Annotated in this window: 33 protein-coding genes, 2 tRNA genes and 2 pseudogenes (2 of these 37 only partly in view); 23 read left to right on the top strand and 14 right to left on the bottom strand. The window is 68.0% G+C overall.

What is annotated here, in order from left to right:
- Together rplS and IPJ59_RS08405 are read left to right on the top strand one after the other, a co-directional pair.
- On the top strand, nucleotides 1-324 hold the 3' portion of the coding sequence (rplS, locus tag IPJ59_RS08400; protein WP_366524568.1) for a 50S ribosomal protein L19. It extends 93 nt beyond the left edge of the window; the window shows 324 of its 417 coding nt (coding positions 94-417); its start codon lies beyond the left edge, outside the window; its stop codon occupies nucleotides 322-324.
- An 18-nt stretch (nucleotides 325-342) separates the two neighbouring features.
- Nucleotides 343-729 (top strand): YraN family protein, encoded by a 387-nt coding sequence (locus tag IPJ59_RS08405; RefSeq protein WP_293259439.1) that lies wholly within the window; start codon nucleotides 343-345, stop codon nucleotides 727-729.
- Between the two features lie 11 nt (nucleotides 730-740).
- Here the strand turns inward: IPJ59_RS08405 and IPJ59_RS08410 are convergent, their stop codons facing one another.
- Nucleotides 741-1,340, bottom strand: coding sequence for a hypothetical protein (locus IPJ59_RS08410; protein ID WP_293259436.1), 600 nt, complete (start codon nucleotides 1,338-1,340; stop codon nucleotides 741-743).
- Nucleotides 1,341-2,171: 831 nt separating this feature from the next.
- Here IPJ59_RS08410 and IPJ59_RS08415 point away from each other — a divergent pair.
- The 6 genes from IPJ59_RS08415 (at nucleotide 2,172) to IPJ59_RS08440 (ending at nucleotide 13,230) form a co-directional block, all read left to right on the top strand.
- The gene (locus IPJ59_RS08415) at nucleotides 2,172-3,797 is read left to right on the top strand and encodes a tetratricopeptide repeat protein (protein ID WP_293259433.1); all 1,626 of its coding nucleotides are present in this window, start codon (nucleotides 2,172-2,174) and stop codon (nucleotides 3,795-3,797) included.
- 99 nt (nucleotides 3,798-3,896) lie between these two features.
- Complete coding sequence (locus IPJ59_RS08420; protein ID WP_293259430.1) at nucleotides 3,897-7,781, top strand: tol-pal system YbgF family protein; 3,885 nt, start codon at nucleotides 3,897-3,899, stop codon at nucleotides 7,779-7,781.
- A gap of 9 nt (nucleotides 7,782-7,790) precedes the next feature.
- Entirely contained in the window at nucleotides 7,791-9,905 is a 2,115-nt protein-coding gene (locus tag IPJ59_RS08425; RefSeq protein WP_293270703.1) for a tetratricopeptide repeat protein, read from the top strand.
- A gap of 74 nt (nucleotides 9,906-9,979) precedes the next feature.
- On the top strand, nucleotides 9,980-11,374 hold the full coding sequence (locus IPJ59_RS08430; RefSeq protein WP_293270704.1) for an FHA domain-containing protein: 1,395 nt from the start codon (nucleotides 9,980-9,982) through the stop codon (nucleotides 11,372-11,374).
- Complete coding sequence (locus IPJ59_RS08435; protein WP_293270705.1) at nucleotides 11,329-12,072, top strand: AgmX/PglI C-terminal domain-containing protein; 744 nt, start codon at nucleotides 11,329-11,331, stop codon at nucleotides 12,070-12,072. The genes IPJ59_RS08430 and IPJ59_RS08435 overlap by 46 nt, the downstream gene beginning before the upstream one ends.
- A gap of 249 nt (nucleotides 12,073-12,321) precedes the next feature.
- Nucleotides 12,322-13,230, top strand: coding sequence for a tetratricopeptide repeat protein (locus tag IPJ59_RS08440; RefSeq protein WP_293259418.1), 909 nt, complete (start codon nucleotides 12,322-12,324; stop codon nucleotides 13,228-13,230).
- A 306-nt stretch (nucleotides 13,231-13,536) separates the two neighbouring features.
- On the opposite strand, the pseudogene IPJ59_RS37665 reads toward IPJ59_RS08440, so the two are convergent.
- Nucleotides 13,537-14,898 (bottom strand): annotated as a pseudogene (locus IPJ59_RS37665) (pentapeptide repeat-containing protein); the annotation flags it as partial.
- A 1,824-nt stretch (nucleotides 14,899-16,722) separates the two neighbouring features.
- On the opposite strand from IPJ59_RS37665, the gene IPJ59_RS08445 reads away from it, so the two are divergent.
- Nucleotides 16,723-25,602, top strand: a complete 8,880-nt coding sequence (locus IPJ59_RS08445) for a tetratricopeptide repeat protein (protein ID WP_366524572.1) — start codon at nucleotides 16,723-16,725, stop codon at nucleotides 25,600-25,602.
- 124 nt (nucleotides 25,603-25,726) lie between these two features.
- Here the strand turns inward: IPJ59_RS08445 and IPJ59_RS08450 are convergent, their stop codons facing one another.
- Together IPJ59_RS08450 and IPJ59_RS08455 are read right to left on the bottom strand one after the other, a co-directional pair.
- Nucleotides 25,727-27,175, bottom strand: coding sequence for an adenylate/guanylate cyclase domain-containing protein (locus tag IPJ59_RS08450; RefSeq protein ID WP_293270708.1), 1,449 nt, complete (start codon nucleotides 27,173-27,175; stop codon nucleotides 25,727-25,729).
- A complete protein-coding gene (locus IPJ59_RS08455; protein ID WP_293270710.1) occupies nucleotides 27,154-27,342 on the bottom strand; it encodes an FHA domain-containing protein in 189 nt (62 codons plus the stop codon). Before IPJ59_RS08455 ends, IPJ59_RS08450 begins: the two co-directional genes overlap by 22 nt.
- 443 nt (nucleotides 27,343-27,785) lie before the next feature.
- Here IPJ59_RS08455 and IPJ59_RS08460 point away from each other — a divergent pair, with 443 nt between their 5' ends.
- The 3 genes from IPJ59_RS08460 (at nucleotide 27,786) to IPJ59_RS08470 (ending at nucleotide 32,135) form a co-directional block, all read left to right on the top strand.
- Nucleotides 27,786-30,746 (top strand): methyltransferase domain-containing protein, encoded by a 2,961-nt coding sequence (locus tag IPJ59_RS08460; protein ID WP_293270712.1) that lies wholly within the window; start codon nucleotides 27,786-27,788, stop codon nucleotides 30,744-30,746.
- 101 nt (nucleotides 30,747-30,847) lie between these two features.
- Nucleotides 30,848-30,932, top strand: a tRNA-Leu gene (locus IPJ59_RS08465).
- 396 nt (nucleotides 30,933-31,328) lie between these two features.
- The gene (locus tag IPJ59_RS08470) at nucleotides 31,329-32,135 is read left to right on the top strand and encodes a bifunctional hydroxymethylpyrimidine kinase/phosphomethylpyrimidine kinase (RefSeq protein ID WP_293259402.1); all 807 of its coding nucleotides are present in this window, start codon (nucleotides 31,329-31,331) and stop codon (nucleotides 32,133-32,135) included.
- Between the two features lie 19 nt (nucleotides 32,136-32,154).
- On the opposite strand, the gene IPJ59_RS08475 is transcribed toward IPJ59_RS08470, so the two are convergent.
- A complete protein-coding gene (locus IPJ59_RS08475) occupies nucleotides 32,155-33,741 on the bottom strand; it encodes a leucine-rich repeat domain-containing protein (protein ID WP_293259399.1) in 1,587 nt (528 codons plus the stop codon).
- Between the two features lie 20 nt (nucleotides 33,742-33,761).
- Entirely contained in the window at nucleotides 33,762-34,571 is an 810-nt protein-coding gene (locus tag IPJ59_RS08480; RefSeq protein ID WP_293270713.1) for a TatD family hydrolase, read from the bottom strand.
- A 73-nt stretch (nucleotides 34,572-34,644) separates the two neighbouring features.
- Here IPJ59_RS08480 and IPJ59_RS08485 point away from each other — a divergent pair, with 73 nt between their 5' ends.
- Together IPJ59_RS08485 and IPJ59_RS08490 are read left to right on the top strand one after the other, a co-directional pair.
- Nucleotides 34,645-35,049, top strand: coding sequence for a hypothetical protein (locus IPJ59_RS08485; RefSeq protein ID WP_293259393.1), 405 nt, complete (start codon nucleotides 34,645-34,647; stop codon nucleotides 35,047-35,049).
- Nucleotides 35,050-35,079: 30 nt separating this feature from the next.
- Entirely contained in the window at nucleotides 35,080-36,516 is a 1,437-nt protein-coding gene (locus tag IPJ59_RS08490; RefSeq protein ID WP_293259390.1) for an FAD-binding oxidoreductase, read from the top strand.
- Between the two features lie 13 nt (nucleotides 36,517-36,529).
- On the opposite strand, the gene IPJ59_RS08495 is transcribed toward IPJ59_RS08490, so the two are convergent.
- Entirely contained in the window at nucleotides 36,530-37,234 is a 705-nt protein-coding gene (locus tag IPJ59_RS08495; protein WP_293259387.1) for a hypothetical protein, read from the bottom strand.
- A 25-nt stretch (nucleotides 37,235-37,259) separates the two neighbouring features.
- Here IPJ59_RS08495 and IPJ59_RS08500 point away from each other — a divergent pair.
- The 5 genes and pseudogenes from IPJ59_RS08500 to IPJ59_RS08520 all read left to right on the top strand — a co-directional run bounded on the left by IPJ59_RS08500 (nucleotide 37,260) and on the right by IPJ59_RS08520 (nucleotide 44,455).
- Nucleotides 37,260-37,341: transfer RNA gene (locus IPJ59_RS08500), tRNA-Leu, on the top strand.
- A gap of 350 nt (nucleotides 37,342-37,691) precedes the next feature.
- Nucleotides 37,692-37,886: pseudogene (locus IPJ59_RS37670) on the top strand (glutaredoxin family protein); the annotation flags it as partial.
- Between the two features lie 103 nt (nucleotides 37,887-37,989).
- A complete protein-coding gene (locus tag IPJ59_RS38670; RefSeq protein ID WP_463673351.1) occupies nucleotides 37,990-38,565 on the top strand; it encodes a NifU family protein in 576 nt (191 codons plus the stop codon).
- Between the two features lie 383 nt (nucleotides 38,566-38,948).
- Nucleotides 38,949-40,592: a hypothetical protein gene (locus IPJ59_RS08515; RefSeq protein WP_293270714.1), complete on the top strand. Its 1,644-nt coding sequence runs from the start codon at nucleotides 38,949-38,951 to the stop codon at nucleotides 40,590-40,592.
- 77 nt (nucleotides 40,593-40,669) lie between these two features.
- Complete coding sequence (locus tag IPJ59_RS08520; protein WP_293270715.1) at nucleotides 40,670-44,455, top strand: BadF/BadG/BcrA/BcrD ATPase family protein; 3,786 nt, start codon at nucleotides 40,670-40,672, stop codon at nucleotides 44,453-44,455.
- A 1,156-nt stretch (nucleotides 44,456-45,611) separates the two neighbouring features.
- Here the strand turns inward: IPJ59_RS08520 and IPJ59_RS08525 are convergent.
- From IPJ59_RS08525 to IPJ59_RS08535, 3 genes are all read right to left on the bottom strand, one after another.
- Nucleotides 45,612-46,451, bottom strand: coding sequence for a CDP-alcohol phosphatidyltransferase family protein (locus IPJ59_RS08525; RefSeq protein ID WP_293259375.1), 840 nt, complete (start codon nucleotides 46,449-46,451; stop codon nucleotides 45,612-45,614).
- 4 nt (nucleotides 46,452-46,455) lie between these two features.
- Nucleotides 46,456-47,100 carry an adenylate kinase gene (locus IPJ59_RS08530; RefSeq protein WP_293270717.1) on the bottom strand — a complete coding sequence of 215 codons (645 nt, stop codon included), beginning with the start codon at nucleotides 47,098-47,100 and terminating at the stop codon, nucleotides 46,456-46,458.
- 198 nt (nucleotides 47,101-47,298) lie between these two features.
- Nucleotides 47,299-48,021: an AMMECR1 domain-containing protein gene (locus IPJ59_RS08535; RefSeq protein ID WP_293259369.1), complete on the bottom strand. Its 723-nt coding sequence runs from the start codon at nucleotides 48,019-48,021 to the stop codon at nucleotides 47,299-47,301.
- 453 nt (nucleotides 48,022-48,474) lie between these two features.
- Between IPJ59_RS08535 and IPJ59_RS08540 the strand changes: the two genes are divergently transcribed.
- Both IPJ59_RS08540 and IPJ59_RS08545 read left to right on the top strand, forming a co-directional pair.
- Nucleotides 48,475-49,422 (top strand): ADYC domain-containing protein, encoded by a 948-nt coding sequence (locus tag IPJ59_RS08540; protein WP_293270718.1) that lies wholly within the window; start codon nucleotides 48,475-48,477, stop codon nucleotides 49,420-49,422.
- Nucleotides 49,423-49,431: 9 nt separating this feature from the next.
- Nucleotides 49,432-52,134, top strand: coding sequence for a serine/threonine-protein kinase (locus tag IPJ59_RS08545; RefSeq protein WP_293270719.1), 2,703 nt, complete (start codon nucleotides 49,432-49,434; stop codon nucleotides 52,132-52,134).
- Between the two features lie 95 nt (nucleotides 52,135-52,229).
- Here the strand turns inward: IPJ59_RS08545 and IPJ59_RS08550 are convergent, their stop codons facing one another.
- Nucleotides 52,230-53,912: a hypothetical protein gene (locus IPJ59_RS08550; RefSeq protein WP_293270720.1), complete on the bottom strand. Its 1,683-nt coding sequence runs from the start codon at nucleotides 53,910-53,912 to the stop codon at nucleotides 52,230-52,232.
- A 28-nt stretch (nucleotides 53,913-53,940) separates the two neighbouring features.
- Here IPJ59_RS08550 and IPJ59_RS08555 point away from each other — a divergent pair, with 28 nt between their 5' ends.
- A complete protein-coding gene (locus tag IPJ59_RS08555) occupies nucleotides 53,941-55,266 on the top strand; it encodes a radical SAM/SPASM domain-containing protein (protein WP_293270721.1) in 1,326 nt (441 codons plus the stop codon).
- Nucleotides 55,267-55,288: 22 nt separating this feature from the next.
- Here the strand turns inward: IPJ59_RS08555 and IPJ59_RS08560 are convergent, their stop codons facing one another.
- Together IPJ59_RS08560 and IPJ59_RS08565 are read right to left on the bottom strand one after the other, a co-directional pair.
- Complete coding sequence (locus IPJ59_RS08560) at nucleotides 55,289-55,792, bottom strand: hypothetical protein (protein WP_293259355.1); 504 nt, start codon at nucleotides 55,790-55,792, stop codon at nucleotides 55,289-55,291.
- A gap of 50 nt (nucleotides 55,793-55,842) precedes the next feature.
- On the bottom strand, nucleotides 55,843-56,826 hold the full coding sequence (locus IPJ59_RS08565) for an isopenicillin N synthase family dioxygenase (protein ID WP_293270722.1): 984 nt from the start codon (nucleotides 56,824-56,826) through the stop codon (nucleotides 55,843-55,845).
- A gap of 277 nt (nucleotides 56,827-57,103) precedes the next feature.
- Here IPJ59_RS08565 and IPJ59_RS08570 point away from each other — a divergent pair, with 277 nt between their 5' ends.
- Nucleotides 57,104-57,661, top strand: a complete 558-nt coding sequence (locus IPJ59_RS08570) for a hypothetical protein (protein ID WP_293270723.1) — start codon at nucleotides 57,104-57,106, stop codon at nucleotides 57,659-57,661.
- Between the two features lie 2 nt (nucleotides 57,662-57,663).
- Here the strand turns inward: IPJ59_RS08570 and IPJ59_RS08575 are convergent, their stop codons facing one another.
- Nucleotides 57,664-57,671, bottom strand: partial view of a PIG-L family deacetylase gene (locus tag IPJ59_RS08575; protein WP_293270724.1) — the 3' portion only. It continues 832 nt past the right edge of the window; the window shows 8 of its 840 coding nt (coding positions 833-840); its start codon lies off the right edge, out of view — the gene reads right to left on this strand; it ends in the stop codon at nucleotides 57,664-57,666.

Here is a 57,671-nt window from a genome sequence, read left to right on the forward strand (position 1 = left end):
CACGCGAAGATCTCCGAGGGCGGCAAGGACCGCATCCAGGTGTTCCAGGGCGTGTGCATCCATCGCAAGCGGAACGGCGCCCGCGGTGCCTTCACGGTCCGCAAGATCTCCCATGGCGTCGGTGTTGAGCGCGTGTGGGCCGTCAACTCCCCCCGCGTCGTGAAGATCGAGCTCGTCAGCCGCGGCCGCGTCCGCAAGGCCAAGCTCTACTACCTGCGTACGCTCAGCGGCAACGCGGCCCGCATCCGCGCGCGCCTCGGCGGCTACGCCAGTCTCCTCGACGGCTCCGGCGACAGCGAGCCGAACAACACCAACGAGGCCTGAAGCTCCGTGCAGCCGCCCGTGTCACCACGGGCCCGTGGACGCGCGAGCGAAGATCTGGCCGCGAGCTTCTTGGAGGCTCGCGGCCTCGTCGTTTGCGACCGTAACGTCACCCTCGCCGGCGCGGAGCTCGACCTCGTGGCCCGGATCGCGGGACCTCCCGGTGCACCGGACACCTTGGTTTTCGTCGAGGTGCGCAGCCGAGCGGACGCCCTCGCAGGTCACCCGCTCGAGACGATCAGCTTGAACAAGCAGCGCCGCCTGCTGCGAGCAGCGACCGCATGGCTGGTCCGAGCCTCGTTGTGGGAGCAGGTCGAGGTTCGCTTCGACGTGGTGGCGATCGTCTTCGGCGACGACAAAGCCCCGGAGATCACCTGGATCCCCGGGGCCTTCGGCACCGACGGCTGAGCGTCACGCCATCACATCGTCGGCGGCATTTCCATCGTGTTGCACATCGGCTTGCCGTCGGCGTCCTTCTGGAACTTGTCGCAGGCAGTCTTGAGGTCCGCGAGCGTACCTTCCGAGAGGTCGTCGCCACACACGCACAAGGTCTGGCAGCAGAACTCGCCGAGCTTTTGCAGCTGTGCGCACTTGAAGCCGCTCTCGCACGAGGTCTCCTTGGCCAGGACCTTCTTGCCGATGCCGCCGTCCTCACAGTCAGTGTCGTCGTTGCAGGCTCGTGAGCACATCGAGCGCTGCAGAACGTACGTGGAGTCGAGCTGGCAGTCGTTGTTCGTGCATGTGAAGCGCGTGATGCCGTCGCCCGTGGTGTTGCACTCCACGTCGCTCTTGCACGGCTTGGTCGGCGGCGAATCCTTCTGCGCGAACACGCAGAGCAGGTCGTTGCAGCTCAGCGCAGGGAACGTGACGACCTGGCTTTCAGGCGCCTGAACGTCGCCGTGATTGCAGGGCGCCCCGATGTCACCCTTGGGGCAGGCGCTCAGCAGCGGAACGAGGAGCGTGGCGCCCAGCAACGTGGCGGCGGTGCGAAGGAGAGCGAGCGTGCGGTTGGCTGGCATGTGGGATCTCGGTCGTGACGGCCGGAAAGGGCCTCCATCGTACACGGCCAGGCCATAGGGTCAAGCGTCCCGGACCCAGGCCAGAACTCGCGCAATCGGGCGCAAATGGCCTTCTGGCGCCGGTTTACCCAACATCCGGACCAGACCTCGCAGGGCCTTGCCGGCTCACCTAGCGATCCCGGCGGAGATCCTTCCACCGAGCTCACCAACTGGACGTGGGCCACCCCTGCCACCGTGTCTCCCGTGGACCCTGTAACAATAGTCACGACCCTCTCGCGGCCGACAGCCGGAATTTCTGCGACGGCGTCGAGATCTCCACAGATCGCCCTCGCATACAGCTCGTTCCACCCCCGCAAACCGACGGGGAATAGCCACGTCGTCCGCGCTGGTACACGCCCCTTCGCCGCCTGAACGGGGCACGGTGCGCCGGATCTGCCCATGTCTCTCCGCCGCGCGAAATTCTCCGGCAGCCTTCTCGCCAGCACAAGCACGGCGAGAGGCCCTTGCGACTCGAAGCTGGCCGCTGGTAATGTCCAAGCCTCTATGAGTGCGAACTGCCCCGGCGCCAGCGCCGGAGTCACTTCGAACTTCGAGAATTCGAGGCCGAAGCCAGGCTCTCCCGCTTGGCAACACCCCGCTCGCTGAGGACGCAACGACCGCATGAAATCGCTCCGACACCTCACGTCACTCACTCTTCTCAGTCTTTGCGCCACGTGGGCCCTCTTCTCCCCACCTGCTGAGGCCGGTCCGCCGCCACCTCCGCCCGCGGGCAAGACTCCGCCGCCGCCGCCCTCGAGCGGCCCAGCTGTGCCTCCACCGTCGGGTGCTGCGGTGCCACCGCCTTCCGGCGGCCCGGTGAACGCAGCGCCGACAAGTGGCCCCGCCACGGGAGTCCTCGTTGACGCCGAGGAGAAATACAAGAAGGAGGACTACCAGGGCGCAGCGATCATCTTCGACGCGGTGGCCAGCGGGAAGACTCCCGGCGACACCTACCGCGCCAAGTTCTGGCTCGGCAAGACGCTCTACAAGCTCGAGTTCTACGCGGTCTCGTTGAGCGTGTTCAACGAGATCGTCGCCGCCGGCCCGAGCCACCCGTACCACAAGCTCACGCTGCCGTGGCTCGCCTCGCTCAGCCGCGAGCTGCCTGAGGGTGCAGGCGTGCTCGAGAAGGTCGGCACCTACAAGCCCGCTGACCTCGAGGACTCGGCCTTCGACGAAGTCCGCGACGAGCTCTACTACCTGCTCGGTCGCTTCTACTACCAGAAGGGCGACCTGGGTCAGTCGATCGCCTTGTTCGGCCAGGTCCCGGACGACAGCGACTACTACATCCCGGCCCAGTTCTTCCTCGGTGTCGCCGAGACCCGCGAGTTCCACGGACCGCAGGCGGTCGAGGCCTTCAAGAGCGTCCTCCGCAAGAACATCACGCTCCAGGAGGTCGCCAACAAGAACAAGAAGAAGCTCAAGAAGGAGGCCAAGAAGAAGAAGAAGGCCCAGAAGAAGCTGGCGAAGAGCGGCAAGCTCCTCGGCGGCACGACCGAGGAGCTCAGCTTCGAGGAGGAGATGCAGCGCTACGAGGAGCGGGCCAATCTGGCGCTCGGCTACATCTTCTATCAGGTCGGCAAGTTCGAGACGGCCAACAAGTACTTCGACAAGATCCCGCTCGAGTCGCCTTACTGGCTCGACTCGATCCTCGCGGCCTCTTGGTCGGAGTTCCGTCTCGTTGAGCTCGAGCCCGAGAAGGCGAACCTCCACTACCAGCGCACGCTCGGGTACATCCACACCCTCAACGCGCCCTTCTTCTACGACTACCTGTACCCCGAGTCGGTCATCCTGAAGGCGGTCACCTACTACTTCAACTGCCGCTACCAGCCGGCCAAGCTCGCCATCGAGGAGTTCAACCGCCGCTACCCGAAGACCCGCGACGACCTCAAGGACCTGCTCTCCAAGGCTCCGGAGGACTTCGCGCTCTTCGACCTGAGCGTCAAGATCCGCAACAGCGAGTCGAAGCTTGACCCGTTCGTCGAAGAGGTGGCCCAGAAGTCGCTGCAGGACAAGACCCTCGAGAAGAACTACGCCTACGTCAACGAGCTGCAGCGCGAGAGCTCTCAGCTCGACGAGATGAAGCCGGACTTCAAGAGCAGCCCGCTCTCGGACACGATCACGGAGAACCTCGATGGTCTGCTCTCGATCGCCAAAGAGAGCACCGGCGCGCTGGCTCGTCAGCGCCTCATGACGCAGATCCAGGAGATCAACGACCTGGAGCGCGAGGCCATCAAGATCGAGTACGAGATCTTGAACCGCATCAAGGCCCAGGGTGGCGGCGCCCCCAAAGAGGGCCGCCCGCAGAAGCCGAAGATCGACTCCGAGCACGAGATCTACAACTACAACGGCGAGTATTGGAAGGACGAGCTCGGTTACTACAACTACAAGGTCACGAGCCTCTGCAAAGAGGAATAGGCCGCCTCGCAGGAGGGGTCAGCGCGCGGCCTCTCCTGCGAACCCAGAGCGTTCACGCGGCGTGACCTGCTGGTCCCGCCAAACAGAGGTGAGAGGTCCATGAAGTCGCACAACGCATCCCGGAAGTTTCGCAAGCTGAGCACCCTGAGCGGCATCTGTCTCGCGGCGATGGTCGTCACCTCCGCCGGCGAGTCCTTCGCCCAAGAGCCCCCACCGGCCGCTGGCGGTGACGAGAAGAGCAACGTCCGTTACACGCGCAAATCCGGCAAGGTGCGCACGAAGGACACGCTCGACACCAAGTTCAAGGCGCAGAAGGAAGCTCAAGAGAAGGAGAGCAAGCGCAAGGTCGACATGATGCAGGGCGCCGAGTTCGCCAAGAAGCGCTCGGCCGTCGCCCAGGAGATCGCGGACACGCAGATCGAGCAGCTCAAGCGCCTCCTCAAGGCCACCGATCCAAGCCACGCGGACTACCCGGATCTGCTCTTCCGCCTCTCCGACCACTTCCTCGAGAAGAAGGCCTACTTCGAGAATCAGGTCGGCGCCCTCTACGAGGACATCTATGCCGCCGAGGAGGCCAAGAACAAGACCAAGGCCGACCAGCTCAAGGCCAAGCAGGCCAAGTTCGAGGGCCAGGCCAAGGAGGCCTCGGAGCAGGCGGTCAAGATCTACAAGGTGCTCGTCAGCTCGCCGCAGCTCGGCAAGTTCAAGCGCCTCGACGAGGCGCTGTACTTCTACGCGTTCGAGCTCGGGCAGCTCAAGCGCGAGGCGGAGATGAAGGAGGCGTACATCCGCCTCATCCAGGACTTCCCGAACAGCCAGTACATCCCGAACGCCTACCTCAGCTTCGCGGATTACTACTTCGGCCAGAGCAAGATCGGCGATGCGCTGCAGCTGTACGAGAAGGTCATCACCTTCAAGGACAGCCCGGTCTACGCCTACGCCCTCTACAAGATGGCGTGGTGTCACCTGAACCCGGTCGGCACGGCTGACCCGCGTTACGACCTCAGCCTCGACTTCTTCGTCAAGACCATCTCCGCGACGCTCGAGGGTCGCGCCGGCTCCGAGGCCAACGCCAGGCAGCTGCGTCGCGACGCCCGTCGCGACCTCGTCCAGGCCTTCGCGCAGGCCGGCAAGCCCACCAAGGCATGGGAGTTCTTCCAGAAGATCGGCGACGGTCCCAAGGACGACGAGAACATGTCCCGCAAGATGATGGAGTTGCTCGCCGTCCGCTACTTCGGACAGGGCATGTACACCGAGTCGACTTTCGTCTACGAGAAGCTGCAAGAACTCTTCCCCGAGGACCCGCAGACCTGCGAATGGCAGGGGCGCATCGTCATCAACGCGCTGGCCACCGACAACAAGTCGGTCCAGTGGACGGAGACGGCCCAGCTCGGCGAGTACTGGACCAAGTTCAAGGACGGCGACTACAAGCAGGCCATCAAGCGCAAGTGCCGCGACGAGACGCTCGACACGATGAAGCAGATGGCGACCGTCTGGCACGACGAGGCCGAGAAGACCAAGAACGAGGCCACCTATGCGCTGGCGGAGCAGGCCTATGAAGGGTTCTTGAAGACCTTCCCGAAGGACAAGGATGCCTACGAGATCCAGATGTTCTACGCCGAGCTCCTCTGGGCTCGCGCCGGCGCCCTCGTCAACGACAAGAAGTCCAAGGCCGAGGGCCTCACCAAGTTCCGCAAGGCGCACGACGAGTTCATCAAGGTTCTCGAGATCAACCCGGAGGGTAAGTTCACGCAGGACGCAGCCTTCGCGCAGATGCTGGCGATGAAGAACGCCCTCGAGTACGACGAGACGGGCGGCCAGGGGAAGGCGTGCAAGACCAATTCCGAGGGCATCTGCGTCTTCCAGGAAAAGGAGAAGAAGAAGAAGGTCAAGCGCGACGAGAAGACCTCGACGGACACGAACGCCGAGTACCCTGAGAGCGAGTACACGGAGGACGAGAAGGGCATGCTCGATGCGTACGACACGTACCAGAAGTACGTGAAGGACGCGAAGGACCCGGAGCTGCCGAAGATCGTGTACCACCGGGCCAAGATCATGATGATCCACAATAAGTTCACGGACGCTCGTCCGTTGCTTGAGGAGATGGTCGTCAAGTTCGACGGAACGATCTACGCCGCCTGGTGCTCCGAGATGCTCCTCGACCTGCTCACCATCCGGTGGACTGCGAAGGGCGCGACCCCTGAGGAGACCGTCAAGGCATCGGACGACCTCGAGAAATGGGCGACCAAGATGCAGAAGATGAAGGTCTACACCCATCCCGAGGCCGATGAGCTGAAGGCTGCCATCCCGCGCCTGCTCGCTGGCATCGGCTGGAAGAAGGGTATCGCCTATCGTGACGCGGGCGCCGCGGGCGACCCGAACGGCTTCCGCCAGTGCGCTGAGCAGTTCCTCGCCCTCTACAACGAGTACGGCGACGAGCATGAGAAGGCGTCGACGCTCATCTTCAACGCCGGTGAGTGCTACGAGGCCGCCTATCTGCTCGGTCAGTCGGTCCGCATGCGTAAGCTGCTGCTCGACAAGTTCCCGAACAGCGAGCACTTCCAGGGGACGCTGTCGAAGCTCGCGGGCAACTACCAGGCCATCGCGATGTACGACAAGGCCGCGGAGCGTATGGAGGCCTACGCCGAGAAGTACGTCAAGGACAAAGAGTCGCCGGACTTCTTGCGCAACGCCTACCTGTTCCGTCTCGGCCTCGGCCAGGACGACAAGGCCAGCGCCAACCTGGCCAAGTACGAGGGTCTGTACAAGAAGGACAACCCGGAGCTCGCCGCCAAGATCTTCTGGTCGAAGCACGACATCCTCAAGACCGACGAGGAGAAGCTCAAGCACGCCGAGGAGTACTTGAAGACCTACGGCAAGTCTGGTGGCACCGACCGTCGCATCGTCGCCGAGGCCTCGATCGGTCAGATCTTGTGGCGGCAATCCTGCGACAAGGGCCTGCTCCACGACTCCTGCCTCAGCATCCAGCGCAAGGTGGCACAGGCGGGTGACGCGGCTCGTAAGCGCGCCGCAGAACTGAAGCGTAAGGACAAGAAGCTCAAAGAGAAGAAGGCTGGGACCAAGGCCAAGCAGGAAGTGCCGAAGAATTGCGGCAGCGCAACCTCCGGCATCATCACGGTCTACCCGCGCAACAAGAAGCGGGCCGACGAAGCGCAGAAGTACTTCGACAGCGTCATCAAGCAGGCGCGCAACAAGATCTCGATCCCCGAGGACGATCGTCAGCGGGCTGAGGACTTCCGTAACGCGGTGGCCATGTCGCAGGTCTACAAGGCCGACGTTCAGTATGAGGAGTACGTCGTCATCGAGATGCCCGGTGGCCTGAGCTTCTTCGTCGAGGACTACAAGAAGGAGTCCGGCGTTCCCAAGTGGGAGAAGGAGTACAAGGAGCAGCTCAAGAAGAAGGAAGACTCGGTCAAGCGCTTCACTGAGTTCTATCAAAAGAAGAACAAGATCGGCGCCGAGTTGCAGAAGAGCTACGACGCGATCGTCGAGGCCAAGCAGTCGCCGTACTGGATGCTCGCCGCGGCCGCTCGCTCGGCCATGGTCTCGCAGAACTATGCCGACCAGCTCTACCGCGCCGAGGTGCCGGCGGAGTTCAAGACGGAGGAGGAGGCCTACGCCTTCTGCGACGAGCTCAGCGACAAGGCGCAGCCCCACCAGGAGGCGGCGGTCGCCAAGTTCTCGTACTGCCTCGAGAAGTCGACGACCTTCCAGTTCTTCAACGACTTCTCGCGCCTCTGCGAGGAGGAGCTTCAGCAGCGCGACGCCGACAAGTACCCGTCGACCTCCGAGATCTTCGGAAAGTCGCAGTATACGGCGAGCCGCCCCGATCGCGTCGATGTCCAGACGGACCTCGAGGGCGAGCGTCGCAAGCCCGAGATCGGTGCCAAGCCGGCCGAGAAGCCGCCCGAAGAGAAGAAGCCCGAAGAGACCAAGGAAGAGGCCAGCGACGCGGCCGAGTGAGGAACCACCATGCGTAATCTGATCAAACTCGCAAGCATCGGTGCTCTCGCGGTCGCCCTGTCGGCCTGCGGCAAGAAGCCTGACGGCACCACAGATCCAGACGGCGTCGGTCCAGGTGGCAAGGGTCCAGCTGGCGCGACGCAAGGCGGCGCGAACCCGGCAGCTGCCACCGCCGAAGCCAAAGCCGACTTCGAAAAGGCGGTCAAGGGCTACCTCTCCGCGAAGAGCGACGGCAAGGTCAGCGGCGATGAGTGTGAGCGGGTCTCGGCCGAGTTCACGCGGGTCTACAAGGCCCATGGCGTGCAGATGGCGATCGCCCAGTTCAACGCTGGCGTCGTCTGGGACGAGTGCGGCCAGAGTGACAAGGCGGAGCCTATCTACTCGGGGCTCATCAGCGCCGCGCCGAAGTTCGACCTCCCCTACAACAACCTCGGCGTCATCTACTGGAAGAAGGGCCAGGACAGCAAGGCCCTCGACATGTTCAAGAAGGGTGTGGAGGCCAACAAGCTCAGCGCCCGTGCTGCGCGCAACAACGTCGCAGGGCTGATGCGCAACCAGTACATCGGCAACACGGACCTCAACGTCTTCGGCGAGGCCGAGAAGTCGATCCAGGGGGTCTTGGCGCTCGACTCCGGTAACCAGGCCGCCTACGAGAATCTGGCCCGTATCTACTACGATCGTGGCCACCTCAAGGACAAGTCGTACCTGGTGCTCGCCGATCTGGTGGTGACCCAGGGCATCCGGGTGCTCAAGAACGACAACAACAAGGAGAGCTCGGACATCTTCAACATCAAGGGCCTGCTCTTGCTGGAGAGGGACAACCAGGTCGACGCGCTCAAGACCTTCAAGGAGGCCGTCAGGGTCGAGCCCACCCATGTCGAGGCCAACCTCAACATCGGCTTCATCTCGATCCGGTTCCGCGACTACGCCACCGCTGAGGGGGCCTTTCAGGTTGCGCTCAAGTCGCCGGCGCAGCAGAAGAATATCGAGGTGTGGCTGGCTCTCGGCGTTGCCCAGCGCGGCCTGAAGAAGTTCAAGGAAGCGGAGGAGTCGTACAAGAGGGCGCTCAAGCTGGCGGCGACTGATCCGCGAGCGTGGTTCAACCTCGGCGTGCTCTACCAGGACCACCTGTCCACGCAGGACGGCGTCGACCCCATGAAGGAGGGCGAGAAGCTGATCAATGTGGCCAAGGGCCACTACAACAAGTTCATCGAGGCTGCGGGCGCCAACAAGACCTACGCCACGAGGGTGCTCGAGGCGAAGGACCGCATCGCTACCATCGATCAGACCTTCGAGTTCAACAAGATCAGCATCGAGCTCGAAAAGAAGGCCGCAGAGATGGCCAAGCTCCAGGCTGAGCAGGATGCTGCTGAACGCAAGCGCTTGCTCGAGCTCGAGAAGCAGGCGATGGAGGCTGAGAATGCTGGCTCGGCACCGACGCCGTCACCTGCTGCGGGCGCAGCACCTGCCGCAGGTGCGCCGGCAGGCGGTGCGCCGGCCGGGTGCCCCGGCTACCCCGAAGAAGTGATCTCGGTTCCCCGGGGTAGCGATCTGAGAGAGGGTCCTGGCTCGTCGAGCCAGCGGCCCTCTCGCCGTCTCAAAGCGCTCTTGACGAGTACACGGCCGGAAGCGGGCTGGCGAGACGGTTTACAAGCTGGGGGCACGCGAGGTATGGTGCGCGAAAGTCCTGTTTTCGCAGGCGAGAAGATCGAGGTTCACGATGCGATTCGCACTGGTCACGCTGTTGACGACTCTTTTGGCCTCCACGAACGCTTGGGCAGCCCCTGCGACCGACACCGACGCGGACTCGTCGGCGGCGAAGGGCAAGGGATCGAGCGGAACGACCGTCTACGACTTCGACGACGACAACGTCGATGGCGAGCTGCTTTCGCCGGAAGGTGCCAACATCGCCTCCCGCGGACGGACCAAGCACGCCAGCTTGATCACCATCCGCCCGCACTTCATCCCCGAACTCATCAAGATGGCCCAGGACGTCTAGCGCGTCGCAAGCCGTTCGTGCTCCTCAGCTTTCGCAGCACGTCCGACAGCGACTCCCCGGTCCTGCGAACGTGCGCCCGTGTGTGTGCTGGCGGGCGCGCCCTCGCACACGCGAGTAGAGAGTGAATTTCTAACCGCGGAACTTCTGCTGCAGCCCGCTGTCTCTGCCGGTGTAACCGCAGAGCCCAAGGACCCGACCCATGTCCACCAAGACCCTCGCAATCAAGGTGTTTTACGGCGACCAGCTCGTCGACACCCAGACCCTCTCCCAGGACGTCATCAAGATCGGCAAGTTGAAGAGCAGCCACGTCTGTCTCGATGACGAGGCCGTCGCCCGCATGCACGCGGTGATCGAGGTCTCGGGCGACGAGGTCCGAGTCATCGACCTCGGCAGCGCGACCGGCACGACGCTGAACGGCGGGCGGGTCGACAAGAACGCGGTGCTGAACGACGGCGACGTGCTGAACTTCGGGCCGTACCGCCTCGAGATCGGCTTCGTGCGCCAGGCCGCCGTCGCGGCGCCGGTCCACGCCGCGCCGATCGCCGCGCCGATGGCCGCTGCGCCGATGGCCGCCGCCGCCGCCGCGCCGATGATGAACCGCGCGCCGATCCAGATCGACGCCAGCGAGTTCGAGGTGCAGAACGGCTCGCGGGTCGCCGAGGTCGTGGCGATGTTCGGCAGCACGGTGCTCGATGTGCAGCACGTCGGCCAGCTGAAGAACAAGAAGTCGCAGGCGCCGATGTTCCTGGCGATCGGCGGCTTGCTGATGATCGCGGGCACGGGCGTGTTCCTCAACGAGGTCGGCCAGGACTGGTCGGGCTACCAGGACAAGCTGGCCGAGGCGAACGAGTCGGGCGGCGTGCGCCCGCAGAAGCCGGGCAACGGGCTCGCTGGGCTCGGCGTCGGCCTCGCGCTGCTGGGCCTGGTGCCGTTCGGCTTCGGCCTGATCCGCCTCGGCGACTTCGTGAACCGCAGCTACACGATCGGCGAGTCGCACGGGGCCTCGTTCCACGTGCCGCCGCAGGGCCTGCCCGACGGCGCCGCGTTCCCGCTGGTGCGGGGCAGCGACCACGAGTTCGCGCTGAACTTCACGCAGGGCATGACCGGCGAGGTGACCTTCGACGGCCAGAGCGTGTCGCTGGGCCAGCTGGTGAGCTCGGGCCGCGCCGGCTCGGCGGGCTCGTCGTACACCTTCCCGCTGCCGCCCGGGGCCAACTGCCGGGTCAAGTACAACGACGTCACCTTCTTCGTGAACTCGGTCGCCCCCGGGGCCGTGATCAAGGGTGGCGGCGACGCGGACAAGCCGTTCTGGTTCTACAACGGCGCCTCGTTCGCGGTGATCGGCTCGCTGCTGGTGCTCACGCACCTGATCCCCAACGAGGCCGGCGAGCTCAGCCTCGACGGATGGGCGAGGAGAACCGCTTCGTCGGCTACCTCAACGCGCCCGACAAGCCGCCGGAGGAGGAGGAGCCGCCGCCCGAGGATCAGGAGAACACCGACGAGGAGGCCGGCGGCACCGGCCAGCGGCACAAGGGCGAGGAAGGCAAGATGGGCAAGCCCACCTCGAAGAGCAAGTCCGGCCTCTACGCGATGAAGGGCCCGAAGGACGCGATCCCGCAGATGGCCCGCAACTTCGACCCGGAGATGGCGGCCCGTCAGGCCGGCATCCTCGGCGTGATGCAGCAGCAGAGCGGCCACTTCCTCGCCTCGCCGTACGGCGGCGCGTTCGCGGTCGGCAACGACGACGCGGACGTGTGGGGCGGCCTGACCGGCACCGAGATCGGCGAGGCCTACGGCGTCGGCGGCCTCGGTCTGGTCGGCACCGGCCGCGGCGGCGGTGGCACCGGCGAGGGCACCATCGGCCTCGGCAACACCGGTCTCATCGGCAAGGGCGGCGGCGGCGGTTCGGGCTCGGGCTACGGCCGTGGCGCGGGCGCAGGCTTCGGCGGTCGTGGCACCCGCGTGCCGACGGTGCGTCAGGCCAAGGCCGAGGTCCAAGGCGCGCTCGACAAGGACATCATCCGCCGCATCGTCCGCGCGCACATCAACGAGGTCCGCTACTGCTACAACCAGGCGCTGGCCCGCGACCCGAACGCCAAGGGCCGCGTCGCCGTGCAGTTCACCATCGGCGGCACCGGCAAGGTGCCCTCGGCGGTGGTCCAGGAGACGACGATGAAGGACGCCGCGGTCGGCAACTGCATCGCCCAGGCGGTCCGCCGCTGGACCTTCCCCAAGCCCGAGGGCGGCGGCAGCGTCATCGTGACCTACCCCTTCGTGCTCGAGCCAGGCTGATGCCCGGGCCCACGCGGGCCCTCCACCACAGTCAGAAGCCTGGCCAAAGCCAGGCTTCTGGCGTTGGTTCTCAAGAGATCTCGGATGGATCCGTCCAGTCGCGCGAGATGGTAGCGCTTCAAACTGGGTAAAATCGCTTACGTTGCGAGCAGAAGCTCATGGGAGCCATTCCACGGATGACTTCGTCCCGGTCTTGTTTCCAGAAGGTACCCCCGTTATCATCCCGCACGTTCTGGAAAGGTCCCTCTGATGCGTCGTCTTCCGCTCCTCGCCGCACTCCTCGTCTCCTTCGTCATGGTCCTGCCTGGTTGCAACCTGGCGAGCCGCAACCGTGTTCAGGCGATCAACCGGATGAACGAGGGCATCCAACTGTTCGACAAGAACAATACGGCAGGTGCTGAGAAGGCCCTACAGGACGCGATTCAGCTCGATCCGACCTACGGCGCCGCGTACCACACGCTCGGTCAGATCTACAAGAAGCAGAACAAGCTCGTCGACGCAGAAAAAGCCTTTCAGGGCGCGATCGACAACATGAAGTCGGAGCCCAACGCTGAGTACTACTACGACATCGGCGCGGTGCAAACCGCACAGGGTGAAGCCGATGGCGTCGCCGCAAACGAGCGTGAGACCAAGTATCGCGCCGCGATCAACTCGTTCCAGGAGGCTCTGAAGCTCGACCCGAAGGTCTACAAGGCGCATTATCGGACCGGGACTCTGTACGAGAAGCTCGATGAGCCAGAGAAGGCCGACGCCGCGTACCGCAAGACCATCGAGCTCAAGCCCAGTTACAGTCCGGCCTTCGTCTCGCTCGGCAACATGTACATCGACTACGGCTTCGCTAACGTGGCCATGGTCGTGCTGCAGACTGGCGCGCAGATCAATGACAAAGACTCACGCATGTGGAACGGGCTCGGCCGGGCGCACTTCGAACTCGGGCAGTACCAGGAGGCGATCGACACCTACTCCAAGGCCAAGGCGATCGACCCCGATGGTGTCGACGCCCTCTACGGCCTTGGAATGGCGTACGCCGAGCTGCGCAAGCGCAAGGAGGCCAAGGAGAACCTCGAGCTCTTCATTTCGAAGGCGGGCCAGGACACCCGTCCCGACCTGATCAAGGCGGCGCGCGACACCGTCGCCCGGATGGCGGACGTCATCTGAACGCAGGAACGGCCACGCCGAGCCTGCCAAAACGCTGTTGTCCGCGGCTCTGCTGGCCGCCCTCGGAGCCAGGAGTTCATCGACGCTCCTCGTCCCGGGCACATCTGTTCACCTACACCGATCTCCCCGACCCCGCGGCGCTTCGTTGTGACCTGTGGGGTCCGCTTCGTCCTCATCTTCCCGGCAGGCTGGACGCGTTGAAGCGCCGCCGTGGGGCGTGGTATATCCGCCGTCTCCCGAGCTGGGTTAATTCCCCGAGAACGCTCAAAAATAGGGTCCCAGATGGAAGTAACGACGCGCATCAAGTCACGGCTCACCGAGGTCACCGAGTGGAACGGGGTCATCGACGAATTCGAGTCGCAAGCCAGTTCCGCCGGCACGCCTCAGGCGCAGTCCGCCGCGTTTTTCCAGCTCGCTCAGGCGTGCGAGGGCATCTTCCTCGACAAGGCCAAGGCGATGACGTTCTACCAGACGGCCGTCAAGCGGGACCGGGAGAACCTCTTCGCCTTGCAGCAGGCTCGCTCCATCTATCAGCAGATGGCGAACCTCGAGATGGTCATCAAGCTGATGGCGTTGGAGCTGCGTGCCAACCGGGATCCGAACCGTGCACCTGCCCTGAACTACGCCTACGGTCGTGCCCTGCTCAACTTGCGGCAGATCGACAACGCCAGGGCCTACCTTGAGGCAGCGGCCAGCGCCGAGGGCCGCAACCAGGAGTACCAGGACCGCTTCCAGGAGACCCTGTACGATCGCGGAAACTGGCAGTTCGCGCTCCAGAACGTCTACAACCAGCTCGCCGCGTTGACGGGTCAGGCCGACCCGCTCGCCGCCAACGTCGAGAACCTCGGCCACACCCTGTCGACGCTCTACTTGCGGGGCGCTCGCATCCTGCAGCAGGAGGCGCCCGATGATCAGCGCCTGCTTCCGCTGCTGTTCAAGGCTCTGGATGCGGACCCGCTCAACGATGAGGCTGGCTACATCGCTGAGACACAGTTGGCAGCGGGAGGCCACCTCCAGCACATCCAGAAGCTGCAGGACCGCCGCGTCGCGCTCGCGCAGTCGCCCGAGGCCAAGGTCAGCATCCTCCGCGACTTCGCCCTCATCTGGCAGGTGCGGCTCAACAACGCCGACATGGCGAGTTACTTCTACCGGCAGGCCCTCGAGTACGCCTACTCGATCGGCGGCGGAACTTTGAAGGACGCGGAGGGCAGCGACTGGCACCTTGGAGCCTTCTACCTGCTCAAGAAGACCGCGGAGCGGACAGGCCAGAGTGACGGACTTGTGGAGCTCGGCGCTCGTGGCCTCGCCGTGATCTCTGACCCGATCGACGCGGCCCTGATCGCTCTCGTCTCCGGTGAGATCGCGTGGAAGCTCCGTCAGGACGTTGACACTGCGCGTAGCTTGCTCGGCTGGGCCGCCAACGTCGCAGCCAACCACCCACTCATCCGCGAGTTCACTGCCGGTCACGGCGCCATCCAGGCTGCAGACACTGGCGCCGCGGAGGCTGAACGCGCTGCTGCCGAACAGGCGGCCGCCGAGCGTGCAGCGGTGGAGCGTGCGGCCGCCGAGCGTGCAGCGGCGGAGCATGCAGCGGCGGAGCGTGCGGCCGCCGAGCGTGCAGCGGCGGAGCATGCAGCGGCGGAGCGTGCAGCGGCGGAGCATGCAGCGGCGGAGCGTGCAGCGGCGGAGCGTGCAGCGGCGGAGCGTGCAGCGGCGGAGCGTGCAGCGGCAGAGCGTGCAGCGGCAGAGCGTGCAGCGGACTCAAGCGCGGGCGACCACGCAGCGGCGGAGCATGCAGCGGCAGCCGAGGCCGCTCGACTCGAGGCTGCGGCGAAGGCCGTTGCCGAGAAGGAGGCCGAACATGCCGCAGCGGAGAAGGCCGCCGCTAAGGAGCGCGCCGCAGCGGAGAAGACCGCGGCAGCCGAAAAGGCCGCCGCAGCGGAGCGTGCTGCAGCTGAGGCAGCCGCGGCGACACCGGGCGAGACGATCGAGATTGGCGGCGAGACCTACAGCCCGGATGAGCAGCGTCTACTCAACATCGCCCGCAATGCCGAGAGCGCGGGCGGCAACAAGGCGATCGACGCCTGGCGTGATGCGTCGCAAAAGCTGTCAGGCAAGCGTTACCCACGGGTGCGCCTGCGTGAGCTCTATGCCGAGGCTGGCAAGTGGAGCAACGTCGCAGACCTGTTGAAGGACGAGCTCAAGCAGGATCCAACCCGCGACCCGGAGTACACCAAGGCCGCGTACTGGCAGCTCATCGAGATCTATCGCGATCACCTGCGTCAGCCTGGCCTCGTCGTCACCACTCTCGCCGCGCTCGAGAAGGTGCTCGAGGATGCCAACGACAATGAGGCTCTGTTGAAGGTCGTCGAGACCCAGCAGGCCCAGTTCGACGCGATGAAGCGCTGGCCCGATCTCATCGGTCGCATCCGTCGCCGTGCCGAGCTCACTCAGGATCCAGTGGGTCGCACCGCCCTCCACCTCGAGGCCGGTCGTTTGTTCCTCGACAAGTTCAACAATCAGGCCGAGGCGATCAAGAGCTTCGAGAGCGTGCTAGAGGCCGACGAGTTCAACGCCGAGGCCATCACAAAGCTCAAGGACCTGTACGCCAAGCGGCGCGACTGGGAGAAGATGGTCCACGTCCAGCAGAAAGAGCTGACCCTGCTGGCGAACCCCGCCCAGCGCATGGAGCAGCTGCTGGACATCGCTCGCACCGCCGTTCAGAAGATCAAGAAGAACGCGCTGTCGATCGAGCTGTGGAATCAGGTCCTCGTCAGCGATCCCAGCAACCACGAGGCGTTGGAGCAGCTCGAGGGTCTGCTCGAGCGTGAGAAGGAGTGGGCGCAGCTGGCCCGTGTCCTTGGTACGCTCACCGAGGTCGAAAAGGACCACGCGAAGCGGGTCCAGTACCTCATCAAGCTCGGCTCGCTCTACAGCGACAAGCTTGACGACCACAAGTCAGCTATCAACGCTTGGGAACAGCTCTACCGCCTCGAGCCCGACAACCGTCGCGCCCAGGACGCGCTGAAGAAGCTCTACCTCGTCGTCGGCGACATGGAGTCTCTGCAGGAGTTCTACGCCAAGCAGGACAAGTGGGGCGAGTTCGTTCGCGTGCTCGAGAAGGAGTCCGAGACCGCCGAGGGGAGCCAGCGCACCACCCTGTTGCTCAAGATCGCCGACCTCTATCACACGCGACTCGACAAGGCCGACAAGGCCATCAAGGCGCTTGAGAAGGCGCTCGGCTTCGACGACAACAACCTGACGATCGCCAATGCCCTGATCGCGCTCTACGAGGAGGCGCACGATGAGCGGCACATCTCGGTGCCCCTCAAGATCCAGCTCAACCACAGCGAGGATCCTGAGCAGCGTAACCTACTGCTGCGTCGCCTCGCGGACCTCGCCGAGCGCGTTGCAAGTGATCACGCCCTGGCCTTCGGATACTACCGCCAGGCCTTCACTGAGAACCACACCCAGGCCGACATCCGTGACCACATGTTCCGCCTCGGCGAGGAGATCGGCGCATGGGGTGAGCTGGTCGAGTCGCTCAAAGGCGGCATCGAGAAGTACGGCACCGATCCCGAGAGCATCCCCCAGCGCCTCAAGCTGGCCGAGATCTATGAAAAGCGGGTCAACGATCTTGACGCCGCGCTCGCGGCCAATCAGGCGATCCTCGAGATCAACGGGGAAGAGCCGACAGCGCTTACCTCGCTCGAGCGCCTCTACCTCGCCCTCGGTCGCGAGGAGGATCTGCTCAACATCCTCCGTACCAAGCTCTCACTCACCGACCGCGACGACGAGCGTCGCGCCATCCAGACCCACATCGGCAGCATCCTTGAACAGGCCGGCCACATCGAGCAGGCAGTCGGCGCCTACGAGGCCGTGCTGGCCACCGGCGTCGAAGATCTCGGTGCGCTTGCGGCCCTCGACCGCATGTACCTCACGCAGGGCAAGTGGAACGAGTTGGCCGATATCCTGCGCCGTGAGCTCGCGGCCACGAGCGCCGACGACCTTTCGGCCCGCGGTGGCCTGTTGCTCCGCCTCGGCATCCTTACGCAAGACAAGCTGGGCATCGCCGCGGACGCGGTCGAGCTCTACCGGCAGGTGCTTGAGGTCGACCCGACCAACGAAGAGGCACGGCGTCGCCTCGAGGGTTGGCTCGGCGACGATGGTCTCAAGCTGACCGTGGCGACCATCCTGCTGCCTGTCTATGAGCGGCTGCAGGCCTGGCCGCAGGTCGTTCAGACCCTCGAGATCCAGGTCGCCGCCGCCGACTCTGTCGGTGCTCGCGTCGACTTGCTCCTGCAGATCGGCGCCATCCTGGCCCAGACGATCGGCAACTCGGCGGCCGCGTTCGACGCCTACAGCCGGGCGTTTAAGCAGGATCCGCGCAACGAAACGGCCCAGGCCGAGCTCGAGAAGATCGCCCACATCGAAGATCGTTTCGCCGACTTCGCGGCGCTCTATGAGGAGGCTGTCGCTGGCGACCTGCCGAGCGACCTGCTCAAGGACCTTCTGATGAAGCTCGCAGCGCTGTACGACCAGCGCCTCGGCAACGCCGCGAAGGCGATCGAGAATTTCAAGAAGGCGCTCGAGGTTGACGCCGACAACGTCGCCGCGCTCGAGGCGCTCGATAAGCTCTACAGCCGCGACCAAAATTGGGGCGAGCTGCTTGGCGTCTATCGCAACAAGGTCGCGCTCACTGCGGAGCCTGCGGCGCGTCAGGATCTTCGCTTCCGCATCGCCTACCTGCAGGACGAGATGCTCGGCCAGAAAGAGGAGGCGATCGCCACCTACAATGAGATCCTCGCCGATGAGTTCGAGAATCTGCAAGCGATCGTCGCCCTCGATCGGCTCTACCTGTCCGGCGGAAACTGGGCTCTGCTCGCGGAAAATCTCGAGCGTCAGCTGACCCTGTCGCAGGACGCGTTGCAGCAGGTCGAGCTGAACCTTCGTCTTGGCGAGTTGCGCCTCACCAAGCTCGACCAGGCCGCGCAGGCCGTGGAGACTTACCACCGCGCGCTCGCCATCGACGGCACCAACGCCACCGCCCTGGCTGCGCTTGAGACCCTCCTGACCAACGAGTCGCAGCAGCTCACCGTCGCCAAGACCCTGGAGCCCTTCTACCGCGCAAGCAACAACTGGCCGCGGCTGATCCAGAGCTACGAGATCATGGTGAGTCACTCGCAGGAGGCGGAGGAGAAGATCCAGCTCCTGCACCGCATCGCTGAGTTGCAGGAGAGCGGTCAGGACGATCAGGCCAAGGCCTTCGAGGCCCTCGGCCGCGCGTTCAAGGTCGACCCGGCCAACCCGCTGACGCAGGAGCGCCTCGAGGGCCTCGCGCGCCAGATGGGCGCGTACCAGCAGCTGGTCGCGCTGTATGACGAGTCGATCCCTGACATCGTCGACGACCAGCTGATCATCCGCCTACTCGTGAAGATCGCGCAGATCCACGAGACGATCCTCGCCGACGCCGCCAAGGCCGCAGCATCCTACGACCGCATCCTCGGCATCGATCCGGCCAACTTCGAGGCCGTGGACGCGTTGATCCAGGTCCACATCAACCAGAACAACTTCGAGGCCCTTGTCACCGCCGTGGTCCGCAAGTCCGAGATGGTGAACTCGGTTGACGACCGCAAGAGTTTGCTGCTGTACGCGGCCCAGATCCGCGAGGTGCAGATGACCGACCTGGCTGGCGCAGTCGCGCTGTACCAGCAGGTCCTCGCCATCGATGACGCCGATGTCGCGGCGCTCGACGCCCTCGACAAGCTCTACGTCGTGACCGAGGCGTGGGAGCCGCTGCGGGACATCTATCGCCGCAAGACCGAGCTGGCCGCCGAGCCCGAGCACAGGGTCCACTGGCTGCACCTGCTCGGCCAAGTCTACGACCAGAAGCTCAGCGACGTCGAGCACGCGATCGAGACCTACCAGGCGATTCTCGACATCCAGCCCGCGGACTATCACGCGATCCAGGCGCTCGATCGGTTGTTCGGTCAGGCCGAGCGCTGGAGCGATCAGCTCGGCATCCTCGAGCGGGCCGTCGACGTCGCCCCCGCGCGCGAAGAGAAGACCGAGTTGCGCCACCGCATCGGTTCACTGTGGGAGAACCAGCTGGCCGACATGGTGCGTGCCGTTGAGGCCTACCGCGATACTCTCGCCCATGCCCCCGACCATGCGCCGACGATCGCTGCGCTCGATCGCATCGTTCACGGTACCAGCGAGCCGATGCTGGCTGCCGAGGTGCTCGCACCGCTCTACGACCAGCTCGCCGAGTGGGAGAAGCTCGTCGACATCTACGAGGTGATGGTCAAGAACACACAGGACCCGACCGGACAGATCGAGCGCCTGCACATGATCGCTGCCATCTACGAGCGGCAGCTCAGCCAGTACGACCATGCCTTCGCGGCCTATGCCCGGGCCCTGGCGATCGATCCGACGCTCGAAGCGACCATCGATCAATTGCACCGCTTGGCCGACGTCACCGGCGAGTGGGAGAAGCTCGCCAAGCTGCTCGCGGAGCAGGCCGAGAACATCCTCGATCCGGCCACCAAGGTCGGCATGATGCACCGCCTCGCACGCGTGCTCGAGGCCAAGCTGAATCGGGTCGATGACGCCATCGCTCGCTACTTGGCCATCCTCGAGATCGATGGCGAGAACCGCGAGGCGATCGCCCAGCTCGACCGCATCTTCACGAGCCTCGAGCGCTGGCCACAGCTGGTCGAGAACCTGCGCCGCCAGATCAGCATCACGGCGGAGGAGCAGGAGATCATCGCCCTGCAGCACCGCATGGGCCAGATCTATCAGGAGAGCATGAGCAACCTCCCGCAGGCCATCGAGGCCTACCGGGCGATCCTCGACATCGATCCTGACCACAGCCAGACCCGCGGCGCGCTCGAGCTCATCTTCACCGAAGGTGAACACCAAGCTGAGATCGCCGCGATCCTCGAGCCGCTCTACCAGGCGGGGCGCAACTGGGAGGCGCTCATCAAGCTCGCGGACGTCAAGCTCAACGCGACGGCCGATGTGGCCGAGCGTCTCGAGATCATCCGCAGCACCGCCGAGATCTGCGAGCAGCAGCTCGGCGACGCCGGCCAGGGCTTCTACTGGTGGCTGCGCGCATACATGGACGACCCGACCAGCGAGACGGTGAACGAGCAGCTCGATCGTCTCGCCGAGCTCACACAGGAGTGGGGCTACATCGTCGATGTCGGCGAGCAGGTGCTGGAGAACGCGGAGCTCAACCAGGACGTGCGCCTTGCGGTGCTGCTGCGTTCGGGCCAGGTGCTCGATCGCCGCATGAACGACGCGGCGCGGGCCATCGTGGCCTACAACAAGGTGCTGGCGATCAACCCGGAGCACGCCGAGGCGCTGCAGGCCCTGGATCGCCTGTATACCCAGTCGGGCCAGTGGGAGCAGCTCGCTGACGTCCTGCAGCGGCGGATCAAGGGCACGATGGACGGCGAGATCCTCGTCGACCTTGAGATGCGCCTCGCCTCGGCCTACGAGCAGTGGCTGGCCAATCCGGAGGCCGCGATCGCAGCCTACAACCGGGCGATCGACATCGACGCCGCCAACATCCGCGCGCTAGAGCGCCTTGAGGCGCTGTACATGGCGGCCCAGCGCTGGCAGGACCTCTACAACACGTACGAGAAGATGGCGTCGATCGCCAACACCGACGAGGACACCGCCGCTTGCTACCAGCGTATGGCGAAGCTCTCCTCGGAGGCGCTGGGGCGTGAGCCCGAGGCCGTCGACCTGTGGGTCAAGGTCATCGACTTCCGCGGCGAGGATCCCCTCGCGCTCGGCGAACTCGCGGGCTTGCACGAGCGGGCTCAGCGCTGGGAGGAGCTGGCCGAGGTGCTCGAGCGGCAGGTCTACGCCGTCAGCGACAACAACCACAAGGTGTCGATCTACCAGACCCTCGGCCGCGTCTACGGCGAGCGCCTGAGCAAGGAACGTAACGCCCTCGACTCGTGGCTCAACGCCCTCGAGCTCAATGGTCGCGATGTTGAGACGCTGACGGCTCTGCACCGCATCTACCAGCAGAACGAGTCGTGGGTTGAGCTCAACGACATCCTGACGCGCCTGATCAACCTCGGGCCGCGGGTGCTCGGGGCCGATCAGACCCGCGACTACTATGCGCAGGTCGGCCGCATCCAGTTGGAGTACCTGATGGACACCAACGCGTCGATCGACGCGTGGCGCCACGTCGTCGAGCTCGAGCCGAGCAGCCTCGAAGCTCTCGCAGCGCTTGAGCGCTTGTACAGCGGCGAGACACGCTGGCAGGAGGTCGTCCAGGTGCTCGAGCGCAAGGGCAAGGTCGTGCAGACTGTGCCCGAGAAGATCGACGTGCTCATGCAGGTTGCCGCGACCTGGGAGCAGCAGATCGGCAACAAGACGGAGGCTGCTGGCGTCTATCTGGAGATCCTTGAGCTCGACCAGGCCTACATGCCGGCGCACGAGGCTCTCGAGGCGATCTACCGCGACACCGAGGACTGGGGTCCGCTCATCGAGCTGTTCCTCCGTCAGGTCGAGATCTTCGAGGACACGGCCTTCAAGGTCCTCGTCTCGCAGAAGATGGCCAACATCTACGAGAGCAAGCTCGACGACGCCGAGGGCGCCTTCGAGTCCCTCAAGTACGCGTTCAACATCGACTACGCCAACGAGGACACCAGCCGCGAGCTCGAACGCCTCGCCACGGCCGCCAACAAGTGGGGCGAGCTGCTCAACGAGTACAACGGCATCGTTCGCACGATCGAAGACAAGACCGAGCAGAGCGAGCTGTGGGTGAAGATCGGCCGCTGGTACGGCGAGCACCTGAACCGCGTTGACTACGGCCTCAAGAGCCTCGAGGAGGCGCTCAAGCTCAACCCGAACAGCGTCAACGCGCTGCGCGAGATGGCCAGCTTCTACCGCCGCTCGAGCAACAACGTCGAACTGGCCAAGACCTTGACCCGGGTCGTCCCGCTGGAGGTCGATCCCAACGTCCAGGTCCGGACGCTGCTCGCACTCGCCGAGGTCCAAGACGTCGGGCTCGCCGACATTCCGGCCTCGATCGAGAGCTACCGCCGAGTCCTCGAGATCGACGCGGAGAACGTCGCTGCGCTCGATCACCTCGCGCGTCTGCACGAGAGCCAGGGTCAGTGGCAGGACCTCGTCAACATGCTCGAGCGGCGTGTCGGCACCTTGGACGAGCCCGAGCGGGTCATTGCCCTCAAGAAGCGGATCGGCGGCGTCCAAGACGCGCAGATCCACAACCCGGCGGCATCGATCGAGACCTACCGCAGCATCCTCGACTCTGAGCCGACCGACCGCGACGCCCTCGGCGCCCTCGAGCGCCTCTACCTCGCTGGCAACGCGATCCCCGAGTACCTCAACGTACTCGAGGCCGAGCTCGACGCGACCAACGACAAGAACGAGCAGATCGGCATCTACGATCGGATGGCAGCAGCCCTCGTCAACCTCGCTGGCGACCCGCTGCGCGCCACGGAGATGCTCGAGAAGATCCTGATGCTCGACAAGCATCGGGACGTCACCTACCGCCAGCTCGAAGAGCTCTACATCAAGCTCGAGAAGTGGACGGAGCTGGTCGAGACCTACCGGAACCACATCGAGGTGACCGCGGCGCCGGCTGGCAAGATCGAGCTGCTGCTGGCGATGGGCCAGACCTACGAGAAGCAGATCCAGGACACCGACCGCGCGATCGAGACCTACGCGGAGATCCTCGAGATCAACCCGCAGCAGTACGACGCGGCCGTCACGCTCGCTCGCCTGCAGGAGCAGATCGAGGACTGGCAGTCGGCGATCAAGACCCTCGGCAAGCTCGTGGAGTTGGCCAGGGATCCGGAGCTGCGCGTCCAGCACCTCACCCGCATGGGTCAGGTGTACCTGCAGAAGCTCGACCAGCCCGACCAGGCTGAGTTCCGGTTGACCCAGGCGCTCGAGTTGAACCCGGGCTACGTGCCCGCGCTCATCAGCCTCACCGAGCTCTACAAGGGTCGGCGCGACTGGCTCAAGGCGGCTCGCAACCTCGAGTCCGCCGTCGAGTACTCCACCTTCAAGCTGGAGAAGACGAACCTCGCCGCCGAGGCCGGCTTCATCTACTTCGAGGAGCTCGACAAGAAGGACAAGGCCGTGGCGCTGTTCGCCAAGGTCCTCGAGATCGATCCGGAGCACGTGAAGGTCGGCCGCGTCCTCGGCCAGATCTATTACGACGACGGCAACTTCGCTGGCGCCGATCCGATCTACGACGTGCTGACTCGCAAGACGGAGCAGCTCGGCCTCAGCGAGCCGGAGCAGCGGGATCTGTTCCTGCGCGCAGCCAAGGTGGCGCGCAAGCTCGGTAACGCTGACAAAGCGCTCAAGCAGTACCGCAAGGCCTACGACCTCGATTCGACCAACCGCGACGTCCTCGTGGGCATGGCCGACCTGTTGTTCGAGAAGGAGGACTGGGAGAAGGCGTTCAAGCTGTACCAGACGATCCTGGTCCAGCACCGCGAGACCCAGAGCTCCGAGGAGACGGTGCTCGTCTACTACCGCCTCGGCATGATCAAGAAGCGGCAGAACGAGCCGCGCAAGGCGCTCAACTACCTCGAGAAGGCGCTCGAGGTCGACGCCCACGACCTGAACACCCTCAACGCGGTCATCGACCTGCAGACCGCGGCGAACGACTGGGAGGGCGTGATCCAGGCCAAGCGGGCCATGATCGACGTGGCCGACGGCGAGAAGCAGGCCGACATCTTCAAGGAGATCGGCAAGTTCTACCTGGAGAAGCTCGGCAACTGGCAAAAGTCGGCGGCGGCGTACTCGAGCGCCCTCGACCTCCAGCCCAAGGACTACCCGCTCCTTCACACGCTGCTCGACATCTACACCAAGTACAAGCAGTGGGAAGACGCGGTCCGCATCATCGACCGCATCGTCGAGATCGAGACGGACCCGAAGCGCAAGTCTCGTTACAACTACACCGCCGCGGTGCTGCTCCGCGACGAGATCAAGGCGCACGACGAGTCGATCGACCGCTTCAACATGGTCCTCGACGACGACCCGAGCTTCCTCAAGGCCTTCCAGGCCATCGACACGATGGTCACGAAGAGCAAGGACTGGAAGACCCTCGAGCGGTCTTACCGCAAGATGCTCAAGCGCCTGCCGCAGAACGACGCGAACGACCTGAAGGTCACGCTGTGGAGCAACCTCGCGGAGATCTACCGGACTCGCCTCAAGGACTTCAAGGCCGCCGCAGCCGCCTTCGAGGTCGCCGCGAAGCTCGACCCGAGCAACGTGGAGCGCCACTTCCTGCTCGCCGAGCTCTACGAGGCACTGTCAGCCGACAACCCGACCGAGTTCGCCACCCAGGCGGTCAAGGAGCACCAGATCCTCATCGCCCAGGAGCCGTTCCGCTACGCTTCCTATCACGCGCTCTTCAACATCTACTACAAGAGCAAGCAGGTCGATAAGGCGTTCTGCGTCGCGCGCACGCTCGCCTTCTTGAAGCAGGCCACGCCGGAGGAGCAGGCCGTCTATGAGAAGTTCAACGTCGCGGAGTTCCAGCAGGCTCGTCAGCGCTTGAGCGAGGAGACGTTGCGTCGCCACGTCTTCCATCCGGACGAGGATCTGTTCATCACCGGCATCCTCGGCTCGATCGCCCCGGCCTTGGCCGCCTGGCGGGCCAACCCGCTGCCGGCCTACCTCAAGCCGAACGACCGCACCGACATCAACAGCGACCCGTCGCTGGTGGCGCGCATGGCCAAGTACGTGATGAACGTGCTCAACGTCGGTCAGCCGGACCTCTACCTGCGTCCGGACGAGCCGGGCGACGTGGCCCTGCTGAACGCGGTGCGTGACAACCGGGTCGCGCCTACGATGGTGCTGTTCTCCAACCTGCTGAAGGGCAAGAACGAGAAGCACCTGGCCTTCGCGCTCGGTCGGCACATGCTCGACCTGTACCTGCCGCACTACGCTTACGTGGCGCTCGACCGCTCGCCGCAGAACCTCAAGCAGATCTTCCTGACCTGCATGTACGTCTGCGACATGGAGACCGGCATGCCCAAGAAGGAGCTGGAGGACTACGCCCAGCAGATCTTCAACCGGCTCCCCGGTGGCGCGCGCGACCAGATGCGCAGCCTGATGCGGAAGTTCGTCGAGGCCGGCGGCTCGACGGACGTGAAGAAGTGGGCGCTGGCCACCGAGATCGCGGGCTACCGCGTCGGGTTCCTGCTGTGCAACGACCTCACGGTTGCGGCGCACATCATCTCGCAGGAGCAGAGCGCCTTCGGGTCGTCGATGACCCCGAAGGACAAGATCAAGGAGCTGGTCCTCTACAGCATCAGCGAGGACTACTTCAAGGCGCGCAAGGGCATCGGCATCGCCGTCGCCTGAGCCACGCCGCGAGGCACGGAGGGCGGACCGCGGGAGCGGCCGCCCTTCGGGCGTTAAGCCCTTCGGGCACGACGAGTGGTTCGAGCGGCAGAGCCGGTCGGACGTCGCACCACAGCGCCGGCTCTCAGGTGGACATCAGCGAGCCGCTGCGGTTGCTCGGAGGTGCCGTGTCGCGGATGCCCTGCACGGAGTAGATCTGCAGCGCCTCGCGCTTCCCCTTGACCTGCACCGGCTTGCGCGGCTCGGACAGGATGTGCGGGCCGGCCAGCTCGAGCGTGGTCTCGGAGATGATGATCTCCCCCGGCTTGGCCAGGCTGCACAGGCGGGCCGCGATGTTCACCGCGTCGCCGATGACGGTGTACTGCAGCGTACGTGACGAGCCGATCGCGCCGGCGATGACGGAGCCCGTGTTGACGCCGATGCCGATACTGACCTTCTCGCGACCTTGGTCGACGCGCAGGCGGTTGAACTCTTCAAGCGCTCGCATCATGTCCAGCGCGCAGCGGATGCTGCGGAGCGGGGCGTCGACGAGGTCGACCGGTGCGCCGAACAGGCCGATGATCTCGTCGCCGACGTACTTGTCGAGCGTGCCGCCGTGGCGGAACAGCACGTCGACCATGACCTCGAAGTACTCGTTGAGCGTGACCACCATCTCTTCGGGCGCGTGGCGCTCGCTCATGGCCGTGAAGCCGCGGATGTCGGCGAAGAGCATGGTGACGTCGCGGCGCGCCCCGCCCTGGTTGAGCGTGAGCTGTCCGGACACGATCTGCTCGACGAGGTTGGGTGAGAGCAGGCGCTGGAATTGGGCCCGGGCGGTCGCCTCGTGCTCGATCTTCTGGGCCAGCATGTTGTTCTCGATGGCGACCGCGGCCTGCGTGGCGATGCCGGAGAACAGCAGCAGGTCCTTCTCGGTGAAGGCGCCGGTCGCCAGCATCGAGTCCATATGCATCGCGCCGAGCAGCTTGTCGTTGTAGAGCAGCGGCACGCACATGGTCGAGCGGATGCCCTGCATGATGATGCTCTTGGCCGCCTTGAAGCGCTCGTCGACCATGGCGTCCGAGGAGAGCACGGCCCGCTTCTTGGTGCGGACCTCGTCGAGGATGCTCTTGGACAGCTTGATCTCCTCGTCGCGCTTCTGCCGGACGTAGCGGGGGACGAAGTCTTCGGTCTCGGCGTCGAGCAGGAGGATGACGGCGCGGTCGGCCCGGATGAGCAGGAAGGCCTCGTCGACGATCTTCTGCAGCAGGGTGTCGAGATCGGCGTCGATCGAGAGCTTCTGCGACAGCTCGTGGGCGACGCGCAGCTTCTCGTAGTCGGCGCGCAGGACCGTGATGTCCTTGATGTCCTTCTCGGGCAAGAAGGTGGAGCTGGCGGCGAGCGTGCTCTGGACCTGGCTCTGCACCTGGTCCGGCGTCATCGTCACCTTGCGGATCGGGAGCTTGTCCTGCGGCCGATCCTCCGTGAAGCGGTAGGTCGTGTTGCCGAGGGAGATCTGGTCGCCCGACTTCAGGACCCGCTCACTGACCTTCTCGCCGTTGACGAAGGTGCCGTTCAGGCTACCGACGTCTCGCACGACATAGCGGCCGTCGGGCCCCAGGGGGTGATGCGGCTGTGTTCCTTCGACACGATGCGGTCGAGGACCTGGATCGAGTTGTCAGGATGGCGCCCAAGGGTATTAAACGAGGAGAGGACGTGCTCGACCGGATGATCCCCCCCGAGCAGGATGAGCTTCGCTGCCATCGACAATTCGGCATCGTAGGGCAGTGAACTCGCGGGATCAACCTAACTCCTGGGGCTTCGCGCTGCTTCGAGCCCCGTCTGCAATCCCGTAGATCGCGGCGTACGGGCCACAGGTCTGCTACCAGGCCTTGTTGTTGTTCGGAGCGGTCCGCGGTGGTAGTCGCCCAGGAGCGGGGAGATCCCATGCGCCTCTTTTCGCGCTCACTGCTCCTTGCCCCTGCAAGCTTCTCGTCGCTGTTGCTCCACAGGTGAGGCGCAGGCCGGACCTGAAGTATGATGGGCGGCCTCCAAACGTCGCCTCAGTGTCCTACCTGCCCGCATATGTAGCTTTGGAGCGATGGGTGCTCGCAAAGCGGGTCGCCGTGTTGTCGCCGACAGCGTTCGAGGGCCCCCGGCGGCTCGTTGCTGCCGGGGCCAGGCGCGTGTTGGTCATGGGGACCGCGTTGGCGCCGTCGCCGGGCATCGAGGTGTGGGCCGGGCCGCTGGCGACGCCGCTGCGCCTGCCGTTGCGCGACGCGAGCGTCGACGCGGTGGTGTGCATCGAGGGGTACGCCATGCTGGCCGAGGCTGACCAGGCAGCGCTGGTGCAGGAGGCGCGGCGTGTGCTCCGGCCCACGGGGGTGTTCGCGGTGTGGAGCGCGTCGCTACCGGCCGCCGAGGCGCTGCTACGGCCCGTGTTCTCGCAGGTCGTGGCGCTGGGCGAGCGACGGTGGTCCGGGGTCAGCCTCGGTCCGTTGGACGCGGCCGAGGGCGTGCGGCTCGTCGACGAGCGGGTGTCAGCGAGCGTGTGTCCGGGGCCGTTTCTCGTGCTCGCAGGCGCGGGGGATCTCGAGCCGATGGTTCGTGAGGGTGTGGTCGTGGCGAGCGAGCCGATGGAGCGCGCCGAGTCGACGCCGACATCGGTGCTGACGCCGACCTCGCCGTCGACCTCGCCGTCGACATCGGCGCCGACATCGGTGCTGACGCCGACATCGACATCGACGCCGACATCGACGCCGACATCGACGCCGACCTCGTCGACCTCGCCGCCGACATCGACGCCGACATCGACGCCGACATCGACGCCGACATCGACGCCGACATCGACGCCGACATCGACGCCCTCCTTGCCCGTGCTTGCGCCCGTGCGAGCGTTCGGCCCGATCGACGACAGCGACGTGCTCGCGGCGCTGTTCGACCCGGCGGAGGTCGTGGAGGCCGCGCTGGTCGTGAGCTCGGCGCCGACGCCGGTCCCGGCCGCGCAGCTCGCGTTGCAGGAGGAGCTCGCCGCGGTGAAGCGCGAGCGCGACAGCTTGCGCGAGCGAGCGGGCATGCTGACGCAGGAGCTCCGGCACGCGCACGCGCAGGCGATTGACGCGGGGGCCGAGCTGCATGAGTTGCGGCGGCGGGTCGAGAGTCAGCGGGTCGACGAGGCCAACGCACCGATGCCGGGGTTGGCCGGGTCCGACGAAGCGACCTCGTTGACGCGGGTGCTGGTCGACGAGGTCGCGCCGATGGTCACGCCAGAGCCGGCGCGGCCGACGGCCGACGTGGCGACGGATCGCGACCGCTTGCGAGAGGAGCTGAGTCGCCGCACCGCGGACTTGCAGGCGCTCGAGAGTCGGCTGTGGCAGAGCGGGGAGGAGGTCCAGCGCGAGCGCCTCGAGAACGTCCGGCTCGTGACCGACGTCGACCGCCTGCGCGAGCAGGTCGAGCGCAGTCGGGTGGTCGAGCATGAGCGCATGCAGGAGCTCGAGCGCCTCGGGCACGAGCTGCGCAGGCTCGAGCTGTCATACGCGGAGCTCCAGGGCCTGTACACGACGGGTGATCATCGGCTGCGCGAGCTCGAGGCCAGCATCGACCGCGACAACGACCCGCCGGAGGTGGTCGAACTGGAGGACCAGCTGCGCGAGATGACCGCGGAGCGCGATCAGGCGCAGGCGCTGGAGCGGGCGGCGAACGAGCTGGCGCGCCGCCGTGAGCGCGAGCTCAGTGACGCTGCGAAGACGATCCGCGAGCTCCGGCGCAACCTCGACGAGCACGCCAGCATCGCCGCCAACCTGCGCGGTGAGCTGGCGGTGATGCAAGTCGAGGTCGAGCAGCTCGCCACGAGCGTGCCGGGCCTGCAAGAGCGCCTGCGCGAGCAGCAGCGCAAGACGCTGGAGCGCGAGGAGGAGAGCTTCGACCTCCAGCGTCGCCTCGAGGAGGCGATCGCCGAGCAGCAGCAGCTCCGCCACCGGCTGCGGCGCTACAAGCAGGAGCTCGAGTCGGCGAGTCAGGTCCGCGACGCAGCGCAGTCCGACCTCGACCGCTTGCGTGGGGAGTTGGATGCCAAGCGCCGGGCGGTCGAGCAGCTGCAGCAGCTGGTTGCGCTGGGCGCGGGGAGCACCGGGAGCACCGGCGGCGGCGACGACGAGCTGCAGGCTCTGCGGGCGCTGCTCGCTCAACAGGCGAGCGAGTTCGCGGAGCGGCTGTCGCAGCAGGAGGAGCAGCAGCGTCAGGCGGTGGAGCTCGAGCGCGAGCGGCTGCAGCGGGTCGCGCTCGAGGCGAGCATTCGCGGCGAGGAGCAAGAGTACCTGCTGTTCCAGCTCGACACGGCCGAGCAGCGCATCTGGGAGATGACCGACGCCACCGACCGCAGCGCGGCGCGCCTGGCCGCCGGGCTGGCGCAGCTGGACAAGCAGAAGGAGCAGTACGAGGATCTGATCGATCAGCTCGAGGTGGCGCGTACGCTGCTGGCCGAGGCGCAGGGGCACATCGTCGAGCTCGAGCGGCAGCAGGCCAGCGACCGGGCCAAGCTGGCGCGTTTGACCCTCGACTCGGGCGTGCGCATCGATGTCGAGGACGAAGAGGCGGAGGCCAGCAGCTTCGACGTGCTGGTGATCGACCGCGACGAGGACAGCGGCATGGAGGTGGCGCCGCAGATCCAGCGTGACCCGAGCCAGCCGGACCCGCTCGCGGGCATCGACTTCGACGACGACGAGGAGAGCCTCGCGGTGCGCCTCGCTGGCAGCAGCTATGAGCTGACGGGTAGCTTTCAGACCGCCAATCTGAACATCGACTTCGACGACGACGAGCCGCCGAGCGTGGTGTTGCCCTCCGACCTGAAGGTGCAGATCGACCTCGATGATGACGACGACGATGACGACGGCACCCCCGTCCCACCGCTGCCGCCGCCGCCCCGGCGCGCCCCCTTGCCCAAGGTGTTGCGAACGCTGCCCTTCCTCGACGACGATGACGACGTGTTCTCGATCGACACCGACGCGATCGAGCTCGCCACGCCCACGCCGCCGCCGCCGGTGCCGGACCGGCCAGGCTTCGACCAGAAGCTCACGGACCACTCGAACTCTCGCATCGTCATCGAAGTCCTCGAGGACGAGGCCTGGCCCGAGGACGATCCCAGCGACCCCTCGCGTAGCTCCTGAGCTCGCGCATCGTGCGCGTCGCCCGGGCGTCAGCAGGGATACAGCGGCTCAAATTGGGCTTGACGCGGCCGCAGCAGTCGTTTAGCTTGCGTCTCCGCTCTGCGAGGGTGGCGAAATTGGTAGACGCGCACGGTTCAGGTCCGTGTGTCTCACGACGTGGGGGTTCGAGTCCCTTTCCTCGCACCAGAGAACAAGAAGGCCCTGGCACCTCACGGTCCAGGGCTTTGTTGTTTCGCGGCTTCGTCGCGGAAGGAGTTGTTTCGCTGCCGAGGGAGTCCCGCTCGCCGCGGGCGAGCGCTATGCCTTCTCGATGCTGTCGACGGCGATGCTCGGGCCGCTCATGTGGATGCCGAAGCCGCCGCCCTCGAGCTTGCCCTTGACCTTGACGCGGTCACCGGCCTTCGCGCGCGCACTTGCTCAGGCGGTAGGTGTCGCCCTTGTCGGTCACGAGCTCATGGAAGCCGCCCTCGAGGTCGTTGAAGCGCACAGTGCCGGTGAAGGTCGCCATGTCCGGCAATATACCCGAGCCGTCGGGGCGCGCCATGGGTTGCCGCGGACGGTCGGTGCGTGGGATGGTGCGGCGTGTCCGGGGCGCGTGGCTTGTGGATCTTCGCTGGCGCCGACCCGAGCGGCGGCGCGGGCCTGTGGCGCGACCAGGCCACGGCGCGTGCGTGCGCCCCGGAGCTGCTGCAGGCGGCCGTGGTCACCGCGTGGACGCGCCAGGGTGCCGGGGTCCCAGCCACCGCGCAGGCGCGCCCCGTGGCCCACGTGCTCGCGGACCTCGAGCTGCTCGCGGCCGATGAGGAGCGGCCGGCGGCGATCAAGATCGGCCTGCTGCCGGCGGCGCTGGTCGGCGAGCTGTTGCCGCGGCTGGCCGAGACCGGCGCGCCCGTGGTCCTCGATCCGGTGCTGCTGGCCAGCGACGGCGGCGAGCTCGGGGCTTCGGCGCCTCGTCTGCGAGATGTCCTTTGGGACATGTCCTCGGTGACAGGCTCGCGCTGGTTGATCTGCCCCAACCACGCCGAGGCGGCCGCGCTCGCGGAGGTGGCGGTCGATGACCCCGACCTGCTCGCGCGCCTGGCGGATCGCCTCGGTGGCGCGGCGATCTTGCTCAAGGACGGCGGTGGGGATCCCGCGAAGGTGCGCGATCGCCTGTGGCAGGACGGCACGGTGTACGCGCTGGCCCGCCCGCGCCAGCCGGGCCCCGATCCGCGCGGCACCGGCTGCGCCCTCGCCACGGCGATCGCCTGCGGCCTGGCCCGCGGGCGGCCGCTGCAGCACGCGGTCGCCGTCGGGGTCACCTGGCTCGACGCGGTCCGCAGCTGGACCAACCCCGGCCCCGACGGCCGTCCGCACCTGCCCGACGCCGGTCCCCCGCTGCCTGCATGAACATGTCCTTGCGGACAGCTCACTCGAGCTCGGCGCGGGTGCGGGCGAGGTTGACGGCGCGCAGGGCGGGCAGGCGGCGCAGCACGGCGACGCCCTCGGCGGTGACGACGGTGTCGGCGAGGTTGAGCTGCTCGAGGCGGTCCATGGTGAGCAGGCTCGGCAGGGCGGCGTCGGTGATCAGGGTCTTGTCGAGGCGGAGCACCCGCAGCTCGTGCAGGCCCTTGAGGTGAGCGACGCCGGCGTCGACGAGGTCGGTGTGGTCGAGCTCGAGCAGCTCGAGCTGAGTGAGGCCGGCGAGGTGGGCGAGGCCGCGGTTGGTGACGCGGGTGTGGTGCAGCTTGAGCTCGCGGAGCTTGACGAGGCCGGCGAGCGACTTGAGCCCGAGGTCGGAGATCTGGGTGTCGCCGAGGTCGAGCTGCTCGAGGTTGACGAGGGTGGCGAGCTGCGGCGCTGCGCGGTCGTCGAGGCCGGGGATCGCCAGCCGGAGCCGGCGCAGGCCGAGCATCTGACCGAGCGGCGCGAGCGTGGGGTCGGCGAGCGTGGCGGGGGCGGGCAGCTCGAGCGTGAGCTCGCGGAGCGCGGGCAGGGCGGCGAGCGCCGCGATCCCCTCGGGGCCGGGGTCGCGGCGGCCGATCTGCACGCGCGTGAGCTGGTCGAGCTTGGCGAGGTGCACGAGTCCGGCGCCGGAGATCCGCGACTGCGGCAGCTCGAGCGCGCGCAGCTGCAGCTGACGTCCGAGCACCTTGAGGCCGGCGTCGCCGAGGCCCGGGCAGGCGCAGGTGAACGACTCGATCGCCAGCTCGCGCACGTAGAGCAGGCTGTGGTCGTTGAAGGTGCTTCCCTGCCAGACGATGTTGCGCAGCTCGAGCAGCGGCTTGAGCTGGTGCAGTGAGAAGTTGCCGATGCGGGTGTCGACGAGGCGGATCTCCCGTAGCTTGACGGCCTTGGCGATCGCCAGCATCGCGTCGTGTCCGGCCCACGCGCCCACGAACGCGAGCGAGCGCAGCTGCGGCGCCTGCCCGGCGATCGCGGCCAGCGGCGAGTCGTTGTCGAGCTCGCGCAGCGTCAGCGACTCGATCGCCAGGCGCCCGAGCACCGCGACCGGCTCGCTGCCGGGCTTGACGCGGGTCAGCGTCAGCTCGCGCAGTCGCGGCAGGCTGGCGACGCGGCCCATCGTCACGCCGTCGAGCTGGAGGTCGACGAGCTCGAGCGCCGTGAGCCCGGTGAAGGCGCCGAGCCCGACGTGCGCCGCGGTCTGGCAGCCGCTCAGCCGCAAGCGCTGCAGCTGCGGCGCGCGCGTGGCGAGGTCGACGAGGTCGAGGCCGGCGCACGCCTGGTCGTAGCTGCGTGTGTCGTCGATGTCGGTCCGCCGCTCGAGCCGGTCGGTGGCCGAGAAGGCGAGGTCGAGCTCGGTGGTCACGCTGAGGTCGCCGACGAGGTCGTCCGGGTGGAAGGCGACGCGCCGGGTGCTCGGCGCGGGCGCGGGGGTTGCGGGCGGCGTGGGGAGTTTGACCGCCACCGGGGCGCTCGCTGGCGGCGGCGGCGTCACGACCTCCGCGCCACAGGCGGCGAGCAGGGTCAGCGCGAGGGCAGGGGCGAGGCGCACGTCGACCGCAGGATGCCAGTTTAGGTGAGGCGCAGGACGCGACGTGCGTTGGCGGTGCTGAGCTCGGCGATCCGCGCGAAGGAGTCGCCGCGGGCGGCGGCGACGGCAGCGGCGATGTCGGGCAAGAAGGCCGGCTCGTTGCGCAGCGGGCGGCGGGTGAAGGGGGTCTGGTCGGGGCTGTCGGTCTCGATCAGCAACCTGTCCGCAGGGACAGCCCGGGCCGACTCGGCCGGGCGACGCGCGCGGGGCAGGGTGATCGAGCCGGCGAAGGAGATGTAGTGGCCGGCCTTGCAGAAGCGCAGCGCCAGCTCGGGGCTGCCCGACCAGCTGTGGAGGATCGAGGGGGGCAGCGGCGCCTCGCTGAGCAGCTCGAGCAGCGCGGCGTGGGCCTTCAAGCAGTGCAGCAGCAGCGGCAGCCCGCGCCGCCGGGCCTGCGCGAGGTGGGCCCGCAACACCGCGATCTGGCGCGTCCGCGGGGCCCCGGCCTCGATCTCGGGGGTGAAGTCGAGGCCGCACTCGCCGATCGCCACCACGGCACTGCTGTCGAGCCAGGTGACGAGCGCCGCACAGGCCTCGCCGTCGCGGCTCGCTTCGAGATCTGGCAAGACCTGGGGGTGGATCCCAAGAGCAGTGTGGAAGCACACGGCTGGGACCTCGCGTCCGAGCCGCTCGGCGACCGCCAGCAGCGATGCCCATGTCGCCGGCTCGATCCCCGGCACGACGACGGCGCACACATCGGCCGCCTGCGCACGCAGGGCCGCCTCACGCTGCGCTGCGGCGTCGCCGAAGCGGGCCAGGTCGATGTGGGCATGGGTGTCGAAGAGCGGCATAGCGGCAAGCTGCGACGGGGGGCGCACGAAACATTGATCCGTGACTTGCGGCATTGACGCACCTGGAGCCTTTTTGTACAACCTCTCGCCCGGCGCCCGCGACCTCCAGGTCCGGATTAGAAGTCGGCAAGGTCAGGGAAATTCCATGTCATCGACACGAATTGAGCGGGTTCTTCGCCACGACGGCATCGTCGCCGTCCTCGACATGACGGCCGAGCAGGCGCAAGCCGGCGACCCGTCGTGGGTGGGCGAGGAGCGCTGGAAGCCGATCGTGCTGGAGGCCGTGCGCCTGCGGCAGGTCGCCAATGAGCCGTCGGTCCGCATCCTCGTCGGCGAGCACGCGATCCTCATCGCGGGCGACGAGAAGCACGTGGTCGGGGTGGTGTTCATCAAGGGTCACCCGGTCGTGAAGTCGGTGGTGCGCATGGTTCGCCAGCTGATGCGCCCGTCCTCGGCGGCGGCTGCGGCGATCGTTTGAGCGGAGCGCGCGAACGCGCGCCACGACCCCATGGAACGTCTCCAGGCAGACCTCTCCGCCCTGCACCGCGAGCTGATCGCGGCCGTGGGAGCGGCGCGCTGCAGCGACGCGCCGGATGACCTCGCCTACTACGGCAGCGACCGCTGCCGCGGCGGCTGGCCAGTGCGGCCGTCGCTGGTGGTGTTCCCCGGGAGCATCGCCGAGGTGCAGGCGGTGGTCCGCGCCTGCGCGGCGCACAGCGTGGCGATCGTCCCGTCGGGCGGGCGCACCGGGCTGGCCGGAGCCGCGACCGCGACGGCCGGTGAGGTCGTGCTCTCGCTCGAGCGGATGAAGGCGATCCTCGAGATCGACGCCGCGGCACGGACCCTGCGCTGCGAGCCGGGGGTCACGCTGCAGTCGGTGCACGAGGCCGCGGCGGCGCACGGTCTGCTCTACCCCGTCGACTACGCCTCGAAGGGCTCGGCCCAGATCGGCGGCAGCCTGGCCACCAACGCCGGCGGGGTGAAGGTGCTGCGCTACGGGCTCACCCGCGACTGGGTGCTCGGCCTCAAGGCGGTGCTCGCCTCCGGCGCTTGCCTCGACCTCGGTGGCGCGCTGATCAAGAACAACACCGGCTACGATCTGCGCCAGCTGTTCATCGGCTCCGAGGGCACGCTCGGGGTGATCGTCGAGGTCACGCTGCGCCTGTGTCGACCGCCAGCGGACGCGCTGGTGGCCCTGTGCGCCGTGCCGGACGACGCCGCGGTGCTGGCCCTGTTCGCCCGCCTGCGCGCGAGCGGCCTGCTGCTCTCGGCCTTCGAGTGCCTCGACGACGGCTGCCTGCGCCACGTGCTGCACCACCGTCGGGGGGGCGGCGGCGCCTCGCCGTTCGCCGAGGCGAGCCCGCGCTACGCCCTCGTCGAGGTCGAGGTGCCGATCGCCGGCGCGGCGGCGCGTGAGCACAGCGAGGCCGAGCTCGCCGCGCTGCTCGGCGACGCCAGCGAGGCCGGCGAGATCGACGACGCGACGATCGCCGGCACCCCGGCGCAGGCTCGCGGACTGTGGGCGCTGCGCGAGGACATCAGCGAGTCGCTGCACCGTCACACCCCGCACAAGGCGGACATCGCCCTGCCGGTCGCGCGCGTCGGCGAGTTCCTCGCGGCCTGGCGACCGGCGGTCGCGGCCGGCTTACCGGGCATCGAGGCGCTGTGCTTCGGCCACGTCGGCGACGGCAACCTGCACCTCAACCTGCTGCGTCCCGACGAGCTCGAGCTGCCCGAGTTCCTCGCGCGGGTCCACGGCTTCGACGACGTCACCTACGCGCTGGTCCGGGCGCACGGCGGCAGCATCTCGGCGGAGCACGGGGTCGGCCTGCTCAAGCGCGAGCACCTGCACTACAGCCGCAGCCCCGAGGAGCTGGCGATCTTCCGCGGGATCAAGGCGGCCCTCGATCCGCAGGGCCTGTTCAACCCCGGCAAGATCTTCTGATCAGATCTTCTGATCAGGGCGACTCGCTGACGAGCGGGCCGAGCTCGCGGGTCTTGGCCTGCTGCTCCGGCGTGAGTGGATCGTTCTGCAGCACCTGGACGCGGCTGCGCGCCCAGTCGTCGCCGACGATCGAGACCTCGACGCGGTACTGCTTGCCCGCGATCTTCAGCCGCGCCTGCGAGTTGAACCAGCTCCACAGGCGCACGTTCTCGGCGGGCGCGCTCTGCTTGCCGGCCTCTGGCAACGTGAGCCCGACCGCTGTCAGCAGGGCCTCCGGGGTGAAGGCGCCGGTGCCGGACTTCCAGCCGTCGTACGCGACCTCGGTAGCGATGCCGTCCTCGTAGCCCACCTGCACCGCCGCGAAGTTCCCGGTCCGGTCGGCGTAGCTCTGCAGCGTGTAGTGACAGCTGAAGAAGGTACGCGCCGGCACGTAGCGCACGCACGACTCGCGAGCCATGCCCTTGCCGAGCGCCTCACCGAGCTCCGCCTGCACCTCCGCGACCGGGCGCCCGACGATCCGCGTCAGCGGGAAGGGCACGTCCTCGCGGAGCTGCGCGAGGGGCACGGCCGTGGCCGTGGTCGCTACCGGGCTCGCGGCCTTCGCCGGCGCCGGGGTGATCACGGGCGTAGCTCCGCTGGGCGGAGCCGGGTTGCCGCACGCCGCGGCCAGCAGGGCGAGGCCGGCCAGGCGAACCGACGGGAGGGTGTTGATGCGCACGGCGGCATGATACCCTCCGCGTCCCGCGAGCCTGGCGAAATTGGTAGACGCGCTGGATTTAGGTTCCAGTACCGCAAGGTGTGTCGGTTCGAGTCCGACGGTTCGCACTCGCGCCCGCTGCGTGGCCCTCCGTGGCGTGGGTGGGCTTGACGGGGCCGCGACAATGCGGGTACCCGTTCTCGCGGTGATCGGGACCATCTTCAAGCGTTTGACGGTGCGGACGCTGGACGTCGTGGTGGAGCGCGGCAAGGAGTCCGACCGCACGGTCGTGCGTCTGGCGGCGACGGGCCTCGACCGGGTGCGCGGCTGGGTGGGGCTCGACCGCATCGAGCTGCGGACCACGCCACCGGCGTGGGACGGCGCCCAGCCCGAGCAGCCGATGTGGCAGTCCGACCGCGACAAGTTGCACAAGCACCGGGTCGACAAGGGCATCGTCAAGCCGCCGGCCGGGACCACCATGCCGGTGAAGGCGGCCGAGCCCGCGGTGAAGCTTTATATCAAGCGCGGCTGCCCCTACTGCCGCGCCGCCGCCGACCTGCTGAACGAGCGCAGCATCGCCTTTACGCAGATCGACTACAGCGAGGACCACGACCTGCGCCGGGCGATCCGCGGCCAGACCGGGCGCAAGACCTCGCCGCACGTGTTCATCCACGACAGGTCGATCGGCGGCTACGACGAGCTGCGTGAGCTCGACCTCTCGGGTGCCCTCAAGGACATGCTCGTAAAGCCAGGTGAGGTGAAGCCCGCGCCGGCCGGTGCTGCCGCCCTTCGACGAGGAGGACGACGACAGCGAGGACGAGATCACCGCCCGCAGCCTGCGCACGCGCATCAGCGAGGGCGCGAAGGTCCTGCTGCTCGACGTCCGCGAGGCCGACGAACGCGACCGATCGGGCGTCCTCCCGCACGCCCATCAGATCCCGCTCGGCGAGCTCGAGCGGCGCCAGGCCGAGCTCGACCCCGCGGGCGTGTGGATCACCTACTGCCACTCGGGCAAGCGCTCGCACGAGGCGATGCTGTTCCTGCGTCAGCGGGGCTTCGGTCGGGTCGTCAGCTTGCGCGGGGGCATCGTCGCGTGGACCCCGCTCACCGGCGACGCCCTCGTCGCGCGGGTGCGGGAGGTGCTCGAGGAGGTGCGGCCGATGGTCCAGAGCGACGGCGGGGACATCGAGCTGCTCGACATCATCGACGACGTGGTCGGCGTGCGCCTGACCGGCAACTGCATCGGCTGCCCGAGCTCGCAGGCGACCCTGCGCCAGGGCATCGAGCGCAAGCTCAAGCTGCGGATCCCGCAGATCAAGGGCATCTCCTCGCCGCAGCTGACGCCGTCCTGATCCTGGCCGGCCGCCCGGAGGCGCGCCGCGGGCCCGTGACCGCGGCGGCGCGCCTGTAGTCCCCTGGGGCCCGCTTGGCCCCGAGTCGCGGCGGGCTAAGGCAGTTCTTGCGGGCCACCGGGAAGTATGCGTCACTGGCCCAAAGTTGACTGACACTCTTGTCAGTGACGAGAGTGTCAGCGAAGTTCGACCCGAGAGACCCGACATGACGACCACGACCACGACCCCACCGGCCGGCCAGCGCAGCTCCTTGCTCAACATCGTGTCGCAACCCCAGGTGAAGTCGCTGCTCGAGCGAGGCCAAGCAGCGCTTCGCCGAGGAGGAGGGCGTCAGCTTCCGCAGCGTCAACGGCCACTTCAAGAAGCCGTTCGAGCACGACTTCGTGGCGCCGCAGCGGCCGCACACGACCCTGCTGTTCGGCGGCCTGACCTTCCGCCACGAGCACCTGCTCAAGGGCGTGTTCGAGTCGCTGGGCTACAAGACCGCGGTGGTGCCGACGCCGAACGTCAACGCGTTCCAGCTCGGCAAGGAGTACGGCAACAACGGCCAGTGCAACCCGACCTACTTCACGGTCGGCAACCTCGTGCAGTACGTGCAGCACCTGCGCGACGTCGAGGGCATGAGCACGCAGGAGATCATCGACTCGTACATCTTCCTGACGGCCGGGGCCTGCGGGCCGTGCCGCTTCGGCATGTATGAGGCCGAGTACCGGCTGGCGCTGCGCAACGCCGGCTTCGACGGCTTCCGCGTGCTGCTGTTCCAGCAGAAGGGCGGCCTCAAGCAGGGCGACCTCGAGGCCGGCCTCAAGATGGACCTCGACTTCTTCATGGGCATGCTCAACGCCTTCAACGCCGGCGACCTGCTCAACGAGGTCGCCAACCAGGTGCGGGCCTTCGAGACCACGCCGGGCGCGACCGACAAGGCGCTCGCCGAGAGCACCGAGTTCATGTACCAGGTGATGAAGAGCAAGCGCCCGGCCAAGCTCGAGGGCAAGGTCGCCGACCTCGTCAGCAGCCGCGGCAAGAAGACCTTCGACATCGCCGAGCAGGCGATCAAGTTCCTCGACCAGCTCACCACCGACGACTACCTCGAGCCGCTGCGCCAGGTCTCGCGCCGGCTCGACGAGGTCGAGGTCGACCGCCTGCAGCCCAAGCCGATCGTCAAGATCACCGGCGAGTTCTGGGCCCAGACCACCGAGGGCGACGGCAACTTCAACATGTTCCGCTTCCTGACCAACGAGGGCGCGGAGATCATCACCGAGCCGATCGCCACCTGGATCGCGTACATGCTGTGGCAGACCAAGATCAAGGCCCGCGACCGCAAGGACCTGGTCGAGAAGGGCGAGGAGCCCAAGTGGTACGAGCTCGGCAAGCGCGCCCAGATCGAGGCCACCTACCTCAAGAAGCGGGCGATCGCCGGCTTCGCCGACACCGTGTTCCGCCGCGAGTACGCGCGCATGGTCGAGGCGCTCGGCGGCACCGCCCACGAGATCGTCGACATGGACGAGATGGAGGCGCTGGCCCACGACTTCTATCACTCGCGCTCCGAGGGCGGCGAGGGCCACCTCGAGGTCGCCAAGAACATCTACTACTCGCACAAGTACTACGCGCACATGGTGCTCTCGCTGAAGCCCTTCGGCTGCATGCCCAGCACCCAGTCCGACGGCGCCCAGTCGGCCGTGGTCAACCGCTACAAGGACATGATCTTCCTGCCCATCGAGACCTCCGGCGAGGGCGAGATCAACGCCCACAGCCGCGTCCAGATGGCGCTCGGCGAGGCCAAGGCCAAGGCCAAGCGGGAGTTCGCCGAGGTGCTCGAGAGCCTGCCCTACAGCCTCGAGGAGCTGCGCGCCTACGTCGACCTCAACCCCGAGCTCAAGCGGCCGCTGTACAAGTTCCCGCGCAAGACCCCGAAGGTGGTCGGCACCGCCGCCCACTTCGCGATCCACCTGACCGAGCGCATGCAGGCCGAGGGCATCCGCCCGTCGCGCGCAACCACCAACGCCAACGCCGTCGCCGCGCAGTGAGCCCGAGGGCGCGCACGGGGCGGCTGGCCCCGGTTGCGCCCCGCGTTGGCCAGCCGTGTCTCGCAGGAGAATTTTCCATGTCGCAGTTCAAGTACATGATCGGGTTCGACCTCGGCTCCACCACCGTCAAGGCCGTCGTCGTCGACGTCGCCAGCGACGAGATCGTGTGGAAGGACTACCAGCGCCACGAGAGCAAGCAGGCCGACCGCGCGCTCAAGATGCTGAAGCAGATCGAGGCCGAGGTCCCGGGCCTCGGCGCTGGCAACACCCGCATGTTCATGACCGGCTCCGGCGGCTCGAACGTCGGCCGCTGGGTCGGCGCCAAGTTCGTGCAGGAGGTCAACGCCGTCTCGCTCGCGGTCGAGAAGCTGCACCCCGAGGTCAACTCGGTGATCGAGCTCGGCGGCCAGGACGCGAAGATCATCATCTTCAAGCCCGACCCCGAGACCGGTCGCAAGAAGAAGGTCCCGTCGATGAACGACAAGTGCGCCGGCGGCACTGGTGCGGTCATCGACAAGGTCAACGCCAAGCTCAAGATCCCCGCCGACCAGCTGTGCCAGCAGGGCTACCACGGGCAGAAGCTGCACCCGGTCGCCGGCAAGTGCGGCGTGTTCGCCGAGACCGACATCAACGGCCTGCAGAAGCTCGGCGTGCCGCCCAACGAGCTGATGGCCTCGCTGTTCGAGAGCATCATCCAGCAGAACCTGTCGGTGCTGACGCGCGGGCACACCCTGATGCCCTACGTGCTGCTGCTCGGCGGCCCGAACACGTACATCCAGGGCATGGTCGAGTGCTGGAAGGCCAACATCCCGCCGATCTGGGCCGAGCGTGGCGTCGAGCTGCCGCCCTGCAAGGACCCGGCGGACCTCATCATCGTGCCGCAGAACGCCCAGTACTTCGCGGCGCTCGGAGCGGTCGAGTACGGCAAGACCGAGGACGACAACGTCGGCGTGTACACCGGCACGGCGAAGCTCGAGTGGTACCTGACGGAGGGCCGCATCGCCGAGAAGAAGAAGGCCGGCGGCGCCGGCCTCAGCAAGGACCCCGAGGAGCTCGCGGGGTTCATGAGCGACTACAAGCCGATCAAGTTCATCCCCAAGACCTTCCAGCCGGGCGACGACGTGCGCGTGTACCTCGGCCTCGACGGCGGCTCGACCTCCTCGAAGGCGGTGCTCATCGACGAGGCCGGCGAGGTGGTCAAGAAGGTCTACCAGCTGTCGAAGGGCAACCCGATCGTCGACACCAAGGAGCTGCTGGCCGACCTGCGCGCGCAGGTCGAGGGCGCCGGCGCCAAGCTGACGATCCTCGGGGTCGGCACGACGGGCTACGCCAAGGACATCCTGCGCGACGTGCTTCGCGCCGACGCGGCGATCGTCGAGACGGTCGCGCACTGCGAGAGCGCGCTGCACTTCTACGACAACGTCGACGTGGTCTGCGACGTCGGCGGCCAGGACATCAAGATCATCATCCTCAAGAACGGGAAGGTGAAGGACTTCAAGCTGAACACCCAGTGCTCGGCGGGCAACGGCTACTTCCTGCAGAGCACGGCCGACGGCTTCGGCCACGACGTCCGCGACTACGCGAAGCTGGCCTTCGACGCCAAGGCGATGCCGAGCTTCGGCTACGGCTGCGCCGTGTTCATGCAGTCGGACATCGTCGACTTCCAGCGCCAGGGTTGGGCGCCGGAGGAGATCATGGCGGGCCTCGCCAACGTGCTGCCGAAGAACATCTGGCTGTACGTCAGCCAGATCCCGAACCTGGCCAAGCTCGGCCAGCGCTTCGTGCTGCAGGGCGGCACCCAGCACAACCTCGCGGCGGTCAAGGCCCAGGTCGACTTCATCCAGGAGCGCTTCAAGGCCAAGGGCCTCAAGGCCGACGTCATCGTCCACCAGCACTGCGGCGAGTCGGGGGCGATCGGCGCGGCGCTCGAGGTCCGGCGCATGCATCAGCAGCTGGGCCACCAGACCGAGTGGATCGGCATCGACAAGATCGACAGCATCGGCTTCACCCAGCGCCGCGACGAGAGCACCCGCTGCTACTTCTGCAAGAACAAGTGCCTGCGCACCTTCATCGACGTCGACCTCGAGATGCAGCAGCAGGACGCCGACCGCCGCATGGCGCTCGGCCAGCTGCTGAAGATCCGCAAGAAGGAGAACAGCGCCGACGAGGCCGTCGGCACCAAGCGCCTCATCATCGCCACCTGCGAGAAGGGCGAGGTCGAGGACATCGAGTCGATGAAGAAGATCAAGGGCGGCCTCGACGCGCTCAAGAAGAACTACCCGAACCTCGCCGCCAAGGCCGCGAAGGACATCTGGGACGCCCAGGAGCCGCCGAAGGTCGCCGACAAGCAGGACGACATCGGCCTCGGTCTGCGCGAGCACATCGACCTCCCGCCGGCCTTCGCGGGGCATCAGGGCAAGGTCGATGAGCTGCTGAAGCTTGTCAACCGCAGCCCGAAGGTCGCCGGCTTCCTCGGCAAGGCGGCGGACCGGCTCGGTCAGGTGGCGAGCAGGATCGACGCCGCCGGCGCGCTGGAGAAGGCCGCCCGCGAGCGCCTCGAGCACCAGCAGCGCCGCGTCGCCGTGATGCAGAAGCGCGAGTCGCTGCGCATCGGCATCCCGCGGGTGCTGAACCAGTACTCGCAGAACCCGTTCTTCAGCGCCTACTTCGAGTCGCTGGGCGTGCCGGCGAAGAACCTCGTCTACTCCGACTTCACCTCAGAGGAGCTGTACAAGGAGGGCTCGAAGCGCGGCGCGATCGACCCCTGCTTCCCGTCCAAGGTGTGCATCGCCCACATGCACAACCTTCTGGAGGTCAAGCACAAGCGCCGCGCGCTCGACATGATCGTGTTCCCGCAGGTCGACTCGATGGAGACCTGGCTGTCGGGCACGGCTGGCTCGCGCGCGTGCCCGACGGTGGTCGGCTCGGCCGACACCACCCGCGCCGCGTTCGTGAAGGAGGGCGACATCTTCACCCAGAAGGGCATCAAGCTGGTGATCCCCTTCGTGCAGATGGCCGAGCGCAAGCTGTGCAAGCGGCAGATGTTCGAGTACTTCCACGAGGTCCTCGGGCTCAGCGAGGACGAGAACAGCCGCGCGGTCGAGCAGGGCTTCATCGCCCAGGACCGCTTCTTCGTCGACCACCGCAAGGACGGTCGGGCGATCCTCGAGCAGCTCGAGCGCGACCAGAAGATCGGCGTCGTGCTGCTGGCGCGCCCGTACCACAACGACCCGGGCATGAACCACGAGATCCCGGACGAGCTGCAGAAGCTCGGCTACCCGATCCTCACCGTGCAGTCGCTGCCGCTCGACGAGCACATCGTCCGCCCGTTGTTCCAGGCCGACATCGACGCCGGCTTCATCAAGGACCCCTTCGACGTCAGCGACGTGTGGAAGAACAGCTACAGCGAGAACACCAACCAGAAGGTGTGGGCCGCCAAGTTCACGGCGCGTCACCCCAACCTGGTCGCGCTCGAGCTGTCGAGCTTCAAGTGCGGCCACGACGCGCCGATCTACACGGTGATCGAGGAGATCGTCGAGAACTCGGGGACGCCGTACTTCTCATTCAAGGACATCGACGAGAACAAGCCGACCGGGTCGATCAAGATCCGCATCGAGACGATCGGCTACTTCCTCAAGCGCTACCAGGAGGACATGCGCAAGCGGATGGCCAAGGAGCAGCGGGTGGAGCTTCGCCTCGCCGAGTATCAGGCCGAGCTGCTGCGCCGCATCGAGGCCGCACAGGCCCGCCTGGCCCACGAGCAGGCGCACACGCCCGATGTCGTGCTCGCGGCCGCCGGTCTGGCCCCGCGCCCGGCCGCGGCCGCGGTGCCGAGCGCGGCCCGGCTCGACAAGAAGGGCTGAGAGGCCAGGCGAGCTACGCACGCCGCGCCCGCCTGGGCGCGGCGTCTGGCTGCTTTGTGGTCCGCTTCGCTGTCTTCTTCGCGGGTTGTTCTGCGGTCCTCTTGATCCGCTTCTTCGGCGCGGCGAACACCTCGCGCGCCGACTCGGCCGCGAGCACTCGGTCGGTCCAGCGGTCGAGCTGATGCGGGTCGACGCAGCGCTCGACACGGCGCTGCTGGGCCTCCGAGAGGCGCAAGCCGGCCTTTCGTAGCAGGCGCAGCAGCGTCTTGCGGCTGGCGGCCAGGGCATGGGTCTGGGCGAGGTCCTGGGCGAGGTCCTGGGCGAGGTCCTGGGCGAGGGGCGAGGGTCTGGGCGAGCTTCTGGGCCTCGCTGTGGGCCTCCTCCTTGATCTTGTCCTTGAGCAGGTTGAGGAAGAAGTCCGGACCCAGGTCGTTGGCGAGTCGGCGCAGGTTCTTGAACAACGGCGAGGGGGGCAAGTTGTAGTCGGCGATGTTCAGCATTTGCAGCTCGAGGTCCGGGTAAAGCTCAGGTGGCAGGTGCTCGGTCAGGAGATTGTAGTACAGCTCGGCCCGCTCCTCGCCGAGGCTGGGCAGGCAGGCGACGGCGGCTCTCAGTGTGGCCGGTTCGCGCTTGGCGTGCACGAGGGCCGAGAGGAAGGCCAGACCCGGTGATTCGCGGGCAGCGTCGATGTCGGTCACGGCCTCGATCTGCTGCGGGCCGAGGACCCAGACGCGGAGTGACTCATTGCCCGGACCGAGGTCGAACGGCTGGGCCGCCCAGGCTGCGACGCGGGCGCTGGTGCTGACGACGAGGACGCAGGCCGGGCCGCGGCGCCGGGCGGAGACGAGGTACTCGAGCCAGGCGAGGTGCTTGTGGCGGTCGATGCGGCGCTGCACCTCGAGCACGATCACCAGCAAGGTGTGGCTGCCGCGGCGCAGCTCGAGCACGAGGTCGGCGCGGCGCTCGGCCGGGTGTACGTGGTCGAGGTTGGTGTCACCAAGGCGGTAGCGGACCCCGCGGGGGAGCTTCAGGCCGTGCACGCGGGCGAGCAGCCTGGGCGCGAGCGAGGGCTGCTCGCGGAACAGGTCGACGAGCGCATGGTGGGCGAGCGAGGGCACGCCGACGATTCGTCCGCGGCCTCGCTGACGTTGCGGGCTTACTCGTCGTCGCCGACGGGGAACAGCGGTGGCGAGGGCAGGGCCCGGTACCTCGGGGCGAGCTGGCCGTAGACCAGCCAAAACGCGATCCAGGTGCTCGGCAGCAGGACCATGAATTCGGGGAAGACGCGCAGGAGCAGGCAGACGAAGGCGCCGAGGGTGAGCAGCACGACAGTGGCGGAGCCGAGCTTGCTCTTGAACAGCACGAACTTCTTACAGCGCAGGTTGGAGACCATCAGCACGCCGCCGATGAGCATGGCGATGGGGAACACCGACCACGCGCCGGGCCCGAGCTGCAGCGGGCCGAACAGGCGCGCCTCGCTGAACTGCGCCGCGGCGCCGAGCGGGTTGCCGGGGGCGGCGTACTTCAGGCAGACGAGGAACCAGTTGACGAGCAGGCCGGCGGCGAGGGTGGTGGGGATGCCGTTGAACAGGCTCTTGTCGGGGGCGACGTCGGTGAGGACGTTGAAGCGGGCCAGGCGGAAGGTGGCGGCGCCGATCCAGAAGGCGCAGGCCCCCAGCGCGAGGGCGTAGCCCTGACCGCTGGCGAAGGGCAGCCCGGGGGTCTCGGTGAGCGCGATGAACAGCAGCACCGCCGGGGCGACGCCGAAGTCGAAGAAGTCGGCGAACGAGTCCATCTGCACGCCGAACTCGCTGGTGGCGTGCAGCGAGCGCGCGAGCAGGCCGTCGGCGCGGTCGAGGAAGGTCGACAGGAGGATCAGCCAGGAGGCCTCGACGAAGCGCAGCTGGGTGGCCGCGACGATGGACAGGAAGCCGCACAACATCGCCGCCAGGGTGGCGAGCTGCGGGGCCCAGTAGCGGAGTTTGCTGGTCGCCATGGGCTCAGTTCGCCGTCTGCACGGTCTGGAGCGCCGCGCTGATGCGCAGCAGGACCTCGTCCGGCGAGCCGACCCCGTCGACGCGCTTGAGCAGACCCTTGCCCTCGTAGAAGGGCACCACCGGGGTGGTCTCGCGGTGGTACTTCTCCAGCCGCGCGCTGCAGGCCTCGGCGGTGTCGTCGGCGCGGTGGACCAGGCGACCCTCGGCCTCGGGCGGCGGCGGGCTGAAGCGGAGGTGATAGATGGTGCCGGTCTGCGGGTCGGAGCGGCGGCCGGTGACGCGCTCGAGGATCAGGGCGTCGGGCACCTCGATCAGGACCACCGCGTCGAGGGCAACGCTGGCGCGCGCGAGCGCCTCGTCGAGCGCCTCGGCTTGCGGCCGCGTGCGCGGGAAGCCGTCGAGCATGAAGCCGCGCGCGCAGTCCTCCCGGGCGATGCGCTCGATCACCATGCCGATGACCACCTCATCGGGGACCAGCAGGCCCTCCTTCATGAAGCCCGCGGCGGTCTGGCCGAGCAGGGTGCCGGCGGCGACCGCCTCGCGCAGCATGTCCCCGGACGAGATGTGCGGGATGCCGAAGGTCTGGACCAAGCGTTGGGCCTGGGTGCCTTTGCCTGCGCCTGGCGGGCCGATGAGGATCATTCGCATGAGGGCTCTCGCTGCGGTGAAAAAGATGGTCGCTGCTCGTGGCGCGAGAACGACCGGGGCGCAGTGTGGCACGCCGCTGCTCGGCCTCGCAAGCCCTGCCCCGTCGTCGGACGGGCTGCTGGACGCGGTGGTATGCGGCACGCGCCCGGCGTCGACCGCTCGAGCGCCCGTACGTCAGGCCATACGTCAAGCCATACGTTAGGCCAGTGAAGCCAGCAGACCGGACGAGTCCGGCTGGACCTGCTCGCCAGGGTTCGGGCCCGCGGCGACCGGCGCGGCGACCGGCGCGGCGAAGCTCTCGGCGAGGAAGGTGCGGACCCGCAGGCGCGGTCCGTCATGCTCCGGCGCGAGACCTGCGGTGCGCATGAGGGCGACCAGAAAGTCGCGCGGACGCGGCGAGTGCCGCCACGCGGAGGGCAAGGCGACCGCCTGCTGGCGCGGGACCTCGACGGCCTGCGCGAGCCCGCGGCCGAGGATGACACCGTCGCGGTTCGGCACCAGCGCAGCGCTGATGGCATCGAGGCCGTGGACCACGAGCTCCTGCGCCGCGCCGAGGATGGAGATCTCGCCGACGAGACGATGCCAGCGTGCAGCCCGGGCGGCGGGCAGTCGTGGACCTGCAGCGGCGGGCACGGCGTAGCGAGCGACTGCCTGCTCGAGCGACAGCCACGGCTCGAGCGAGCCGAGGCTGCCGATCGGCCCCGCCTGGGCGCCGTCGTACCACGACACGTACACGCGGGCCGGGGCGTCGAGGCGCGGATCATCCGGGCGCTCGGCGCTGCCGAGCGGGAGGTCCAGCGCCGCCGGGTCGCGCTGGGCCATCGCGTGACGCAGGGCGCGTCGCGCCACAAACAGCAGCCAGCGCCGAGATGCCTCGGCGAGCGGCACGGGAGCAACAGCGGGCGGGTCGGCGGCTTCCATGGTCAACGCGGCGCGTAAGATGACCGAGCGAGCCCGCTTTGCAAAGCACAATCTGCGACCTCGATGGCGCTGTCGCATGCGCCAGGTCGCTGGTCTTCGGACAGCTGACCGGCGGGTCCCGAGTGTTGAGGTCGCATCGGTCCAGCGGTGATTGTCACGGTCTGATGTCGACGGGTGATCCGCTGCCCGGGTCGTGGCGGCCACCAGGCGGTGGCGACCGATGATCGAGGCCAGGGAGCGCGCGCGCGAGTGCACGCAACACCTGCACACATCACAGCATGTGCCCTGCAACTCTGGCATCCCTCGGGGGCACTTCGGGCTCAGCGATCAGGCCCGCTGTCTGCTCGCAGGGGGAACTGTCCTACCTCGAAATTCGCCGCCATTCGCCGCTTCCTGGGCCTCTGCGGCGGTTTCGCTGATACAGTGGTGAGGTCGTAGCGCGGGAGGGTGACCATGGCGATGCGAATGACCTGGCTTGTGGGTGGGCTTGTGGGTGCTTCAGCGGTGCTGCTGTTGAACGCGTGTGAGTCGGAGGATGTTGTCGCCGAGGCAGTCGAGCTGCGAGAGCTCGAGGACAATGGGACGCGGCTGAACGGGACGCGGCTGAACGGGACGCGGCTGAACGGGACGCGGCTGAACGGGACGCGGTTGAACGGCGACGCCGGCACCAGCGACTACATCGAGATCACGAAGGTCGACGTGAAGGGGAAGGACAAGGTGATCAACACCTGGTTGACCGGCAGCGAGCTGTTCGTGAGCACCAAGAAAACCGTGCTCTCGGGCCTCGGCCTCGACGATGCCACGATCGACTTCGACATCCAGGGCGACGGCAAGGGCAAGCACAAGAAGCAGCTGAAGATCGTGGGCTACGGGCTGCTCGCGCCGGGCTCGGACGTCGCGGTCTACGACCTCGAGGTCAAGGACGGTGCCTGGCAGCCGCTGTGCGAGGATGGGGCCCAGGCGATCCTGCTCGGCGATGTGTGGGACCCCGACAGCGGCGAGCGGATCGGGAGCTACCCGGACGCGCTGACCTTCGCCTGTCGTGGCGCTGCCCTGGCCAAGTGCGTCGAGTTCGGCTACCGCCCGTGGGCCAGCGTCGGCGGCGTGGCGCTGCGCGACCATCACCAGGCCTGCACACGCATGGTCCGGGCCGACTACTGCGGCGACGGCCAGGCGCACACCACCAACGGCACGCCGATCCACGTGCTCGACCAGCTCGGCGTGCAGAACGTCGACGTCGGCGTGAGCTACGTGGTCGAGGCGGAGTGGGGCCCTGACGGTGCCACGTGCCTCAACTACGCTAACGCTCGCCACGCGGAGATCATGATCGAGTGCGACATCCCGGCCTGCGGGTCGTCCTTCGCCTCCGGCGGGCTGCTCCAGAGCGGCAAGGTGCTGTGAGCCGCGGCCATGACTGACGCCAGCGCCGATCCGTCCGCGATCGGCCCCTTCGTCGTGTTGAACAAGCTCGGCGAGGGCGCGATGGGCGTCGTATACGCGGTCTATGACACTGCCCTCGACCGCAAGGTGGCGCTCAAGTTGGTCCGCCGTCAGCTGCTCGACAAGCCGGCGGTGCGCGCTCGCATGACCCGTGAGGCGCAGGCGATGGCCCGCCTCTCCAACCCGCACGTGGTTCAGGTCTATCAGGTCGGCGAGCACGACGGCGGCATCTACGTGGCGATGGAGTACATCGACGGCGAGACGCTCGGCGCGTGGCTGCGGGCCGCGACGCGCAGCTGGCAGTCCGTGCTCCGCGTGGTCTGCGAGGCCGGACGCGGCCTGGCTGCGGCCCACTCCGCGGGGCTCGTGCACCGCGACTTCAAGCCCGACAACGTGCTGGTCGACGCCCGCGGCCAGGCCCGGGTCCTCGACTTCGGGCTCGTGCAAGCCGAGCACAACGGCCATGAGCCCGAGGACGACACCACCGAGACGGCCGACGACGCGGCGGTGAACACGACCCTGCCCGAGGGCATCGAGCGGTCCAACGTGCACTGGTCCGTGCGCCTGACGCAGATGGGCAAGGTGCTCGGGACGCCGGCGTACATGTCGCCGGAGCAGCACTTCGGCGAGCCGAGCGGACCCTACTCGGACCAGTTCAGCTTCGCGGTGACGCTGTATGAGGCGCTGTACGGGGCGCGGCCGTTCGTGGGGGACACGTGGGCGAGCATCAAGGCGCAGGTGGAGCGAGGCGTGGTGCCGCCACCGCCGCCGGAGTCGCGGGCGCCGCGGCGGCTGTTCAAGGTGGTGGCGCGGGGGCTGGCGACGGACCCGAAGCGGCGCTTTGGCAGCATGGACGAGATGTTGGCGGCGCTGAGCCGCGACCCCGGGCGGGCGCGGGTGCGGGCGGCGGCGCTGGTGGGGTTGATCGGTGTGGCATCGGCGGGGAGCTTCGCGGCGGCGACGATGGGGATGTCGACGGAGGAGCGCTGCGCGGGGGGGGCAGAGGAGATCGGTGCGGTGTGGGGCGAGGCGCAGCGGACCGTGGTGCGGCGAGCGTTCACACAAACCGGGCAGGCGTACGCGGGGGACGTGCTGGCGCGGGCCGAGGCGCGGCTGGACCAGTACGCGGAGGCGTGGCAGTCGGCGCAGGTGACTGCGTGTCGCTCGCACGCGGGGGGCTCGACGTCGGCGCACATGCTGGACCTGCGCAACGCGTGCCTGGGGCGGCGCAAGCAGCACGTGGCGGCGCTTGTCGAGATCTTCGCGGGCGCGGACCGGGATGTGGTGGAGCACGCGGTGCAGGCGGTGGCGGCGTTGCCGAGCGTGAAGGCGTGCGAGGACGAGGACGGCCTGCTCAACGCGGTGGCGCCACCGGATGACGTGGCGACCGCGGAGCGGGTGGAGACGCTGCGCGAGCGGTTGGTGCGGGCGCGGGCGCTGGAGGCGACGGGCGGCTACGCGGAGGGGCTGACGCTGGCGACGAAGGTGCGGGGCGAGGCGCGGACGCTGAGCTACGCGCCGCTGCAGGCGGAGGCGGCGCTGGTCGAGGGGGGGCTGCTGTCGGCGTCGGCGCGCTCGGTGGACGCGGAGGCGGCGCTGGCGGAGGCGCTGCGTATGGCGATCGCGCACGACCTGCACGCGGAGGCGGCGGAGGCGGCGGTGAAGCGGATCTTCGTGCTGGGCGACGGGCTGGCACGCCACGAGGCGGCGCTGGCGAGCGAGCCGTTCGCGGCGGCGCTGGTGGAGCGAGCGCGCGACGACGGGTCGCTGGCGGCGCTGCTGGAGAACAACCTGGGGATCGTGTTCGACCTGGCCGGCGACGACGCGGCGGCGCAGCGGCACTTCGAGCGGACGGTGACGCTGCTGCAGCGGGCCGGCACCCCGGACCCGCTGCTGGCGGTGGTGCATCACAACCTCGCGAACGTCGACCTCGAGCGCGGCGACCTCGACGCGGCGCAGCGCAACTCGACGCGGGCCTACGAGCTGTTCGTGCAGCTGCTCGGTGAACGGCACCCGCTGGCGGGTCATCCGCTGAGCGGGCTCGGCGACGTGGCGCTCCGGCGTGGGGCGCTGGTCGAGGCGCGCGCGCGCTACACCGAGGCGCTGGCGCTGATGGAGGCGGTGCACGGGCTGGAACACCCGCACCTGCTGACACCGCTGACGGGCCTCGGGCAGGTGGCAACACGCGGCGGCGATATGACCGAGGCGAAGCGGTACTTCGAGCGCGCCGTGGCGATCGCCGAGCGTGACGATCATGTGCACCCACAACGGGCCCTCGCGCTCGAGGGGCTGGGCGAGCTGGCGGCTGCCGAGGGCGAGCTGCGGCGCGCGCTGGACCTGTTCGATCGGGCGGTGAGAGCGTATGGCGGGGACCGGGCGCTGGGGCTGTCGGCGGCGCTGCGGGCCGGCGAGATGGCGGCGAAGCTGGGCGACACGGCGGCGGCGATCGGGTGGTTCGAGCAGGTGCTGGCGGCCACGCCGGGGCCGGCGAAGGGCGACGCGCGGCGGTTGACGGCGACGCTGTCGCTGGCGCGGATGCTGGCGGGTCGCGGCGAGGCGCGCCAGCGGGTGTGCGACCTGCTGACCGAGGCTCGCGCCGCGCTGGCCCCGGGCGACGAGCGTCGGGCGGCCAGCGAGGCCGCGTTCGTGGTGAGCTGCGGGCCGTCGTTGTGACGCTCGTCGCCGTGTCGATGTGGCTGTGAGCGGCTGCCGGCCGGGACTCGACCGTGAGCGGCTGTCTCTCGGGACAGCCGAGGCTGGCTCTTGGGTCAGGTCTCGCGGCGGCGCCAGATCTCGACCTTGCCGACCTGGATCCGTCGGTCGCGCTCGTAGCGGGCGGCGAGGAAGCGGCGCAGGCCGGTGAACTGCTCGCGCGGGACGGTGCCGCCGAGCGCGATGAAGATCGGCGGCGCGGCCTCGAGGTCGCGGAGCAGGCGCGCGGCGTGCGGGCTGTCGGGGATGAACTGGACCGGCGTGCTCGGGCGGCGCCAGGTGTCGTTGTCGAAGCGGGTGAGCAGGCCGGGGGTCTTGTAGAGCGGGCTGGCCGAGAGGCGGTCGCTGTACGCGTAGACGCCCCACAGGTGCCAGCCCCACACCCAGATGCGATCGCCGGGCTGGCTGTGACGGGCGATGTGCGCGGCGATCTTGCGGGCACCGTCGTCGTGCGGGTGGGCCCGGTCGACGCGGGTGGCGTGCAGCTGCAGCGCGGCGCGGGCGACCAGCAGCGCGAGCACCGGGGCGGCGAACCAGCGGGCGAGGCCGCGGCGCCAGGTCGCGGCCGAGAGCAGGCCCCAGGGCGCCGCGGCGAGCAGACACAGCGGCGGCAGGACGGCGAGGAAGTAGCCCTTGTAGAAGCGCAGGCCGACGGCCGCGGAGACCAGCGCGGCGGCGCTCCAGATCGCCAGCAGACGCAGGGTGGCGCGCGTCTCGGGGGAGGGCTCGCGCGGGCGGGCGGCGATCGCGAAGCCGGCGAGCACCAGCGGCAGCGCGAGGAAGTACAGGCTCGCCGCGGCGCCCTCCCAGGCGGCGCTGCGCAGCGGGGTGTCGGCGTGGTGGCCGATGTACGCGATGCCCCAGTTGATGCCGGTGTAGCTGGCCACCAGCGCGCCGAGCTGGCCGTGCGCGAGGTAGTGGGCGCCGACCACCGCGTGGCCGCCGAGGAAGCCGAGCAGGACCGCGAGCCCGGAGCGGAGGTCGCGGCGCGGACCGGCGAACAGCGCGTGCGCCAGCACCGGCACCAGGACGATGCCGTCGGGTTGCTTGCACAGGGTGGCTGCGGCGCACAGCACCCCCGCCATGAGCCATGTCCCGAAGGACCTGCGCGAAGGGACAGGTTGTGGGTCCGCGTTGTCGGGTGTTCCACTTGCTTGGCTCGCCGTGAAGGACCTGCGCGAAGGGACAGGTTGTGGGTCCGCGTCGTCGGGTGCTCCGCTTGCTTGGCTCGCCGTGGAGGACATGGCTGAAGGGACAGGTTGTGCGCGGCGGCGGCGGTCGGCGAGGACGGCGACGAGCACGGCGGCGAGCTGCGGCAGCAGGGCCCAGGTGACGTAGTTGGCGTCCATGCTGTCGAGGTGGGCGTCGTGGAGGGCGAACACCGCGGCCGCGGTGAGGGCGGCGGCGGGGCCCCACAGGCGCCAGGCGAGGACGGCGACGAGCGCGAGGGAGCCGAGCGCGACGCAGTTCGCGGCGATCTGCAGGGCGGCGATGTCGGTGCCCTCGGGGCCGGCGAGCAGGGCGGCGAGGTAGAAGCTGCCGGGGGCCTTCCACTCGACGCTGTCGACGTAGGGCAGGCCGCCGCTGCGCAGCAGCATCGCGTTGTAGAGGATGCCGCCGACGTCGTGCGAGGCGAGGCCGCCCTCGGTGAAGCCAGGGCGGCGGACGATCGCCGAGATCGCGACGATCAGCGCCGTCGCCAGAGCGAAGGGGAGCATGCGGGGGCGCCCGGGCTGCACGGCGCGAGGATACGTGTATGATGCCCCGGTGCGCCACGACGCAGCTCGCCGCAGCCTGCCGATCGTCGACCTGGCCCCGCCGACGCGGACGCGGCGGGTGCTGCCGCTGGCGCCGGGCGAGGCCCCGCGGCCGCGGCACGCGGTGTGGGAGCTGACCTCGGCCTGCGACCAGCGCTGCGTGCACTGCGGGCCGCGCTCGGGGGCCCGGCGTCACGACGAGCTGAGCACCGAGGAGAGCCTGCGTCTGGTCGACGAGCTGGCCGCGGCGGGGGTCGGCGAGGTGACGCTGATCGGCGGCGAGGCGTACCTGCGCGCCGACCTGCTGCTCATCGTGCGGAGGATCCGCGAGCGCAGCATGACGCCCACGCTGACCACCGGCGGATACAACCTCAGCCGCGAGCTCGCCGACGGGCTGGTGGAGGCGGGGATCCGCAGCGTGTCGGTGTCGATCGACGGGCTCGCGAGCTGCCACGACGCGCTGCGCGGGCGGCCGCAGAGCTTCGAGCGGGCCTTCGCGGCGCTGCGGCACATGCGGGCGGCGGGCTCGCAGATCGCCTGCAACTCGCAGATCAACGCGCGCACGCTGCCGGACCTCGAGGCGCTGCTCGAGCTGCTGGCGCCCGAGGGCATCCACGCGTGGCAGGTGCAGCTCACGCTGGCCCACGGGGTCGCGGCCGACCACCCGGAGATCTTGCTGCAGCCGTATCAGATGATCGAGATGTACGCGGTGCTGGAGCGCCTGCTCGCGCGCTGCGAGGCGCTCAAGATCCGGCTCTACCCGGGCAACAGCGTCGGCTACTTCGGGCCGCTCGAGGCCAGGCTGCGCCGCAACTCGACCGAGCGCGGGCACTACTTCGGCTGCCAGGCGGGCGTGGTCGGCCTCGGCATCGAGAGCCACGGCAAGCTCAAGGGCTGCCCGAGCCTCGGCGGCCGCGCCAACGACGGCGGGCAGTGGCGCGAGCACGGGCTGGCGGCGCTGTGGGAGCGCGCGCCGGAGCTCGCGTACAACCGCGGCCGCGGGGTCGAGACGCTGTGGGGGCTGTGCGCGAGCTGTTACTACGCGCCGGTGTGCCTCGGCGGTTGTACGTCGGTGAGCGAGCCGCTGCTGGGTCGGCCGGGCAATAACCCGATGTGCATCCACCGCGCGCTGGGGCTCGACGCGGAGGGCCTGCGTGAGCGGCTCGAGCCGGTGCGCGCGGCCCCGGGGGAGCCCTTCGACCACGGCCTGCTGCGGCTGATCCGCGAGTACAAGGACCCGGCGCTGCGCGAGCGGCTCGGACCGGTGCAGGTCGATGAGCCCCGCAGCTCCCGCGCCGACGAGCCTGCTGGGGCTGGCTCGCCGCTGAAGCAGTGAGCCGCGAAGCAGTGAGCCGCGGCTACAGGCCGTCGCCGTCGTCTGGCACGGCGCCCGCGTAGGGCAGGGGGATCGTGTCCCAGGTGTCGCTGGTGGTGTCGCCGGTACTCGTGCTCGTGGTGCTCGTGCTCGTGTCGCCGGTGGTGTCGCCGGTGGTGTCGCCGCCGGTGCCGGTGGTGTCGTCGCTGGTGCTCGTCGCGGTGGCGCTGGTGGTGCCGGTGGTGGTGGCGCTGTCGCTCGCGCTGCTGGTCGGTGCGACCGTGCTGCCGGTGAGGCCGTCCGTGTCGCCGCCGCTGGTGGTCGACGCGCTGACCGAGCCCTCGCTGGTGGATGTGGTGTCGCCGCTGCTGCTACTACCGCCCTCGCTGTTGCCGGTCTTGCCGCCGCAACCAGCCAGCGCGACGCCCAGCGCGAGGCCGATCAGCGTCGTCGCCGGGGCCGGGCTGGCGCGCAGCGAGGCGCCGCAGAAGGGGCACGCCGGGGCGTCGTGAAACACGTGGCGAGAGCAGGCGGCGCACAGCTGCATCCGCGCAGGATACGTCCGCGAGCTTCGCCGACGCAACTCGCGGCGGCGCCTCAGGTGGCCGTGACGAGCGCCGGGAACACCCTGGCGACCTTGGCGAGCAGGTAGTCGCCGTAGCTGCCGGTGAAGGCGTGGACGCTGCTGCGGTCCCAGCGATCGACCGCGTCGTCCGGGCGCGGGGGGCGGTCCGGCAGCGGGCGCAGCTCGGCGGTGAAGTCGGGGTCGAAGAAGAAGGGGAAGGACAGGCGCGAGCGGCCGCCGCTGCTGCGCACGCGGTGAGGCGTCGAGCGGTACTCGCCGCCGGTCAGGCGGTCGAGCATGTCGCCGAGGTTGCAGATCATCGCGCCGGAGATCGGCGGGGCGTCGATCCATCCGTCCGGGGTCTTCACCTCGAGGCCGCCGACCTCGTCCTGCGCGAGCAGGGTGAGCAGGCCGTAGTCGGTGTGCTCGCCGACTCCCCAGCCCGCGGCGTCGGCCACGGCCGGGTAGTGGAACACGCGGAACAGCACGGTCGGGTCGGCGGTGTAGTGGACCGCGAAGTAGTCGTCGGCGAGGCCGAGGCTGCGGGCGACGCCGCGGAGCAGGGCGTGGGCGACGCGGGTGAGCGCGTCGATGTAGGCGAGCACGGCGGGGCGCAGCGCGGGCAGCTCGAGCGGGAACAGGTTGGCGCCGTGCAGCGGGACCCCGGCGCGCACGCGCGGGTGCTCCGGGCCGAGCTCGCTGCCGAAGTAGAGGCCCTCCTTGAGATCGGGGACGCCGGCGGTGAGCTCGTCGCCGAGAGCGAAGTAGCCGCGCCAGGCCCGGCCGCCGCGGGCCATGGCGATCGCCTGCTTGGCGGCCGCGGGGAGGGCGAAGAATTGCCGGCAGGCGAGGTCGAGGGCGGCGAGCAGGTCCGGGTCGACGCCGTGGCCGACGACGTAGAAGAAGCCGCGCTCGCGACAGGCGGTAGCGATCGCTCGCGCGAGCGCGTCCTGCTCGGCGTCGGGCCCGGGGCGGAGCAGCGGGCTCATGTCGACGATCGGCAGCGCGGCGGGCATCGGCGGGCCAGAGATCGCCGGTTTGTGCGGGCGGGTCAATGGCTCGCGGATCGCTCGCTAGCTAGCTCGGTCTGGCGGTCATCGGCGCGGGCTGGGCGACGGTCTGGGTGATACGGGGTGTTTAGTGTTCGGCGACGGAGGCGTCGATCGCTTGCCGGATATTGTCCGCAAGTTCCATATCGATGTGACTGCGGACCCTCGGTGTGCGACTTGTCGCCGCCGGACCTCGTATCTGCGGGCAATCCGGCGGGGTCTCGTGTGTTATGCAGAGACGGCCATGAAGATTCGCGGCGCTCTCGTCTATTCGCTGCTCCTCGCGCCGGCCTGTCCGTTCACCCTCGATACCAGCTCGAGCGACGGTACGAGCTCCGGTGGTGGCACGGGCACCACGGGCAGCACGGCGAGCGCGGGCACGGGGTCGGCGACCGACGCGGTGCCCACGGGCAGCGACGCCGGCACCGGCCACGCGAGCAGCGGCGGGCTCACCGAGGCGAGCACGGGCGTCGTGACCGGCGAGACGACCGGGGCGACGGGCGCGACCACCGGCGAGACCTCGGACGCGACGACGGGCGCGGCGGCCTGCGAGGCGATCGTCGGATCGACCGACTGCGCGGCGCTGGTCGAGGTGTCGCCCGACCTGACACTGGAGGAGTGCATGACCTGTCAGGGGGCGCCTTGCGGTCAGGAGCCGGTCTGCGACGATCAATACCCCTGCGTCGACGGCAGCATCGTCCTCCAGGGGTGTTGCAGCGACCCGCAGTGCGCCGGCCTGACGCCGTACTGCGGTATGCACATCGGCACCAACAATATCTGTGTCCTGCACGACGACATCTGAGGTCAGGCGT

The organism is Nannocystis sp., from assembly GCF_016714285.1.
Classification (GTDB): domain Bacteria; phylum Myxococcota_A; class Polyangia; order Nannocystales; family Nannocystaceae; genus Nannocystis.

What these genes read in the sequence shown, in the direction of transcription:
- IPJ59_RS08410 (WP_293259436.1), bottom strand. Translation starts at nt 1,340, where the DNA reads ATGCCAGCCAACCGCACGCTCGCTCTCCTTCGCACCGCCGCCACGTTG.
- IPJ59_RS08420 (WP_293259430.1), top strand. Translation starts at nt 3,897, where the DNA reads ATGAAGTCGCACAACGCATCCCGGAAGTTTCGCAAGCTGAGCACCCTG.
- IPJ59_RS08425 (WP_293270703.1), top strand. Translation starts at nt 7,791, where the DNA reads ATGCGTAATCTGATCAAACTCGCAAGCATCGGTGCTCTCGCGGTCGCC.
- IPJ59_RS08430 (WP_293270704.1), top strand. Translation starts at nt 9,980, where the DNA reads ATGTCCACCAAGACCCTCGCAATCAAGGTGTTTTACGGCGACCAGCTC.
- IPJ59_RS08435 (WP_293270705.1), top strand. Translation starts at nt 11,329, where the DNA reads ATGGGCAAGCCCACCTCGAAGAGCAAGTCCGGCCTCTACGCGATGAAG.
- IPJ59_RS08440 (WP_293259418.1), top strand. Translation starts at nt 12,322, where the DNA reads ATGCGTCGTCTTCCGCTCCTCGCCGCACTCCTCGTCTCCTTCGTCATG.
- IPJ59_RS08445 (WP_366524572.1), top strand. Translation starts at nt 16,723, where the DNA reads ATGTTCCGCCTCGGCGAGGAGATCGGCGCATGGGGTGAGCTGGTCGAG.
- IPJ59_RS08455 (WP_293270710.1), bottom strand. Translation starts at nt 27,342, where the DNA reads ATGGCAGCGAAGCTCATCCTGCTCGGGGGGGATCATCCGGTCGAGCAC.
- IPJ59_RS08480 (WP_293270713.1), bottom strand. Translation starts at nt 34,571, where the DNA reads ATGCCGCTCTTCGACACCCATGCCCACATCGACCTGGCCCGCTTCGGC.
- IPJ59_RS08490 (WP_293259390.1), top strand. Translation starts at nt 35,080, where the DNA reads ATGGAACGTCTCCAGGCAGACCTCTCCGCCCTGCACCGCGAGCTGATC.
- IPJ59_RS08520 (WP_293270715.1), top strand. Translation starts at nt 40,670, where the DNA reads ATGTCGCAGTTCAAGTACATGATCGGGTTCGACCTCGGCTCCACCACC.
- IPJ59_RS08525 (WP_293259375.1), bottom strand. Translation starts at nt 46,451, where the DNA reads ATGGCGACCAGCAAACTCCGCTACTGGGCCCCGCAGCTCGCCACCCTG.
- IPJ59_RS08530 (WP_293270717.1), bottom strand. Translation starts at nt 47,100, where the DNA reads ATGCGAATGATCCTCATCGGCCCGCCAGGCGCAGGCAAAGGCACCCAG.
- IPJ59_RS08535 (WP_293259369.1), bottom strand. Translation starts at nt 48,021, where the DNA reads ATGGAAGCCGCCGACCCGCCCGCTGTTGCTCCCGTGCCGCTCGCCGAG.
- IPJ59_RS08540 (WP_293270718.1), top strand. Translation starts at nt 48,475, where the DNA reads ATGGCGATGCGAATGACCTGGCTTGTGGGTGGGCTTGTGGGTGCTTCA.
- IPJ59_RS08545 (WP_293270719.1), top strand. Translation starts at nt 49,432, where the DNA reads ATGACTGACGCCAGCGCCGATCCGTCCGCGATCGGCCCCTTCGTCGTG.
- IPJ59_RS08560 (WP_293259355.1), bottom strand. Translation starts at nt 55,792, where the DNA reads ATGCAGCTGTGCGCCGCCTGCTCTCGCCACGTGTTTCACGACGCCCCG.
- IPJ59_RS08565 (WP_293270722.1), bottom strand. Translation starts at nt 56,826, where the DNA reads ATGCCCGCCGCGCTGCCGATCGTCGACATGAGCCCGCTGCTCCGCCCC.
- IPJ59_RS08570 (WP_293270723.1), top strand. Translation starts at nt 57,104, where the DNA reads ATGAAGATTCGCGGCGCTCTCGTCTATTCGCTGCTCCTCGCGCCGGCC.